Source organism: Methylophaga pinxianii (assembly GCF_020447225.1).
GTDB lineage: Bacteria > Pseudomonadota > Gammaproteobacteria > Nitrosococcales > Methylophagaceae > Methylophaga > Methylophaga pinxianii.
The window spans coordinates 1-57,671 of record NZ_JAJAEO010000179.1; the positions used below are offsets into that span (position 1 = coordinate 1).

A 57,671-nucleotide genomic window follows, 5' to 3' on the forward strand; every position below is an offset into this window, starting at 1 on the left:
TTTTTACGACGATAAGCCATTCTGCGTTATCGAATACGTCTCAGAAGATATTTATCGCAATAGCTTTGTGTATCAACGATCTGACTATCCTGCAGCCGTTGCAACTGATGAAACAGAAACATCAGAAAGATACTAATCAACAAAGCTACCAGCGTCGAATTAAACGCCAGGCCAAGACTGTCGGTCATACCTGAAATATCACCGGCAAGTGCCTGATCAGCTTGAGAAAGTGCCTGACCAATCCCACGTACAGTACCGATAAAACCGATTGAGGGAATCGCCCAAATCAAATAACGAATCATCGTATTGTCGGAATCCTGTTTGACGGCCAAAGCTTCAAGATTGCTCTCGATGGCATCAGACAGGTTTTGCACATTATTGGTCGAACTGTATCGCCACAAGGATGAACGTAGAGTCTGTACCAGGGGCGACGACATACAATCCTGAGGGATCTCGGTATCCAAACGATGAATAATATGATTCACGTCCAGTTCCTTATGCCCGGTTTTATCAACTGACTGTTCAACACTTTGGTTCGGATCTTCAATCAGATCCACACTGTATAAATATTTGGTCTTCAAAATCTCCCGATAGGAACTGGCAATTAAAAAACAGCCCCACATCATTAAAATAAAACAGATTTCCTGTTCATAATCTTTAATGATAACCACAATATTGCGGGGGGAAGATTGTTGCTGTTGCAGGGCAAGCTCAACTAATTGAGCGGCTTCCGGACGAACATAACCAATGTAAATCATGTGCACTACAATGATCGAGATGATCAGGGCAGCAAAGCTTTTCATTAAGTCGCTCATTGTCAGATATCCACTGGAAATGAAACAGGTGAGTTAAGGCTGATAACGGATTTACCGGCCCAGGCATTGTGAATCATCAATGATAAGACCACTAAAAGCAGTATCGAAACGCCAATCAGCAAGATTCTTTTAAATAGCAGCATCACTCATTTCCTCCCATTAAAAAACGCCCTATTCTGAACCCCAGATCATCGCGGGCCTGTTCGGCACCATCGCGATAGGAAGCTCTTAATTCACTGAGTGAACCCGAGCGCCAGTTTGCACCTTTTATCACTCGCATTGCTATCGCCGAGGTATCCAGTACCTGGGGGTAAACAATGTCCAGTTTAGGTGCCGTTAGCGAATAACTATCATGTGTCCATTCACTGACATTCCCCCCCAAATCGTAAAGCCCTGACTTTTCACGATGAAACTGTTTCACTGGAGCGACGTCAGCAAAACCATCATCATATCTTGGTACATAAAGCTGCACTCTGCCTTTTGCAGATTCATCCGCAATATTAACCGCTTTACTGGGGATGGTTTTATCATTGCCCCATACAAATAATGTTTGTTCAGATTTGCCCGCTTTTCTGGCCAGCCATTCCCACTCTGCTTCCATCAGTAATCTGTAGCCATCGGCATTGTTATTAATTTGAGCTAATTGATTGCCTTGCAACTGGTAAACCGGGGACAGGTTTTCCTGCTGGCTCAGCCAGTTGCAATACTTCACCGCCTCTATCCAGCTGATGGAGGTGACGGGTAATTGGCCATCGCCAGATTTACTGTTATCAAACTGCTGGAATTCTGCATAAGTGACTTCATGCGTTGCTGCATAAAAGGCTCGGTCAAGTCGAACCTGTTTTAAAAATTCGTTGGCGCGTTGACCGGGCTCATCTCGGCTCGCGCCCATTTTGATAATGTCGTTGGGGAAAAATAACAGCATCTCACCACCGGCATGGTTTTTATATCGTCTGGGCGCTTCGGCCTGTTTGGCCTGAGCTTCCGGTAGCAGGGTAAAACTCAGTTTCTGTGGCGCGGCGGCAGACGGCGTGACAGATTTCGACACAGTCCGATATCCTTCCAGGCTGAGTTCAATCTGTTGCGGTACGGCGCTTAATGCCAATTCAAGCGGCGTATTTCCAACAGGTTTACCATTTATGGTGACAGCGGCTCTTGGACTGGAAATGATCTCTACCTGACCGATTTCTTCCTGCAAGCTAATTTCTATGTTTTTTTTCTCTTTAGTGGCTAAGGTGAAGGTTTTCGTTTGTGAAAAAAAGCCTGGCTTTGAATATGACAGCCGGTGCTGTTTTCCAGCTTCTACTGATATGCGATCAGTATTCTCCACGCGAAGTCCATTTAACATCAGTTGACCACCCGCAGGACTTAGTTGTAAACGAATGCCCGCAGTTTCAGGAGCTAAACGATATTGTCTTTCAATTGTGGGATTGGCGTTTTTAATTTCGATGGTTTCTTCAGTGATTTCGAAGTTATCCAGGGTCAGTCGCACGTCATGCAAGCCCCCTTCCAATGGCAATGTCACAGGCGTTTTGCCGACATCAACAGCATCAAGCGTTACCATGGCGCCATTAGGGATTGAGCTCACCACAAACTCGCCATGCAAGCGTTGCAATTTTATATCCCTGGTCACTATTTCCCCGCGGCTAAGCGATAAATCAATTATTTGAGGTTGATAGTAAGGATGCTCAACCGTTAATTGATGCTCTCCGGCAGGTAATTCATATTCAAGTGTGTCAGCTATGGCAATAATCTCGTTATCGATATGCCAGCTGGTACGATTATCATCGAGCAAGGTAGACAGCACTATTTTGGCCGGTAAAGGCGTCAATTCAACGTTAACGACTTTGCCTGAATCCGCTCTTTCAATAGTTTTTCTGTAGGGATAAAAGCCTGTTGCGGTGACCTCAATCTCTGTCGATTCTGCGAGTGAATAAACTGAATCCAACAGCACCATGGCCAGCCAGGAGTCGGCATTGATTGAAACATCCGTGGCATCATCTGGCTGAACGTCGATCCGCGTTCCACGTGAGGCAAAGATCACCGCCAATATAATCAAGAAAACCAGTATAAAGGTGCTCAGCAGCCACAGATACATTCTGTGCTGGCGTTGTCGGGCAAGTTCTAGCTGCTGATTAAATTGGCTCATCACAAACCAACGTCAGGCTATAACGACTCACATCATAGGGAATTGTCACTTCAACCAGTTTTGACTTAAATCCCTGGCGCTTTCCTTCAAAGGTATATTGGCCAGGTTTAAGTTGTATGACTTTGGAGTCCGTAGTTCCGACATTGCCCACACCACGCACCAGAATATAGGTTTGATTATCAGACCGTACTTCAACTGGAACTGGATTATTCACAGCCGTTAATATCTGTTCAAGTTGTTGGCTTTGTTGAGCCAGTGATGGGCTTTGTTGACGATACGGTGCAGCTTGATTAATGGCAGATCGTGCCTGTTCCGCCAGTTGTGTATTTGTCAGTCGATACGGTGTTTTCAGATAGTCTTCCAGGGTTTGATTGAGTGAAACAATATCGTTGGCAGCAGCTAACTTATCGGCTGCAGTTTTATTGTTCGGTTGTTCATTGATAACTTTTTCAAGATTCGATTTGACTGTCTTCCAGTCATCTTTCGCTTCAGCTTGAGCAACGTGAGTCAGATAGTCCTGAACACGCTGTTGTTTTTCATATTGCTGTATCGCTGAATTCACATCATTTAATTCTGAACGATTGGGATAAATGTTTTTAGCCTGATTCAGCATCGATTTGGCCACAGCTAAACGCTCCTCTTCCAGAGCAGCATAAGACTGTGAGAGCAGCGACTGAAACTGTTTATTGTTGATCGCCGTTTGCAATTCTGCTGCACGCTGTTTGTATGATTCTCGTTCCGGGGTCAGCGTTAGTAACTTATTTATTAATGTGAGCTCAGTCTGTGGATCGTTTTCCACTTTAGCGACCTTAATCTGTTCCACCAGCGAGGCAATTTCAGGTAGCTGTTCAATTCTCTCAGCCAAAGCCTGCGCCTGCTCAGAGCCTGTATCCAACATCAAGGCTTTTGTTATAGCGAGTTTTGCCGGTTGATAATCATCCTCATCAAAAGCTTGCTGAGCATTCTGCATCGCTGTATCGAATTGAATTTGGCTGTCAGTAATCGTTTTTTCAGCCAATTTGATGAGTTCATCTATGGTGGCATTTGCCTGCGCATATTTTGCTTCGCCAAACTGTTTGATTGCCATCGTTTCACTGCTGGCTAACTGTTCGGCCAGTGCGGCATTCCACTGCTGCAGATCTATCTTATTCAATTCAGGTTTTAGCGTATTTTCAAAGCGGCTGTAGGCTTCAATGTAACGTTGGCGCAATGCTGCATTATCCAAGGTGTTATCAGCCTGACCAGCAGGTTCAACGGTTGGCTGTGATGGTTCTGAGTCTGTTTGGCTGGAATGGTTTTTGAATGTTGACGCCCACAACATTAAGCCGATACTCAGCAGACTCAGTAGCACAATAATCAGTAGTGTTTTGAAAAAGAGTTTGCGTTTAGCGAGCTTAGCTTCAGCAATTTTTTGTGTGATCATTGTTAACTTTTATAATTGAACATCAGGTGTTGCTTCTAATTCATACATACGTTTCAGGAAAGCTCGCCATTGCTTGAACTGTTCATTAATATCACCGGTTAATTCAACCGACTCTTCTTCGTAGGTCATCACTTGAGGTGCCATTTCCAGATTCACTGACTCACCGAGCTCGTTCAATGCATCCTGATGAAACTTGGCTTCTTCACGCGATTTAAAACCACTTGTAATCAATACCGCACCACCGATACCGCCCGCAACGGTGGCAAGATCACGGCCAAAACTTGGATTATTTGAATTGCCAGATGTCGCTGCCGCTACCGCAGCACCAATGAGCACGGCACCACCAATCATCTTCCAGATACTTTTGGTTTTCGCTTCTTTACGCAGTTGCATTTCCGTGGCGCTGGCTTCCTGCCAGGCAAGATAGCTGGAATCCATTTGCTGAGAAAAAGCACTGTAATTCTGTTGCAGGTTATCAATAAATAATTGCTCGCGAACTTGAATGGATTTGACCCTTTCAAACATAGGGTCCGAATCACTTGGCATACTCAGCAGCTTGATTTGTTTGCCGCTGGTATCGAGATGTTCCATAAAGGCTTGCTCATTGAAACTCGCAGCAAAACGAAGATCGTTAATATCTTGTAATTGAGCCAAATCGGTTTGCTTTTGTTTCAGCAAAGCATCAACAATCGTTTGAGCGGCTTTATCAAAGGCCGGATTATAAGGATCTTTACCCTCGTTTCGAGGATTTTTATAAAAGCCTTCTCCCACCTCATAATCTATGGTGTCGTTTAACCACTGCTTGCCACTGGCATCCACTACATTAAGGCGAAATTCAACCTCCTGACCATTCGATTCAATGATCTCACCCACCGCAAATAAATCGCCTGAAGCCGTGCTGTTTGGGGCTACCCGAACGGCCCCAAACTTGCCCGTTTTATCCATAGCGGTTTTTAATTTGTAGGCGAAACGATTTGCTTCGGCACGTCTTAATTCGGGCCAGATACCCTCTTTTTCATATTCGGCTGCAGAGGCTGAAAGACCCGGTGAAAATATTGGAATGATGACGTCTAATTTAACACCCTGATATGGCACTTCTTTCGTTTGTTCCTGGGCAGAAGCCAGCTGTGGTCCGGTTTTTACGGTGCCGGAGGTGCCGGAGGTTGTTGCACAGCCTGTCAACACATGCGTCAGCACTATCAAATAAATAAGAAACTTAGAGGGGGCCCTAAATGATTCAATCTTCAACAATGTCCATCCCCTTATATTTACGATATTCATTCCAGAGTTTCTGTTTAATCTCTGGATCTTGTTCAGCTTCTGCAGCCACTCTGATTTGTGCAGCAATAGCATCATCATTATTCGCGGCCGGAATATCTTCAGGTGTCGCGCCGTTATTTACGCCACCCGATGTCGCCGTATTGCCGATGCCATCATTGTTAAATTCAGTCGAATTCGCACTGTCCGCCTGTGACGACGAAGGGTTGTCTCTTTCGGGTTCAGTACCCTGCATTTCCTCACTAGCTACAGAATCATTACCCATATTGCCCTGCTGATTTTGTTCACCGCCTTGATCACCCGAAGCAGTACCACCGCCACTACTACTGCTATCAGCAGAGGAAGAGTCAGACGGATCGGTTAATTCACATAGCTCAAAACGGTTGAGGGAATCAAAGAACGCTTTCTCCATTAAGGCGATACGTTCTGCTCTGGTAAGCTCAGGACTGTCAATGTAACGGATTTCAGCCTCACCACAATCTACTGCTCCATTAGACGCCTGTTCTGCATACACGTTGATACTTGCAGTTAAAAAAATAAGCGTCGCTATCCAAAAATTGTTATTCAATAACAATAATCTCAATAAATTCAGATCATGCAGTTTGATTTTTTTCATAAGAATCGACACGAATCCATTACTATTTTTTAGAAAACCAGAACAATTTTGTTAATCATCTTCTGATAGAACTTTTGTCAGCAAACGGTAGTAAGAAGTTTTCTCAGCGTTCGTTACCGCTCAAATTTAAAACGGCAAACCGGGTTGTTTCCCTGCTGTCCATAGCATTAGTCATCATATCAGCAATACAAGTTTAACGATGCTCACTGATCAGACTATTTTGCTTATACGTTTCAATAACAGACTAATGCAACATCAGGAATTGCTCCCAAAGCCAACGCCAAACATCTTTGTTACATTAGCCACATTTTAGCGATGGGATAATGTAATGAAATGGTTGGCAATAACAGTGACCTGGCTTTTGAGTACTCAGGTATTGGCTCAACCTGTTGAGTATCAAATAAATGGCGAGCAATTCGAGGGTTATTTTGTCAGTCCTGAGGATGCTGCCCCGCTGGTCATTTTAATTCATGACTGGGATGGTGTGACTGATTATGAAATAAAACGTGCTGATATGTTAGTAGATGAAGGCTATGCCGTGTTTGCCGTCGATATCTATGGAGCTGGCATAAGACCTGTCGCCATTGCCGATAGGAAACATCACACCGGCGAGTTATATCGTGATCGGCAACGTATGCGTGATCTGATAAATGGTGGGGTTGACCAGGCCAAACAACTCGGGGCAAACACCGATAATGCCGTCATGATGGGATATTGTCTTGGCGGCACAGCTGTACTCGAAATGGCCAGATCAGGTTCACCGATGAAAGGCTTTGTTGCTATTCACGGCGGCTTGGGTACGCCGGCTGATCAGAATTATAAAGCAGTAAAATCAGAAATATTGGTGCAGCACGGAGCAGCAGATGCCAATATTTCCATGCAAGAATTTGTTGCTTTAATTAAAGCGATGGATAAGGACAATGCTCCCAATGAAATGATTGTTTATGGTGGTGCCCAGCATTCATTTACCAAAGCAGGTAATCCACATTATTCAGCTGAAGCTGATCGCAAGTCGTGGCATCGCTTGCTAATGTTTCTTGAGCAAAAGTTGCAATAGGTTTGTGGTGTTTATATGCGATAGCATGTGATTGAAATTCACAACAACCTCAAACAAATAAGTATTGCATACAGAAAATTCACAGCCACTAGCGGATGCTTACCGTATGAAATCATCCGTATTAGTGATTGGTGGCAGTGGACAGATTGCTCAGGCCATCATAGCAAAACTATTAAGCGACTTAACTGCAGATAGCATTGTGGTGGTGAGCCGCAGCCCGCGACCCGATAGCTTCAGCGATGTGGTCTGGTATCAATCAGAATATGACGAGGCTAGCATCGGTAAATTATCGATGCAGTTTTATGACCAGCAAAGAAGTTTTGAAAAAGTATTTATCTGCATCGGTATATTGCACGATGATGAAGTGAAACCTGAAAAACGTCTGGAACAGCTTACGGCTGCTGCCATTAGTCACGTGATAAATATCAATACCATCACGCCTGTGCTCTGGCTTAAACATTTGTTGCCTGTACTCAAACGTTCGGACCTTTGTCAGGTGACTATTTTCAGTGCTCGAGTTGGCAGTATTCAGGACAATCAAATGGGTGGATGGTACAGTTATCGGGCCAGTAAGGCGGCGTTAAATACGCTATTAAAATCGACGGCTATAGAATATGGCCGACGCGCTCAACATGTGAAGTTGCTGGCATTTCATCCTGGTACAACAGATTCCCCACTCTCCCGACCCTATAGTGCAAATGTACCCAACGATAAATTATTCAGCCCGGACTTTGTGGTGGACAGATTATTCGCTATTCTGAAAACCCTGCCAAATGACGGCGAATTATCTTTTCTGGATTGGCAAGGGCAACCCATTCAATGGTGAAAACAGTTTCCTAGATATCCAGTTTTTGTTCACGCGCTTCCAGTCTGGCGTAGGCTTCTTTCTCATGATGGATATCATTAATCAGCCCGCGATGCATCGCTACTGAGATTGCTTCCTGATTATGAAACCGTTCTCCCGCCTTAAACAATAAATCAAGTAATTCGCGAGCAGGCATATCCAGATAGGTGGATAATTTTTGCGATTCATTGGAAAACTTTTCCAATACCTCTGGATGACGTTGCTGAACATTTAAAATCGCCAGATTATCAATGATGGCCAGTTCTCTTGCCGTTGCCGGGCTGAGATCGTTATCCTGCACAAACCTCAGGCTGGTTAAGCCGGTTAATTGATGAAACGTGTTTTGTACCAGATTCAGATCAGCATCCCGGCCAGCCAACGCCACTGTTAACCATTTCAAACGATGTCTGGCAAGAATGATCATGCTTTGTTCTGTCGTTTTGCTCATAGACCTCGACTCCTTTCCGGTTTCTGATCTTCTTGTTAGCATACTCGGGGCTTTTTATACAAATCCTTGGTTTGTTTGATAGAGCGACATGTGGTTCCAACACAACCACATAATTGTTAATCTATTGATTAAAATAAAAAGATAGGTCCCTTACTACCTTGTTACATCATTATATTCTCACTTGTACTTGCAGCTATAGTCTGGTTTACAAAAACTCAAACCCGACTTGAAACAGTTTTTCAACATCATCCACATCTTCTTGCTGAGTCAGAAAGATGACAAGGTGATCGCCGCTTTCAATCACAATATTTTTTTCAGCAAATAATATCTGCTCACGACGTAATATCGCCCCAACAGTAGCACTTTTCGGCAATTTCAATTCGGACAGCGTTCGACCAACTACCTTCGATGTCTGTTTATCTCCGTGCGCCACAATCTCAATCGCTTCGGCCGCTCCCTGCCTTAAGGAATGCACTGTAATCACATCACCACGACGAATATGCGTCAACAAGGTGCCAATCGTAATTTGTGCCGGTGAAACAGCAATATCGATACTGGTACCTTCCACTAACTCAACATGACTGGCTTTACTGATAATAGAAAATGTCTTACGTGCGCCTAACCTTTTTGCCAGCATCGCTGACAAGATATTGGCTTCATCATCATTGGTGACGGCACAGAACACATCGGTTTTATGGATATTTTCTTCTTTTAATAAATTGGCATCACCGGCATCACCATGTAAAACCAGACTGTGATGCAGTTCTTCAGCAATGACCCGGGCACGATTTTGATTATGTTCAATAATTTTGAGGTTATGCGTTTTTTCCAGCCTTTGTGCCAGTTGTTTACCGATCTGCCCTCCACCGGCGATAAAAATACGTTGATAGGGCTGGTAATTTTTTTTAAATACTTTGACCAACTCACTGATTTGATGTTTTTCTGCCAGAAAAAACACTTCATCATTCGCTTGTAAGGTAGTTTTTCCACCTGGCGGAATCGCACTCTCATTACGAAACAAGGCCGCGATACGCATCTGGACCTTGGGTAAAATCTCCAATAAATCATGGATTGCTTTACCATCCATTATGCTTCCGGCATCAACTTTTACTGCCACCAGTCGGGCACGGTCGCCAAAAAAAGTCAAAACCTGCAGGACTTCTGGTTGTTCAATCAGATGGGTAATGTAATTCGTCACTAATTGTTCTGGACTGATAATGACATCAATGGGAATGGCATCCAAAGCAAATAATGCCGGGTAATCCAGGTAATCTGCTGCACGTATCCGCGCCAGCTTTTTAGGTGTGTTAAATAATGAGCTGGCAATCTGACAGGCGATCATGTTGATCTCATCATTATGGGTGACCGCAATCAGCATATCCGTATCTTCAATACCTGCTTTTAATAAAGTGCTGGGATGGGCTGCGTAACCCACTACGGTACGAATATCCAAATGCTCCTGCAGTCGCTCCAGTAACACCGCGTTTTGATCAATCACAGTGACATCATTGCCTTCATTAACCAGGCTTTCAGCTGTGGAGCCTCCTACTTGTCCTGCCCCCAGAATAATAATTTTCATCTGCTAAACCTCTCTGTTAATTACGCCAATAGGCGGGCAGAAATAAGATCAACAAGGTAAACACTTCCAGCCGGCCGACCAGCATGGCAAAGACTGCCAGCCACTTAACCGTGGCATCCACTGTGGCAAAATTAGAGGCTACTTCACCCAAGCCCGGGCCCAGTAAATTGATTGTGGCAACCACTGCTCCAAACGCAGAAACCAAGTCCAGTCCGGCTCCCATCATGGCCACGGTAAGCATTAATGCGGTCACAATATAAAGTACATAAAAACCCCATATCGCAAACAGCACCGTTTCGGAAACAGGACGTTTGCCTAATTTAACTACTGACACGGAACGAGGATGTACCAATAGCTCAAGTTGACGCAGTCCCAGTTTTGCCAGCAACATGATCCGCATGACTTTAATGCCACCAGCCGTTGAACCTGCACAGCCACCGATAAAAGCTAATATCACCAAAATTAGTGGAATGTGTAAGGGCCATTCAGCAAAAACAGCCGTACCAAAACCCGTGCTGGTCATGATGGAGGCCACTTGAAAAGCCGCATAGCGAAGCGCTTCCCAACCACCGCTATAGGCACCGGAAAAATAAAGACTCAATGCAATGAACACACTGGCAATAATGAACATTAAAATATAGGTTCTTGCTTCAGGATCTTCAGCATAAGGTGACAGTAATTTTCGTCTCAGTACGAGAAAATGCACCGCAAAGTTGATCCCACCGGCTAACATAAACACGATAGCAATCGCTTCAATAACGGGGCTGTCAAAAAAACCAATACTATCGTCATGGGTAGAGAACCCACCGGTAGCGACGGTGGCAAATGCATGTCCTACGGCATCAAACAGACTCATACCCGCCAACCAATAAGCCAGGGCACAACACAGGGTGAGTAATAAATAAATGAGCCAGAGGGATCGTGCTGTTTCAGCAATTCTAGGGGTCATTTTTTCATTTTTAGCGACCCCGGAGGTTTCTGCCCGATAAAGTTGCATGCCCCCCACACCTAACAATGGCAAGATTGCAACCGCTAAGACGATAATACCCATCCCCCCCAACCATTGAATTTGTTGCCGGTGATAAAGAATCGACTGGGGCAATTGATCCAGCCCGACAATAACGGTTGCACCGGTGGTGGTAAAACCTGATATCGACTCAAACACAGCGTCGGTAAAATTAAGATGCAAACTCAGGTAAAACGGTAAAGCGCCAACCAGTCCAAGCAAGAACCAGAATAACGTCACCACCAGAAACCCATCACGAACCGATAACTCCTGACGTTGCTTGAAGTTAATTCCCCAAAGTAGCGTGCCAAGCAAAAAGACAATGACTGCTGAACCGATAAAGGTGAGCCACTGTTTATCACTGTAAAGTAGCGAAACCATTAATGACGGCAGAAAACTCAAGCTATAAAACATCAGCAATAGCCCGAACAAGCGAACAATAGCGCGCCAATGCATTATTTGCCGACCTTAATCAGTTTCAACGGTTGATAAATTGCCGATGTACTATGCGTTTTAGATTGCTGCACAAACCACGTCATAACTCGATCCCCACTCATGGCGTTATCGTAGAGAGATTATTAGCAACAGATACAGTAAAGTCAGCTAAAAAAAAGATAAAATTTTTATACAAATTTTACTTTTTTTATGACCCGATATTGTTAAAACTTACGCTGAAATGAATAACTAAAAAGAAGTGGCTATGCGTTTTTTACAAACTCACAAAAAAACCAAACATTACCTCCTGGCGATAGGTTTGGTTTTTGTGATCGTGTTGTTTGCCCAGGTACTCAATTACTACTTGCCCCATACCAGCTTATTGCTGGTGTTTTTGGCTGGAGTGTTGCTGATCTCTGCTAAAACCAGCCTGGGTCCGGCTTTGATGAGCAGCTTGTTAAGCTTTCTGAGTTTCAATTACTTTTTTACCGAACCTTATTACACCTTTAACATGCTGCATAAAGCTGATATCGCCACATTAATCATCTTCTTGATGGTGGCGTTGATGACAGCACATCTCGCGACACAAATGCGTGAAGCTCTGGCTAAACAAGAAGTTGCGATGAATCGCTTGTTCCACTTTTATGAATTCAGCCAGACCTTATCCTCCGCAGCGAATACCGAATCAACTATTCAGATTTTAGAACAGGCTCTGCATCGTGTTTTAAACAACGACGGACGAGTGATTATTGCGACGCAACAAGATTCCAGGTTAGTTCTACATACACATGAAGTCGCCAGTGGTCATCCCGGAGAAGAGATGTTTAAACACATCTTTGCCAAAGCGCTGGAGACAGAATTCTGGCATAAAGGCTGGTTATTTTTTCCATTGAGCTGGAACGGTAAACAGCTTGGTCTGGTGGCGATTAATGAACGTCTTAATGATAAACAAATCGCTGCCATCACAACTTTCTGTCAGTTAACGGCGGTGGTGTTACATCGCACCCTACTAGTTGCGGAACTGGCACAAACAAAATTAATCGCTGAAACGGAAAAGTTAAGAGCGACCTTACTGTCATCCGTCTCACATGATTTACGTACGCCACTTTCATCGATTATGGGAGCCAGCTCATCCTTACGGGAATATGCCCGGCAATTATCAGCGACAGATCAGCAATTACTGTTACAGACCATTGAGGATGAAGCCCATCGACTCGATCGCCACATTCAAAACCTGTTAGACATGACCCGTTTAAGCCAGGGGAAGCTGAATCTGAATAAAGAATGGATTGATATTGAAGATTTAATCCATGGAGCACTTCATCGATTGGGAAATCAACTGGATCGCATCGAGTTCACACTACAATTCCCCGACGATATGCCGTTACTCTATGTGCAGGGAATGCTCATCGAACAAGCCATTTTCAATGTACTCGATAATGCGATACAACACCACTCTGCCAAGCCTGTGATACATATCAGCGTGCAGCATAACCCCGAATGGGTAACCATCAACATAGTAGATAATGGCCCCGGTATCGCCCCAGCGGAAAAAGAGAAAATATTTGATATGTTTTACAGTCTTACTCAAGGCGATCGTCATAGACATAACACCACGGGAACCGGTATGGGACTAGCCATTTGCCGAGGTATGATAGAAGCGCATGGCGGCAAGGTTAGAGCATTGGATAATCCAGATGGGCAAGGCACGATGATACAGATCACCTTACCCAACACACCATTAGCAACAACAAACAAAGATTGATATGCCCAGCATTTTACTCATAGAAGATGAAGCGCAGATAAAGAAGTTCTTGAGAATCAGTCTTGAAGCACATCAATATCATGTACTTGAAGCCAGGCTGGGGGAACAGGGTTTGGCAATTTTGCTTGACCAGCAGGTTGATTTGGTCATTCTGGATCTGGGTTTACCCGATATGGATGGGCAAGAAGTGATCAAAACTATACGTAAATGGTCTCAGATCCCGATTATTGTTCTCTCGGTACGTTCCAATGAAGCAGAAAAAGTGCAGGCATTAGATGCCGGCGCCAATGATTATATGACCAAGCCTTTTGGCATCAGTGAGCTGATGGCACGGGTAAGAGCCCTGTTGAGGATAAGCGATCCCCCCACCACTGCCGGCAGTAAACGTGAGTTGGGCGGATTAGAAATAGATTTGGCAGAATATCAGGTCAGACTGGATGGGCAATTAATTCACTTATCACGTAAAGAATTTGAATTGCTTCGGTTACTGACAAATCAGCCCGGCCATATATTGACACACCGATATCTAACCCAGGCCATCTGGGGAGAAAACTTTGCTGACGAAACCCATTATTTACGTGTTTTGGTGCGTCAACTCCGGCATAAGCTGGGCGAAGAACCTGCTCAGCCAAGATTTATTGAAACCTTACAAGGTGTAGGTTATCGCTTTAAAGTGTCACTATAGAAAAAAGAATCTTCATTAAAATTAGCCCCCGTGACAAGACAATAGGCCTTGTCACGGGGGTAAAGTAAATCCTAGACAGCATAATGACTGGCTGAAACATCGCCACCACGTCCAGTCCAGTTGGTATGGAAAAACTTTCCTCTTGGTTTATCCAGACGCTCATAAGTGTGAGCACCAAAATAATCACGTTGAGCCTGTAGAAGGTTTGCTGGCAGACGTTTGCTACGATAACCATCATAGAACGAAAGCGCGCTGCTGAATGTCGGCACTGGCACGCCTATTTCAATCGCTTTACCGACGGCCTTTCTCCAACCGGGTAAAGCCTCAGTGATAGCATCGATAAAAAAGCTGTCGAGTAACAGATTCTGTAAATTGGGATTACGCTCAAACGCATCATGAATGTTGGATAAGAACTGGCTGCGAATAATACAACCACCACGCCACATCATGGCAATTCCACCATAGTTCAGCTCCCAACCATAGGTGGTCGCCGCTTCACGCATCAACATGTAGCCCTGAGCATATGAGATGATTTTGGAAGCATAGAGGGCATCTCGAATTGCATCGATCATTTCACGTTTATCGCCTGTAAATGTAGCTGCTTCAGCCGGTAATACTTGTGACGCTGTCACCCTTTCATCTTTTAGAGCTGACAAACACCGTGCAAAAACGGCCTCACCGATTAAGGTCAAGGGTGTCCCCAAATCCAACGCATTCATCCCCGTCCATTTACCAGTTCCTTTTTGGCCGGCTGTATCCAGGATATGGTCGATCAACAGAGTTCCATCGGCCTCTTTCACGCTAAGGATATCGCGCGTTATTTCAATCAGGTAGGAGTCTAATACTCCCTCATTCCATTCAGCAAACACCTGCTGAATTTCATTGCCGGATAAACCCATTCCCTCTCGCATCATTTGATAGGCTTCGCAAATCAGCTGCATATCGCCATATTCAATACCGTTATGCACCATTTTTACATAATGGCCTGCCCCACCATTTCCAACCCAATCACAGCAAGGCTCACCATCTACATGTGCTGAGATGGATTGGAAGATATCCTGTATAGCCGGCCAGGCAGCTTTATTGCCTCCGGGCATAAGAGAAGGCCCATGACGCGCCCCCTCTTCACCACCTGATACACCACTGCCGACAAATAAAATGCCTTGTTTTGCCAGTTGCTGAGTGCGTCGATCACTATCATTAAAGAGCGAATTTCCGCCATCGATAATGATGTCACCTTGCTCAAGGTAGGGAGCAAGTTGTTGAATAAAATTATCAACAACCTCTCCGGCCTTGACCATCAGCATCACTCTGCGAGGCTTTTGTAATGTTTCAATAAAGTTTTTTAACTCGTAACAGGCAATGATTTCAGAATTTTGTGCAGGACCTCGCATAAATTCATCTACTTTGCTGGCCGTACGATTGTAAACTGCCACCTTATAGCCTTTATCATTCATATTTAGTGCGAGATTCTGGCCCATTACGGCAAGTCCGACGACACCAATATCTGCCAATTGGTCTGCTTTTTTCATATGATTAAATCCTAATGTATGTTGCTGTACTGGCTTATCCGTACATGCTGATTACATTACGTTTAAACAAATAACCTGTAAAACTGATAAATCAGATAAAATTAATCGCTAAATTCGATTTGAATGCGCAAAAAATGTGACGTAGTTAACATTTCTGTGCTAATTTTGAGTTATTGTTCAGTTTTACCAGCGTTATGAACTGAATTTTCGAATCGCTAGATAATTGTAAATAAAAGTAATTTCCATTTTCCTTAGTAATCGGCGGGTGAATGTTCCTGCCATAAAAGGAAAAATTCATTTATTGTCACTTTCAGGGTTGGAGTAATAATAGGTCGTAAATAAACCGTTAGCTGATAGTGGCTCTACGGATATTTAATATGTTGTTAAGATGAGGGAGATATCGATATGGCAAGTTACTATTTAGATTCAAATCCTGATTTACCCAATAATGGATGTGATATCCATCATGTTTGTCCAGAAACCTGTCCCAATCTGCCACCCATGGTTGAGCGCGTTCAGTTGGGCGATTTACCTGACTGTAAAACGGCGATTCATGTGGCTCGCAGAAAATTTTATAATCATGCTCATCTGATTAGCGAGTGTTCCCATTGCTCGGATTCCACCCCTCACTAGTCCATTCTCTCAGCCCAAAAGGCTGACGGCATCAATTTCCAATTCCCCACTTTTTGAGTTAAATTTTGGTATCTGCCCGTAAACGATTTATTCTTTACGGGCAGTATTACCAAAGGATCCAAATATGTCTGAACCGCACATCATTCCCAGCGAATCACCGCGGACTCCTCGGCAGTCCGATCAAGCAAAAACACTCACTATCATTATTTACGCTCTGCAAGCTGCCTCATTTATCGTAGGATTAACCTTTCTGGTGGCTGTCATAATTAATTACATCAAACGTGATGATGTTCGAGGCACCTGGCTGGAATCCCATTTCCGCTGGCAAATTCGTACATTCTGGTTTTGTTTATTATGGGGTTTGCTTGGCGCATTTCTAAGTGCAGTGGTTGTTGGCATATTTATTCTATTGGCCAATGCGGTTTGGGTCATTTATAGAATTGCCAAGGGCTGGATAAATGTGGCTGACAATAAACCGATGTATGCTCAATAGCCTTATCATCTTTTGTAGTCTTTAGGGCTGCTCGCTAAAATGCCATTTGTTATAAATCAAAGATTAATTTCATGTTAGGCTTTGCAGTCTTTCTTTACCCTAACCTCTCGTATTACTGGATTGTATGACCAAATATCTCACGCTCGCACTGCTCCTTTTAACCGGTGTTCCCACGTACGCCACACAAGTTTTTACCAACTCCAGCCTCAATGGCAACCCCACGCCTGAAGGTGCCGATATCGCCTTATATGTGCTGGATGCCGGCAGTGGTAAAGAACTATACGCCGAACGCGCTGAACAATTTCAACAACCTGCCAGTCTGCAAAAAATTATTACCGGCTTGGCTGCGCGTTTGGTACTTGATACTGACTTCCGTTTTGAAACCACAGTAGAAACAACGGATCGCGATGTCATCATCAACTTTAGTGGTGATCCTACCTTTACCCGCACCCATTTACGCGCGCTGATTGAAAAACTCAAACTCAAGCAAACCAGTATTCAAGGAAACCTTTATCTGAATGGGGGCGCTTTCGATACTTCTGAACGTGCAGTCGGAGTGACATGGGACGTGATGGGCGTTTGTTACAGTGCCCCTTCAAGCAGTATTACCATGAATGGAAACTGCGTCTATGGAAAAATTGAGGGTACGACCCCACCCCCTGTCAAATCACTAAAAGCCAGCGGTTCTCCCTATATTGATATCACTGCCGGTGACATTATTATTCGTGAAGGTCTGGAAAATCAGAATATTGATTGTGATTTGAAACTGATGACGGATAACAGCAATCATTACTCATTGGATGGCTGTGTTGGATCACATCGTTTACCCGTTAACTTTCATCTCGCGGTACAAAACACCACCTTGTATTTGAGTAAAGTTCTGCAAGAAGAATTAGATCGTGCCGGGATTCGTTTGAATGGCAAAATTATCCGCAATGACAAGATCAGCGGTACAGTAATTGCGCTGCATCAGTCAGAACCGGTCATGAAGCTGATCGATATTATGATGAAACGATCCGATAACCTGATTGCAGATAACCTGTTAAAAACAGTGGGACGAGTCTATTACAAACAACCAGGCAGTTATGAAAACGGTGCCGCTGCAGTGAAAGCTGTATTAAAGGAAAAGGCCAATATTGATTTATCGCGTGCTGTGATTATGGATGGTTCAGGCTTATCACGAAATAACCGTATTACAGCTAAAGATTTAATGCAGGTTGTGCAGTATATTTTCAGTCATAAAGAGTTGGGATTAATTGAAACACTGCCTGTTTCTGGTCAATCCGGAACCCTGCAATACCGTAGCAGTTTGGTCAATGCGCCTCTAACAGGACAAGTCACCGCCAAAACCGGTTCAATTTATGGTGTGTATAACCTGGCAGGGAAAATCAAAACAAAATCAGGTAAATCATTATATTTTGTGCAGCTGCTTTCAAATTATCATCCCGAAAGTGACAACCGTAATATTGCACGCAAACCGTTAAGGGATTTTGAGCGCGGCTTCTATGAAAAACTGTATAACGAGAATTAATTAATGATTTGCTGAACCTAACGATAAATTCAGATCATAAAAAAACCCTCTTGGTAAAAAAACAAGAGGGTTTTTTATTAAAAAGGCTTTACCTTACCAGGCAGATTCACCTGTTTCAGGGTCATACATTTCATGATGAATCTTATTGCGGTTGGCAATCAGCTCATCAATAGTCGGTGCCCCGGACATAGCACGTTTGATCGCCAGTTTCATCGCTTCATAATTGGTACGATATAAATCTTTCCGGTCAACATCCGGATTAGCCGCAGCGTCGGGTGAAATCCAAATCATCGCCACAATACATAAATCATCGGCATGTTCTTTAGGAATAACGCCTTCAATCACACTATCTAATACCGCATCAGCCACTGCGGACTGAACAGGACCACCAAATAATGCTACATAACTTCCGGATTTGATGGTCACCTTCGGCACAATCATGGTAGCGGGTTTGACTTGTTGATTCGTCGCACGAATGGCAAACATACGCGTATGCCCTTCAGTTTGCCCCATCAAGTTGGCAAATGCCTGACCAGCAGGACCTTTAGTGCTGCCGATTAAAATTTCTGGCATTGCATCTGTGCCTTGATCTTCACTGGCAAAGACAGTGGCTTCAGCCGTTCTAAACCATACTGGTTCTGACATATCGTTAAACTCCAAATAATTATAAGAAAAAAACGCGCCATTTTATGTTGATGGTCTAATGGCTAGCAACAAATAATCCAACAACGTGTTCGCGTGTATGGGCTAGTCAATTAGTTAAGCCTTTTTAGCCGGCTTCAAAGGTATTACAACGCGCAATATCCCCTGTTTCAAAGCCGGTGGTAAACCAGCGCATTCGCTGTTGTGAACTCCCATGAGTAAAGGAGTCAGGGCTGACATAGCCTTGTGATTGCTTTTGCAGGGCATCATCCCCGATGGCACTGGCCGCACGTAAACCTTCTTCAATATCGCCTGTTTCCAATAATTGCCTTTTATCATTGGCATGATTGGCCCAGATACCTGCAAAGCAATCTGCCTGAAGTTCTTGTTTTACTGAAAGCTTATTGGCTTCAACTTCAGGTAATTTACTTCGAGCAGCATGAACTCTACCGGAAATACCCATCAAGGTTTGAATATGGTGCCCCACTTCATGCGCAATCACATATGCCTGAGCAAAATCACCTGGGGCATTAAAACGTTTGTTGAGTTGATCAAAAAAGTCGAGGTCCAGATAAATTTGTTGATCACCCGGGCAATAGAAAGGGCCAATAGCAGATTGAGCCGTACCACAGGCAGAACGCACGACCCCACGGAATAAAACTAAACGTGGTTCTTGATAGGATTCACCCTGCTCTTTGAAGATATTCGACCAGGTCTGCTCCGTATCTGCCAGTACTACGGAAACAAACTCGACTAATTCTTTTTCTTCTGGCGATTCATTCAACGCTGAAGTTGAAACACTGGTCTCAGGGCTGCCACCCAGCCCGAGCATATAAAGCATGTTTCCAAGGCTACCGGTAAAAAGACCATATGCCAGAACCCCCACAATTAAGACTAATGTGCCTTTAACGCCAAGGAAACGAAACACCAGTGGCAATAATCTTAAGCCGCCACCGGCGAGACCTCCGACGCCTGAAGTGCGCATGGACCTTCTATCTTCGATATTGCTGCTTTTGGGGCGCCCTTTCCAACGCATAGGGATTCCTTGACTTAGTGGTGGATAAAGACGCTGTTTTAACAATCTACGAATTATTGAGCATCGTCTTATTTTAGGCTGATCGGCTAAAAGAAATACACTCCATTCGAATCAGCTAATGCAGAAGGATGTAATATTTTCGACAATATTCACATGACATTCACTTAACGATGGGTATTTTTACCATGTGTAATTGATGAGTCAGTATGATGAACAATAATAAACCTGAACAGCCCATAAATACGTCGATCCAGCAGCGTTTGCCCTGCAGGGGCTGCACCGCCGACTGTAAAAACTACGCTTTTTGTGATGGTAAGCCATGGAGACAGAATCCATCTGGCGTTCGCATTGGCAGCAAAACTCACTAAATCAACAAAAAAGCCCAATAAATAGTTAAATTTATTGGGCTTTTAGATATTTATTAGTTCAATGTAAGCCAATGGTGGTGGATAATCAACTTTAGTACTGCTGCCCCACACCTTGTTCAGTTGCCTCATCCAGACCGTTTTCTTCGTCTGGAGTGGACTCCATCAAATCATCATCATCTTTTTGGCGATTGATTTCTTCGGTAGGTTCTGGATTTTCCGCCTCATCTGCATTTTCATCATAAGGATTTTTACTCCATTCCGCATCAGCATCCAGTTCGTTATCCTGTCCCATTTGCTCATTCTGTTCATCTGAACATCCTGAGAGCATCACTGAGGTAAAAGCCAACGTTAAAGTCAATATAAGTGCTTTCCACATATTTTCAATTCCTTATAGTTTATTTAAATTAAGACGAGATTTGCTCAATCGTGGCATCAAGCCAAGCGCGATGTCTGCGTTCATCGGCCAGACCGTTTTGTAAAATAAGTTTAATCGTTCCCGGAAACGGTTCATCGACCATCGCCTCATAGCTTTTATTGGTGACTTCTTCGTTCATTTTCATTGCTTTTAAAATCGCATCATCTCCACCCAGTTCAGCGATAACAACCTTGCCTTTGGTCAGTATTTTTTTCATATCACCACTATCTGCCGGGTTTCCCCCACTCAATCTTACGGATTCCGTTAATGCGGTAACGTGGTTTTTATGGTCCTCCATAAATGTCACTAATTGTTGTTTCAACTGCTTATCCTCCAATCGCTCAATAGCGGCTTTATATGCGGCGATAGCGTCGTAATCGATTTCAATAAGATTGTTAAGTTTTTTGATGATATCTTCCGATTGCATGTCAGTCATATTGAATTGCCCTCTAGCATTACATTAATAACATTTCGATTGATGTTGAGTAACCAAGGCAATAGCCAATATCTCTGTCCATCCCGACAGAGGCTTATCAGACAGAATCTCAACTTGTTGCCACAATCACCCTGCAAAAATACAGCTTTGATATTCCAGTATTGCCTCTCTACTTGATTACAAGGAGCAATCCCTATGCCATTGCCTAATCGTTGTGGTTTATGCCAGACATGGATCTTTGAAGGGTTAAATTAGAGCCAATACCTATAATTTTTTCTTTCATCACTAGTAATTTTTACCCATATTTAATTTTCTTTTATATATAAAAACCATTTAAAAGCTTGTCGGATATTGAGGTTAATTAAGCATTTGCACTGATTTACAGATGACAGGTACACAACTTGCAGGATGCGGACTACTTCTAGTAGCAAATTAAAGGGTTAAACAATGACTGACATCGAAAAGAATGCAAATGCCATCACGCTGTTGAAAAAAGATCATCAAAAAGTCAAACAGGCCTTTGCTAAATACGAAGATTTAGGCCCGCATGCTTATGTAGGTAAAAAGAAGTTGGCGAATGAAATTTGTGCCGAACTAACCCTGCATACCCAGTTAGAAGAAGAAATTCTCTATCCGGCGTTTCGAGAAAACCTCTCAGACGAGAAAGCGCTGGTAAATGAAGCAAAGGTTGAACATGACAGTGCCAAGGTATTGATTAAAGAAATTCAGCAAATGGAGGCAGATGAAGAATTATTCGATGCCAAAGTCAAAGTGTTATCTGAATACATTGATCATCATGTCAAAGAAGAAGAAAACGAAATGTTTCCCCTAATGCAAAAAAGTGATGTCGATTTGGTTTTACTAGGAGAAAAGCTGACCCAACGCAAACAGCAACTTAATAAAACTTGATCAAAAGTTATCCCACCTATTTGAGAGTAACGATTATGGACAGCAATCAAGTCAATAAGGCACAACAGGAATGGGGCTCTTTGAAAAAGGAAGCTACCGTTTTTCCTATTTATTCCATGCGCAAAGCATGGGATGTTTTGGAAAAGGAAATCAATAGCTTATCCAGCAACACTAACAAACCCAATAATGACTCCATCCGCTGGGGAAAAATCGATATTGGCGATATTACAGTGTTGGATCCACGACTCGGTAATCTTATTTTAAGCCTGCAATACACCAAGTTAAGTATCGAGGGGATCCAGTCTCCCCCTACATCCATGATTGTCGAATATATTCAAGCATGCGAGCGAGTCCACTGGATATTGGATAACTATCGAAAACTTGCCAGTTGACTTGCGGTTCATCCAACCATAAAGGGAATTTACCATGGCTAAACTGGTTAAGTGTAAAACCTGTGAATATCAAGTGGCTCGTACAGCTAAAAGTTGCGTTCACTGCTATACAAAAAATCCCGGTCTAACTTCCACGGATCATCTTATTAATATCATATGTATTTCTACCCTTCTGATTGCCATCATGCTGCTTTATAAAATTTCATTTAACGAGCAATTAATTCAGATTGCCGATGTGGAAGCAGCCGGCTTCGAAAAACAATATCAACGACATAATCTATTACAAAATGCCGAAAACGGGTGGGTAGGACAATGGAAAAATGAACGAATAGAACTCTATCAGTTTGCAGATACGACGGCTGTCGATTTGGAGTTTTTTTCCAAACGCGCAGCACCAGATAATCTGTTTGGTTGGAATGACGCCTGTATCCACAAAAACATTATTTTGCTGAGCGAGGGGCATCATGCTTGTGAAAAACTTAAACAGTTATAAGCCTTTCTTCTCTTCTTACGATGGGATTATTTTGTTTCAGATGATGGCCTTTCAAGGTCGTCAGTGATGTTATCTTCTAAACGAATATTTGGATCAGTGGTCTGATCCGTTTCACCAAGTGAAGAGTCGGGAATAATTTTCTTATTTTCATCCGCTTCAGCCCCGATTACTCCCTGTGTCACGCTACCTCGGCTGGATTCTGTGCTGTTAATATTATCACTTTCGGTTCGCCCGTCACTATTTGCCTCTTCGGCATTTGCAGCAGCACTAATAAACGTGCTCACTAACACTGCCAGGATCAATCGTTTGTCAAACATTTGAATCTCCTCAGTTTCCTAAGCTTTCCAGAGGAAACTAATATAGAAAATGAAAACGTAGCGATACTTTCCCTAGTCACCCTCAAGCCGACACTGAGAAATCGACCTGAAGGTCTTCCTTCCATGGAAAACGCTACGTTTCATAAACGGTTAAAGTGGGTGGGGTATACCCGCTTTATTATTGACCTTGCTCTCTTACAGGATCGCCATCACCCATTTCATGAGCTGGATGTTTGGCATTGCCTTCGTCTTTGTCATAAGCTTTTTTGTCAGGTGTAATGGACTTATCGTCTCTATCAGCGTTGTCGTAGGTTTTTGTTTCGCCTTCGCTTTTATCTTTATGCTGAGTATTATTGTCTGCGTGATTTTCAGTTTTATTAACTTTTTGATCCCATTCTGGATCATCTTTATTCATTTTTTCATGATCATCTGCCAGTACAGGAGTAGCAGCAAATGCTGTTGCTAATGCGGTTGAAAGAAATAGTTGCTTTAACATCTCATTCTCCTTTTATTTATCGGCATATTTTGTAATCCATTTCATCAGCAAAGAAAGAGCCGAATGCTTTCTTTGTATGGGCCTTGTCGCAAGGGTTATGCCAGAATAAAATTCATTTAGAATGAAAATATAAAATTCACAGAATTATTATAAGATATTCATAGGGTTATACGATCATTAAGCATATTCAGATGAGAAGTCAAAACAACATTATTATGAATTACTCATCGGGACCAAATGACTTAATCATGTAATTTTTACAAGATCAGCCATTTTTTTCAGTCGTAGCTATAGATAAATCTGTAAAAGTAGAATTTAAGGATATTAAGCCAGTCTTTTATTGCTGAAGGTCAGACTTTCTCATCCAGCACACTGACAAAAAATGATCTGATGAGAGGCTTTTTAAAATGACTTTGAAAAATACTACAAATGGTCAAAGCTATTTTTATCAGCATCAGGCTAGGAGGATGACCAATTCAGGATGCTCAGCAAAAGCCTATTGCAGCTGTTATCGCCTATTCCCTCATAGCAGCGATTTTATTTGAAAAATAATAGGTTACAGAAGGGATATGTAATTTTTACAAGTTTCCCTGACAGTCTGTCTTGAAAAAAATAATATGCTCGGGTTTATTCAGTGTGCTTTGAAATACTACTAAGTAGAAGGTAATTCATCGATACCATCTAGTGCCATTCTGACTTTACTGGCTAGTTCTTCACGATTGTAAGGCTTGGATAAGAGTAATACTCCCGGGTCGAGACGGCCATGATGGACAATCGAGTTTTCAGTGTAACCAGAAGTATATAAAACCCTTAGTGCGGGTCTCAGTTTGAGAGCATTTTCGGCAATTTTACGGCCATTTAATCCTTCCGGCAAAATCACATCGGTTAACAGTAAATCGATGAGTTGGTCCGATTCTAAGATCTGCATGGCTTGTTTACCATCCTCTGCAGAAATCACCTCATAACCTAAGTCTTTTAACTGGGCGACGACATAGTCTCTTACCAACGCATCATCTTCAACAACCAAAATATGCTCATGGCCTTTTTGAACATCGACCGTTTTCAACATTTTAGGATTCTCATCCAGAGCATTTTCTCCCGCGACTGGCAAATATAATCTGACAGTCGTCCCTTGATCGGGTTCTGAATAGATATTCACATGTCCATTACTTTGCTTAATAAAACCATAGACCATTGCCAATCCCAGGCCCGTGCCTTTATCTTTGGGCTTGGTGGTATAAAAGGGTTCAAACACCTTATCCAGTTTATCGACGGCAATGCCGTACCCCGAATCGGAAATAGCAACAACCACATAATCTCCTGGATCAATCTCATGAGCTTGAGCATATCGGTCAGGGAGATGAGTGTTTTGAGCTTCGATAACCAATTGACCACCTTTGGGCATCGCATCCTTGGCATTTAGAGCAAGATTAAGCAGTGCATTTTCAAACTGCCCCGCATCGACCATTATGCTTTGTAAGTGATCATCGGCGATTAACTGAATTGAAATTTCTGCTCCGACAGCACGCTCCAGTAATGGCCACAGGAGTTTGATTAATTGCTTCACATCCACAGGTTTAGGATCAAGAGGTTGCTTACGGGCAAAAGCTAATAAACTGCGGGTTAATTCGGCCCCACGGTATCCCGCTTGCAATACCATCTTAGCTAAAGGCAGGAGCTTGCTGGAGTCATCCAGGGACTCAGTAAGAATTTGAGAATTACCGATGACCACTGTTAATAAATTATTAAAGTCGTGTGCCACCCCTCCGGTAAGTTGCCCTACCGCTTCCAACCGTTGAGATTGACGCAGACGGTTTTCCAATTCCATCCTTTCGGAGATGTCCTGGCATGCTCCATGAACGCCGATGATTTCACCATCGCTATTCCGAACAGCTTCACCTGATGAACGAACCCAGACAGATTCTCCAGCTGAATTAAGGATTTGTAACTCCACGTCATACGGCGTTCCAGATTCAAAACACTTATTGAAGAGTTCGGTAATCTTCGGTTGATGTTCAGGGATGTAAAAAGAGAGCCCTTCTTCAATCGTCGGCGAATAACCATTTGGCTTACCATGAATTTTCGCCACCATATTCGACCACTTAATTTTTTGCGTGGTCATATCAACCGACCATCCACCAAAACGCGTTACGCGCCCGGCTATTTCCAATAAGTTGGCCTGCTTCGTTAATTCCCGTTGCTGCTCTAAAATCTGTTGGCTTGAGCGATCCTTTTGATCTAAAAGCGCATTAAATGCCAGAGATAATTCAGCCATCTCGTCTTGGCCAATCACTTCCGCTCGGGCAGTATCATCATTTTGCGAAATTCGTTTAATTGTATTGATAAGATTACGTGTAGGTCTGGCGATACGATGATAAATCAGACCAAATGCCATCACACATAATGCCCCGAAAATCAGTGCTGAAAACATAAAAACAACGAGAATTCGATTGATATGACTTTCAATGGTTTGCTGATTATCTTGTATCAGTTGATCGATTGCACTCTCTATTGCCACACCATGATCGGCAACTTGATTAATCAGTAATCTTGAGCGTAAGGGTAAGGCCAGCGGGTTGTGTTGGTTATCATTTGTCGTTGAGTCCGCGGTTTCCGGCAACGTCTGATAAGCATCTGCAACCGATTGAATTAATTGATCAATATGTCTGATAACTCTCTGCGCGTTAAATTTTCCATCCTTCAACTCAGACAACTCAATTTGAATCGATTGAGCATCTTTCAGAAATGCTTGCCACAGTTTCTCATCTGGTCGAAAGATCAGTAAATTGTCACTGGCTACAGATAAGGCATCGATCTTGTTATTTATTTTTTCCAGGGAGTAATGTTCATTTCGTTTTAATTCAACCTGATTAAAACTCCATGCACCCAAGACGATTAAAAAAAGTAAACCCAACAAACAACCGCTAATAAAAGCAATTGAGGTTTGCACCAATTTCATGGTTGCCCCTCATCAGCGAGCGTATTAGGTATTTTTACCGAAAAAGGCAGGACAGCCTGTAATGGAGCGGGCTCAAACCAGGAGAAAACATCGGTTTCCTGTTCAGAGCCGGGGAAATGACTGAGTCTGGCCCATTGAATACCCTGATGAAGTTCGGATATCAAAGACCAGTTTAAATTTACTTGGTGCAATCCAGGTTGATAAGCTTCACCTGTTATGCCCTGTTGATGTATCACATCAGTATACATCTCCATGATATTTTCACTATCCGTATGAATAACGTTGATTGCCTCTGCATACGCTTTGATCAATTGCTGACATTGTGTCGGGTACTGTTGAACAATTTGCCGCCGCGTCACCAATAGCCACTTAGCACTATAGACGTGACTACCTTCAACCTGTTGAATCAGATCGCCGTACTCCGATATAAAATGATTTGTCCATGGTTGCCATGCAACAATTGCATCAACTTTTCCATCAATTAAAGCCTGACCAAGCTCGTCAGGGGGCAGATAAATAATCTCGATATTATCGGCCTCAACCTGATAAAAAATGGAATACAACCACCAGATATATTCAACATTGGCCCCCTTTGTTAAGCCTACTCTTCCATTCTTCAGGTCAGCAACCGTTTGAATATCTTTACCAGTGGTAGTCGATAAAACTTGATACATTAAGGTCGAATGCAACAGATTGGCCAATATGACTAAATCATCTTGCGAACCATCATTCTGCCTATTAGTCATTTGATCCAGAATAAACGTGTTCGGCGCCATTAAGGCAAAATCGACCTCACCCGCCCGTAATGCCTGCAGACTTTGTTTTCCATAATCATGAAAAGTGACATTAATATTTAAATGATGCTTTGGAAAAAGTTGTTTTTTATTGGCAACCAATGTGGGCAGGTCACCCAGATAATTCACACCCGCCAATTGGAGTAGAGGTTGTTCGGCGTTATCTGGATTACAGGCGGATAAAATAAAGACGAGTAATATCACTACAATTTTATGGCTCATCTTATATTCCGTCATTGGTAATATGTTCATATTCTCTAATTGCGTACCAATTAATCCAGACTTTAATTTTTTCTACGCTAGTTTAATCACTATCGTTATCAATTTGACAGTTATACCCTGACATTGTGTTTTTTGGAATTGATTCAGCAGAAATTTATAGACAAATTAAAGGCTCAAAATCAATATAAAATCGTTTATGAAAATAAAAATTATTTCATTTATAAAATAAGAATTAATGACAATAAGAAAACTGAAAATTTTTGCTCAACAAATGAAAACGCAGCTGACAGCGTTATACCTCGCCAGTAAGCACCCGGCTGTGCCAAGCTGGATAAAATGGATGGTAATTGCAGTGGTGGCTTATGCATTGAGCCCAATTGATTTAATTCCGGATTTTATTCCGGTCATCGGCTATCTGGACGAACTCATTTTATTACCGTTTGCGATTTATATCGTAGTGAAATGCCTGCCAGAAAAGGTGTGGCAGGAATGCCTTACCGAGGCAAAAGAGCATCGAATACGCTTACCCCGAAATACTTATGCTGCCAGCGTAATCATTATATGTTGGGTGGCCATAATGTCAGTCGTGGCTTATGGCCTCTGGCAGTGGCTGAAGCGTTAAACTATCCTTCTGCTCTGGGTGATAGCATATTTTCCGGGCGTACCAGTTCATCAAATTTTTTGGCAGAGATATAGCCTGACGCCAGTGCTTCATCACGTAAATTTGTCTGATTGGCATAAGCTCTCTGGGCAATCAGAGCGGCCTTATCGTAGCCGATGACTGGGGATAATGCCGTCACCAGCATCAATGAGTTGGTTAACAATAGAGCAATGCGCTCTTGGTCCGGTTCCAGGTCTCGTAAACAATAATCAGTGAAACTACTCACGCTGTCAGTCAGTAATCTAATTGACTGCAACAGATTATGAATAATGACTGGTTTATAAGTATTTAACTCTAACTGTCCCTGTGCCCCTGAGAGCGTAACGGTGAGATGATTACCCATGAGTTGAGCGCAGACCATCATCAGACTTTCACATTGGGTTGGGTTTATTTTCCCCGGCATAATCGATGAGCCTGGTTCATTGTGCGGCAATTTTAATTCTCCAATGCCACAACGAGGTCCGGAGCCCAAAAAACGTATATCTGCCGCTATTTTATTCAGACTCACGGCCAGAGTGTTCAATACACCTGATACATCCACAATGCCATCATGGGCGGCCTGGAGCAATAGTTTATTGTCTGTCACCGTAAAAGGCAGATCCGTGAATTTCCTTAAATGTTCTACAAAACGCTCAGCAAACCCGGTAGAACAGTTCAATCCGGTACCAACTGCCGTTCCACCTTGCGGAATAGCATAAAGTGCCTCAACAGCAGTTTTCAAACGCATGACATTGGCTTGAATCTGGTCAGCATAAGTTAAAAACTGCTGCCCCAATGTTATCGGCGTCGCATCCTGCAGATGCGTTCTGCCAATTTTTATTATGGATTGCCATTGTTTCGATTGTGTGGCCATTACCTGCTGCATCTGTGTTAAGGCAGGTAACAGCTGAAGTTGAATTTGGTCCACCGTTGCAATATGCATTGCGGTCGAAAAACTGTCATTGGTCGACTGTCCCATATTGCAGTGATCATTCGGGTGCACCTGAATCGTCGAATTCAATCTCTTTGTCGCCAGATTGGCAATCACTTCATTAGCATTCATATGGGTTTGCGTACCCGAGCCGGATTGCCAGATGGTTAATGGAAACTGTTGATCATGCTCGCCGTTGATCACTGAGAGACTTGCCTCAGCTATTGCCAGACCGATATTTTTTTCCAATTGCAGGCAATCAATATTTGCCAGAGCTGCACATCGTTTCACCACTCCCAAGGCGCGGATAAAGTCACGGGGAAATGTTTCACCACCAATGGCAAAATGTTTCATGGCCATCTGTGTTTGCTGGCCCCAAAGTACTTCAGCAGACATATAAACCAATCAGATTGAATGACTTATTAAAAAATCTTATTAATGCTTACTGCCGTAACTGAACGTTAAGCTGATCAACTACCTCAGCCCAGTCAGAATCAGAAGCTAAACATTCTTTAATAAAAGCTGATTGAGATGGTGACCAGAAACTGGCGTTTTCCAGTTTTTCATTTTCCTGCAACGTATGGCTAGCCATAAATTGCTCAATGGCTGCTTCATTGCTCTCTAACCCCAGCTGCATAAAAAGGTTTTCCATCGTGTGTTGCGATGTGTCCATAGCAATGTTCCTCATCATTTCGTTAAAGCAAGAACTTAACACTACGCTTGTTTAGCTGTTTTTCAAAGTTTCATTCAGGGGCTGAAATTATGAGTAAAACCCATCACATTTGGACAAATATCTCAGGATGACTGAATCGTCATACTGATTCATTTTGATGTTAAGACATTGATGCCAGCCAGTCTTGGTAACTTGGTTTAGCCTGGGCATGTAAACCGGCAGAACTAAAAGCACTTTCACTATCGATTATTTCACCGTTATGCTCAAATACATTCTGATCTGCGTAATGTTTTGCCCAGCTTTCAAGGTCATGTGTCATCGAATTCATTTTCATCGTCTCACTCCGTTTTGTTATACAAAAATCTGCTAATTGCGTTTTTGATTAGTCAATTAACTGGAGATGATTCTAAAGACGGTGTGTTTAAATTTTGTGAAGAATCAATGCTCTGACGTCGCTATATGAAATCGCTCACATTTATCTATCAACATTATTCTTGGTTTAACGGAGCCAACCATTGGACTCCTCCAAGCCTGCGTTGTTGCTGCAAATTCCATTGAGCACGTTTATGCAGATGCTGCGCAGGTCGGGCTGGGTTGTAATTCAGTGGACTGGGTAAGGATGATGCCAGTAGTGCTGCCTGCATCGGTGTCAGATTAAATGCTGATCGACCAAAATGATATTGACTGGCTGCTTCCAGACCAAACACCCCAGGCCCCCACTCCGCAATATTCAGATAAATCTCAAGAATACGCTGTTTGCTCCAAGTAAGTTCAATCAGCAAGGTAAACCAGACTTCCAGACCTTTTCTGAGCCAGCTTCTACCTGTCCACAAATACATATTTTTGGCAACTTGCTGGCTGATGGTACTGGCACCTCGTAAACCGCCCCGTCGCTCCCGTTCCTTAAGTGCCTGTTGAATAGCATTCAGGTCAAAGCCACTATGCAATGGAAATTTCTGATCCTCTGAGGCCACTACGGCCAATGCTGCATGTTTGGGAATATCATCCCAACTCAGCCATGTTTTTTGGAGGTGAAAATCTTCCGATGCATGAATCCATCTATCGGCCATAACCATGGTAATAGGCGGATTTAACCAACGAAACGGTAGAACCAGTAGCAGACTGATCAGAATAAATGCCAATATCGTTAGCAATAATACTCGCACAATAAAACGATATAATCGATGCACAGTCATTCCTAAATTAAAAACATCCATCTACGTCGGATGAAAACCTGCACATAATGAGAGGTTTATTTTGACCATGCAACTGATAACCATTAATTGATCGTCGCTTTCCAAACTTTTATGTACCTTACTCCAGCTTTCTGAGCAATAACATTGGCGATACAGTCAACACCGGCGTTAATTGCCAGCGACCTAACAGAGCCAGAATACAAGCGCTTGCAAAAGGCAAGCTGATGACAACCGGCCAATGCCAGTGAAATTCGCCCTCAAACATCCGATATTGCAATGCCCAAACGGCTATTTCCGCGGTCAGTACACCTAATATGCCGGCCAGAAAGCCAATCAGTGCAAATTCAATGATCGTTGCACGAACCAGTAATCGTTGTTGACTGCCCAGAGTTCGTAATAATGCACCTTCCCTTTGGCGTTCTGACATGGTTGCACTGACTACGGCCACCATGACAGCAATTGCCGCCAAAAGTATCATTACTAATATTGCTTCTACGGCTTGCGTAACCTGACGAATGATTTGTTGAATACGCTCAATGATGTGATCAATTTCCAGCACAGAAATAGTGGGAAACTGCCTGACGAAATCATTCAATAATGTTTTATCCTGCTCAGCAAGATAAAAACTGGTGAGCGATGTACTGGGTAATCCATCTATTGCTCCGTTCGGCGGAAAGATAATAAAAAAGTTGGGGCGCATGCTGTCCCACTGCACACTCCGGATACTGGTAATGGCAGCGGTTACTTTTTCTGCGCCGACTGTAAAACCAAGCTCATCCCCGATCTTCACCCCCAGAGATTCGGCCAGTGATTGCTCAATAGAGAGGCCCGATGTATCTCCGGTTGCAAACCATTGGCCATCCACGATTTGATTATCTTCTGGATAACTGTCAGAAATCGTCAGATTGAGCTCACGGCGCAGTTCATCATCGTCTTTATTTAATGCAACTTCCTCAGCTGGCTGGCCATTTATCTCAGTCAGCCGACCTCTGATAATTGGATATAACGGACTTCTGTTGAGCTCATTGTCAGTAAAAAATGCCTCTACCTGATCAACGGATTCCGGAGCGATATTTAATAAAAAGTGATTTGGCGCATCTTCAGGCAGCTGGGCTTGCCAGTCAGCTAATAAAGAAGAGCGCACCAAAACCAATGTCGCGGCCAACATGATTGTCATGGCAAACACCGACATTTGCGATAACGTGGCATTGCGATGCAGGTATAAAGCAATCACAGCTAATCGCCAACTGCCTTTTCCTGCCGGCAATCTGCGTAAACCCCAGATGAGCCCTCCTCCGGCAATGGCTAACGAAATAACTAAAGCCATTACGGCTCCAAGCAATGCCATCACCAATACGATGTCGCTGACATAAATCCATAGCAAAGCAAAAATCACCACCGATGCCAGCAGCAAATCTTTAAACAATGCGGCTTTATTGTTGGTTGGCAGGCTGCGAAACACGCGCATAGCTGGTGTATTACGTAAACGATCAATAGGCGGATAGGCAAAGGCAAATAAAGCGACCAAGGCCGTTAAAACAGCTGGCCAGAGCTGCCAGAAATCCACTTCAAAATGTAACGGCTGTTCCATCAAGCGAGCTGTCATCGATGCCAAAAACCAGGCTGCAGGTATGGCGAGCATCAGCCCCAGTAATGTCGCTATTGCACCCCACCAAATTAAACGTGACAGATAGAGTCTGCGAATGCGGCTACCGGTTAATCCCATCGTTTTTAGCAATGCCACACGATCTCGTTGACTTAAAGCATATTGCCGGCTGGCAACAGCAATTGCCACAACTGCCAGCAAAACCGCCAAACTGCCGCCTAACAATAAAAACCCTTCGGCTTTATCCAGAGATTCGCCCAAGGTTTCTCCCTGACGAACATCGACCCAGCGATAGTTATCGGCTAACTGCGGTTCCAACCATATTTCAAAATCATGCAGTGTCGCTTCATCTCCAGCAAACAGTCCACGATGCCTGACGCGACTTCCCGGCTGTATCACTTCCGTCGCGGCTACATCATCCACATGCATCATCACTCTGGGAGCAAGGTTTGAAAGTCGAAATCCTCCATCGGGCTCACGCATAATCACACCAGTCACTTCAAGTGACGTTGATCCCACTTCCAGAGCATCACCCGGACGTAAATTCAATAAGCGCATCAGCCTGGGATTCAACCAGACTTCGCCTGGGCCAGGCCCTTTACTACCGATTTGTCGAGTGCTGTCCAGATCCGCTTGCCATTCAATTTCTCCACGTAATGGATAGGCATTATCAACCGCTTTAACAGCAACCAACTGAAATTGGCTTTCGTTGGAAACCATGGTGCCAAACTCCACCATCCGGCCAACTTTTAGACCTCGCTTTTCTGCTTCTGCATACCAGGCTTCTGGAATAGGGGCATTGGTTCGACTGTTTAATTGGCGATCAGCAGCCAAAAAGGCATTTGCAGAGGTCATTAATGTACGCTGCAAATGATCGGCAAATGCATTAATCGTAGCCACAGTCGCCACGGCAATGATCATCGCCATTAACATCACTTTAACGTTTCGCTCGCGTAGGTCCTGAGTAAATGAAACTACTTTAGCCGTCACATTCATGCAGATAACACCTCGGTTGTATTATCTGTTTTTTCGTGAAGTACACCGGCCTCAATCACAAAATGTCGCTGACAACGCTCCGCGAGTTGCTGATCATGCGTCACCATAACCAGCGTGGTTCCCTGCTCACGATTCAGTGTCATTAATAATTCCGTAATTGCTTCACCAGTTCGGGTATCCAGATTCCCAGTGGGTTCATCTGCAAATAACACCTGTGGCTCAACAGCAAAAGCTCTGGCAATAGCGACACGTTGCTGTTCCCCACCCGATAATTGTCGTGGTGTATGTTGCATTCGATCTCCAAGGCCTACCCGTTGCAACAACGCTTCAGCTTTAGATTTGGCATCAGATAACCCTGCTAACTCTATGGGAAGCATGACATTTTCAATTGCCGTCAATGCTGGTAACAACTGAAAAGACTGAAAGACAAATCCCACGCGCTGGGATCGTAAACTCGCACGTTCATCTTCTGATAAAGCACTGATGAGATGACCATTCATGCTGACTGTTCCACTGCTCGGGATATCCAATCCAGCCAACAACCCCAGTAAGGTGGTTTTACCGGAACCTGAACGACCAACGATGGCAGCAGACTCTCCTTTACGGATATCAAGGTTTACCTGCTGCAAAATCGAAAGTTTATCAGTACCCAAATCAACTGAGTGCGACAGATTTTCTACTTTAATCATGAAGTCGTTTAGTGGATTCCGTTGTCTATCAGTGGACATGCTTTCCTCACATAATTAATTGGCGGTTATGAAAACCTTATTACCTACGAATACATTGTTTCTCTGGTTGTTATTAATACTCTTCAGCTTCCACTCTCAAGCTGCTGAAACTGAAAGAAAAAACCTGTTAATCGTTGGTGACAGCCTCAGTGCTGCCTATGGCATCGACAGTGATGCCGCATGGGTTGAGTTACTCAAAGATCGGCTTGAACAAGAAACACCCGGCACCTGGAGTGTAGCTAATGCAAGTATTAGTGGTGAAACAACCGACGGTGGTTTACGTAGATTACCGGACTTGTTGGAAAAACATAATCCGGCGATTGTGGTTATCGAGTTAGGTGGCAACGATGGTTTACGAGGTTTCCCTCCCGATGTTATCCGCAATAATTTAGCCAGAATGATTGAGTTATCCCAACAGGAAGGTGCCGAAGTATTATTGGTTGGCATCGAGATTCCACCAAATTATGGTCAACGTTATACAGCCGCATTTGCGGATGTTTATTCAAGCCTGGCAAAAGAATATAACCTCGCCTTTCTGCCGTTTTTTCTGGCCGACGTTTATGATGGCGAGGCGATGATGCAAGCAGATGGAATTCATCCAACCGCTAAGGCACAACCTCAATTACTTGATAACATCTGGTCAGAGTTACTGGCTTTGCTGGATTTGGATTAATTCTGTCATCGCGTTTAATGACAATATTTGAGTAATAGTTACTGCATAACCTGTAAATTATCTCTAGGCTGAGTATAGAATCCTTGTTGATTGGGCATCTGAATCTGATGAATATTCTGCTGAGATAAGTGCCCATCTTCGGGCACCAAGCCATCTTGTGCGAGGATAAATGCGGATAATGCATAAGCTTCATCCGCAGTAAGTGAAAAAGGTGCTTGAGGCGGCATTGTTCTGCGTAAGTAATCAAACAATGTGGTTGCGTAAGGCCAAAAACTGTTGACTGTTTTCTCAGGATATTCTGAGGTGAGACTGCCTACATCCCCGGTTAATGCCATGGCTGAACCACCTCTCCCATTCTGTCCATGACAGGCAGCACATTGGCTGGCAAATAACTCCGCCCCCTGTCTGACCGATCCAGATCCCTCAGGAAGATTTTTTCCTGTTGGAAATATCGTTAAATTCCATTTAGCCGCGTTGTTTAATTCGTGATCGATCTTGCCCATTGGTTGGTACAGTTCATCGGCTAACACTGAATTCACTACAACCGCTGCTAAAACGGCGGCCTTAAGCATAAACATGAAATATCTCCCCTGAAGGATCCACTTCCCAACTAATAATCGCATTGTAGTGAAAGAAGTTATGTTTGCCTTTTTCCGTTACCAACATTTCCCGTGATGGTTGAATGTTGCCAGCTTCATCGGTCACTCGACTCTGTAAAATTGCAGTCTCGCCATTCCATTGCCAACCAATTGTAAAACGCGTGAAAGCTTTATCTAACACCGGCGTTTGCAAGGACGCCTCTTGCCAGCTTTCTCCGCCATCACAACTGACTTCAACCTTAGCCACCTTGCCAAAACCTGACCAGGCCAATCCACTAATTTGGTAGATACCGGGGTTATCAGGTAATACCATGCCGACAGAGGGAGAAGTGATAATCGACTTGGGCTGCATAATAAAACTGAATTGCTGCGCTTTACCGTCAGGCATTAACTCCGTGTATTGCGCAGTTTCATCCCGTGATTGAGCGGGCGTCTCCACCAAGAGAAGTTGGCGTAACCACTTTACTTGAGTTATCCCCTCCCAACCGGGCAAAATCAACCGCATCGGGTAACCATTTTCCGGACGTAGCCGTTCTCCATTCTGATAGAGGGCAATAAAGGCATCGTCCAACAGTTTTTCAAGGGGAATGGAAAGATTTAACGAAGCACCATCTGCTCCTTCTGCAACCACCCATTTTGCCTCAGATTTTACGCCCGCTTCTTTCAGTAGCAGTTTGACAGGAACCCCTGTCCACTCTGCATTTGAGACTAGTCCATGGGTATACCCCGCGGCAGACTGTACGGGCTCAGTTCGCCAACTGGTGTTGCTATTACCGCCGCATTCTATAAAACAAATACGTGAGTGCATCGGATAGCGAAGTAAATCCATCACTGAAAACTGCAAGGGTCGCTCCACCAGACCACTAATAACAAATTCATGCTGTTTAGGATCGATTTCAGGCACGCCATTATGATGGCGTTCGAAGTGCAGCCCATTTGGCGTAATGGTGCCAGCCAGTTCATGTAAAGGTGACCAGGAAACACCGTTTCCGGGCACCTCGGCATTGGCACTTATCCATCGAATAACTGTTTTTTCATATTCTGATGGTTGACCGTAATTACTGAAGGGTTTTCCGGGTTGTTGCATTGAAGCAGGTAATCCGGGTACTGCTTGACTATCTGCTCGGAAGGGTAGGCTGAAGATCATGGCTCCACCGGAAGGCAATAAGCTGTTTTTTAAAAAATTTCGTCGGCGCAGAGTCATGTCATATTCCTCAACCATATCGCATAGCTTGTAGCCTGAATGTGACGCTAAATTTAAGCCAAAATTGCACGTAAAAAATATTTGTTTTGGCTGTAATTTTTCATCTGCTTTTTAGTCTATACCTGTGCATGACCTTCTGGAGAGAATAAAAATGAAAAACAACAACTTTGCACTGTTCGGTTTGATTTTTACGACTTTGTTATTGAGCATGAGTCCGCTTAAAGCGGACACTCCCACTGATCCGTTGTGGCCACAATTAAAAACCGCTTATTTTGGGGATAAACAAATTCGGGAAAATGCCAATGGTTTATTGATTATTGAAGCACCAAAACGTGCTGAGGATGCCGCGATTGTGCCCATCTCAATTAAGTCCCTGGTGCCCCAATCTGCAGAAAATTACATCAAACATATCCACATTGTGATCGATAATAATCCTGATCCCTACTCGGCCAAATTTACCCTGAGCGATGCTCTCGACGAAGTCGCTATTTCAACCCGAATGCGGGTCGATCAATACACTGATATTCGGGCGATTGCGGAGATGAATGATGGTTCACTGCATATGGTATCAACGTTTGTAAAAGCATCAGGCGGTTGCAGTGCACCGGCCGGGAAAGATGCCGAGGCAGCCTTGGCTCGTCTTGGTAAAACCCAAATTCGTATGCGAACTCCAATCATCGGCAGTCCGGTAGATGCGCAAATAATTGTCAGCCATCCGAACTATAATGGACTTCAGTTTGATCAAAAATCCCGTCAATATATTCCACCGCATTATGTGAATAAAATTGACATCAGTTACCAGGGTCAGATGCTGATAGCTTTGGAAGCCGGTATTTCGGTCAGTGAAGATCCCAGTATTCGCTTTACTTTTACACCGAAAGAAAAAGGCACATTAAAAGCGTTAATCACCGATACTAAAGAAATGCAGTTCATAGCGGAAAAAACGCTTTAGTTTATTTCTTTTCATCGTCAACCAGCGCAACTGGAAGAAATATTTCTGTTGCGCTGGTTGTTATTAAATTGAATGAAAAACATGATAAAAGCCATTATTTTTGATATGGATGGAGTGATTGTCGATTCAGAACAGATCTGGGATGACTCGGAAAAGCTGGTTTTTTCCCGTTACGGAATTGAAGTGACTGAACACGATCAACGCACTACCCGCAATATGAATATGCGGCAAGTATCGGAATACTGGTCTCAAAAAGCCACAATGCCTTTTTCACTTGAGGATGCAGAACAAAAGGTTATTGAACAAGTATGTCAGCAGATCCGGTTTCGCCCGCAAGCGATGCTGGGGGCGTTAAATCTACTGCAACAAATTGATACATTAAATATTCCGATTGGCTTAGCTACCAATGCACCCAAACCCGTTTGTAATACTGTGTTGCAGTGTCTGGAAATTGAATCCTATTTTAAGTCGATTCAGACCGCTGATGATGTCACTCATACCAAACCTCATCCGGAAATTTATCTGAAAAGTGCTGATAATCTACAAGTTCAACCACAACATTGCCTGGTTTTTGAGGATTCTCCAACCGGTGTCAAAGCCGCGCATGACGCAGGAATGCAGGTTATCTATGTCAATCCAAAACACACTGCTGATGCAACCCTTCTTAAGATTATTCGCTCAGCACTGGTATCGCTCGAACATTTTTCCTGGTCTGATTTAGGGTCTGTTTATCTTTGATCTGCGAAGCTGTTGTGACAAAGAAAAGCCTTAACACTAATCAGCAAGGAAATCCGCTGGTAGAGCTGAGGACTGTTGCAACAAACCAGTTCTCTGCTGTCTGAGTCTGAAAATTACGCCATGGAAGCGATGGTTTTTCGAAAACGACTTAACGACACACCAAACAAAACGCCTCCCAGCAAAAGCAGAATCAGAAACTGTGGCCAGACTTCGCTGAACCCTGCTCCTCGATACAAAATCGATTGTGCCAATATAACAAAATGGGTATCAGGTGCCAGTAACATAATGGATTGAATAATATCCGGCATGCTTTCTCTGGGTGTGCTGGCCCCTGACAGGACTTGTAACGGTAATAAAATCATTACCAGCAATATGCCGAATTGAGGCATTGATCTGGCCACCGTACCCAGAAAGATGCCCAGTGATGTGGTCGCAAACAAGTGAAACAAGGTGCCCAGTAAAAACAACCAGACCGATCCCTGGATGGGAACGGCTAACCATGTCTGGACCACCAGCCATAAAGATAACGCTGTTGCTGTGATAACTACTAAAGCCATGGCCCAGACTTTACTGGCCATGATTTCAAAAGGTGTAACAGGCATGACCAGTAAATGCTCAAGCGTGCCATGCTCACGCTCTCGGATAAGTGCTGCTCCGGTTAAAATTATCGATAACATGGTGATGTTATTGATAACCTCCATTACCGCGCCAAACCACTGACTATTCAATTCGGGATTAAACTTTGCGCGTAGCACCAAATCAACCGGTGTCACGCTCTCCTGCCGATGCCGTTGCACAAAGGCGTCAATCTCACCGCTGACAATAGACTGTACATAGTTATTGCCGGTAAACGCCTGTCCCATGCGGGTTGCATCAATATTTAGCTGAATAACCGGTTGATGGCCCGCCAGTAAATCACGTTGAAAATTTGAGGGAATATGCAAGGCAAATGTATCAATTCCCATATCCATCCGGCCATCAATTTCATGCTGGTCTATCAGCACAGGTGGCAAAAAATAAGGCGGATAAAAGGCATCCACAATTCGCATGGATAAAGGGGATCGATCATCATCGACAATCGCTATCGGCGCATTATTCAAAGAATCAATCATCGCAGTTGCCGCCGCATAAATCGACAAACTGAACGCGTAAACGATAAAGATCATCAATACCGGATCGCGTAATAAACTACGTAATTCTTTGACGCCCAGATGCAGAATATTACTGATGGCCATTTATCGTTCCTGCTTTTTCAACAGCATAACGCCGATCAGCATCAATACCGGAACAGCAATAAATAACGCAGTAAATGCGGAGTGTAAATCCGAATATGACAGTCCCTTGGAAAACACACCACGGGAGATAGTCAGAAAATGCGTGGCAGGATAAACCTCCCCAATCCATCGGCCCAGGCCCTGCATTGACGACACTGGATCAATCATGCCCGAGAATTGCACTGCCGGAATCAAGGTTAACAACGCCGTGCCAAATAACGCTGCAATCTGACTGCGGGTGAAGGCTGAAATCAGCAAGCCCAGCGAGGTAGCACAAAACACATAGAGCAATGCCGCAAATGTCAGGGTGAGAAAACTTCCGCTTAGCGGCACTTGAAATATAAATACCGCAAACAATACCAGTAGCACAAAATTTAACATTCCCAACGCGATATAAGGCAATTGCTTACCGAGTAAAAATTCCAAACGACTTACCGGCGTGACATACAGATTCACGATCGAACCGAGCTCTTTTTCACGTACGACCGATAATGCCGTCAACATCGATAGGATCAGCATCAACAGCAATGGAATCATCGCGGGTACCATGGCAACCAGGCTTTTTACATCGGGGTTATAACGAAAGCGTGCTTCAATGCTGGCAGGCTGTGCCGTGACAGATGACCCAAGTATTTCTCTTGATTTCATAGTCAGCCAATGACTATGCATTCCCTGCACATAACCGCGAATGTTTTCACCTCGAGTTGGCATTGATCCATCAATCCAGGCGCCAATTTCCACCGGTCTGCCTCGAGCCAGATCCCGGCCAAATCCATACGGGATCTCAATTGCCAGACTGAGTTCACCGGACTGCATTCGCTGCTCTAGTTCAGCATGGCTATATAACGCAGGTTGTTCAATAAAATAACGTGATCCTGATAAATTAAGCGTGTAATCTCGGCTGGTCGCTGATTGATCGGCATCAAGCACCGCAAATTTAAGATCTTCTACATCCAGACTGATGCCGTAGCCCACCACAAACATCAGCAATAATGTGCCGAGCATTGCCATGGTTAATCTGATGGGGTCTCTAACTAATTCAAGTGTCTCACGTCGAGTGTAACTGTATAAGCGGCGCAGACTAAAGTCAGTGAGCGGAACTCGGGATGAGGAATCACTTTTATGATTGGTTTTTATCGAGTTTTTGGCGCCCTCATCAGTCATCGGCAGATTTTCCGTGCGCCGTACTTCCTCCTGTAAATAATCGACAAAAGCATCTTCTAATGAGGCCGTATTTCTGGCCTTTTTTAAATTCTCCGGCGTATCAGTCACCAGCACCCGTCCCGCATGCATCAATGAAATCCGGTCGCAACGCTCCGCTTCGTTCATAAAATGCGTTGAAATAAAAATGGTTACCCCATCCTGCCGCGCCAAATCCACCATGATTTGCCAGAACACATCACGTGCAATCGGATCAACTCCCGAAGTCGGTTCATCCAGAATCAACATTTCAGGTCCATGAATCATCGCTACTGCAAGTGACAACCGCTGTCTTTGTCCAAGAGGCAAAGCATCAGGCAAACTATCCAGTACCGCTTCAAGTTCAAAGCGTTTTGCCATCTCGTCTATTCTGGCAGCGATACTATGCGAAGGCAGTTTGAATAATCGTGCATGCAGATCCAGATTCTGCTTTACCGTCAGTTCACCGTATAACGAGAATGACTGGGTCATATAACCCACCCGTTGGCGGGTACTCAGATCGTGCGGGTCAATGATTTTGCCAAATAATCTGGCTTTTCCTTCAGATGCCGCTAACAGCCCCGTTAACATTTTCATCGTAGTAGTTTTGCCACAGCCATTGGAGCCGAGAAAACCAAAAATCTCGCCACGTGGAATACGGAAACTCACCTGATCTACGGCAGTAAAATGACCAAACCGCCTGGTGAGCTTATCCGCCTCAATGGCAAATTCATCTTGAGCAGATTCATCGCGCGAGGAGATAACAACAGGTTGATGTCGCTGACGTTGTTCTTCTGGTAACAACGCTATAAAAGCAGACTCCAGCGAGCTGGTAGATGTGTGCTCAAGTATCTGTTGTGGTGTGCCGGTGGTAAGCACCTTCCCCTGATTCATTGCCACTAACCAGTCAAAGTCTGCGGCCTCCTCCATATACGCAGTTGCCACCAGAACACTCATTCCCGGATTATCACTTCGAATCCGGTTAATCAGTGACCAGAACTGGCGTCGTGATAACGGATCCACGCCGGTGGTAGGTTCATCCAGAATAAGTAAATCCGGGTCATGAATCAGTGCACAACATAAGCCCAGTTTTTGTTTCATACCCCCAGATAATTTACCTGCTGGCCGATCTGCGAATGCTGTCAGACCAGTAGCTTCCAGCAGTTCACTGATACGTTGTTCACGCTCATGACGATCATGACCGAATAAACGGCCAAAAAAATCAACATTTTCAAATACGGATAGGGTGTGATAAAGGTTTTTGCCAAGCCCTTGAGGCATATAGGCAATACGGGGACAAACTGATTGCCGATGCTGTTGTTTTCGCATGTCGCCACCCAGCACTTCAATTGTGCCATGCTGAATTGCGTGTGCACCGGAAATCAATGAAAACAAGCTGGATTTGCCGACCCCATCTGGCCCGATAATGCCCGCCATGATTCCTGCCGGAATATCGAGACTCAGATCATCTAACGCTTGTGTTTTCCCATAGCTAAGACTGACATTTTTCAGCACAGCCACCAGGCGTTTGTCATTCAACTCAGACAAAGCCGATGCTGTCATCAAGGGATCCTCACTGCCAGATGTTCTGGCCATTCTCCCTGGGTATCTTCAAGAACATACGCGACACCGGGCAGTCCGGTTTTTACACGCAATATATAGGTATCCAACAGATCCTGTGGGATCTGGGCACGCACTCTAAACATCAGTTTTTCCCGTTCAGTAGCGGTTTCGACGGTTTTGGGTGTGAACTGTGCGACATCGGCAACAAAAGATACTTTGGCCGGAAAGACATAATCAGGTGCGGCATCCAGAATAATTCTGACATCAGTTCCTAAGGCTAAACGTCCTGCACTGAGTGTAGGTAAAAAGAAGGTCATGTACACATCTCTCAGGTCGACCAGATTCAACACGCGTCCACCAGCGGCAATGACTTCTCCAGGTTGGGCAATACGATACTGAACTCGACCATCACGGACAGCTTTAAGCTCGCTATCAGAAATATCCGCTTGAATACGATCAATACTGGCCTGAGCACCTAATAAAGCAGATTCCGCCCCAGCCATTTGAGCTCGAGCCGTGGCAATGGCTGCATCTGCAGCGGCTACCTGAGCCTTTGAGGCACTGACCGCAGCTACCGCGCTTTGTTGACGGGCAAAATCATCATCGGCTTCCTGTTGAGAAGTTGCTCCACGTCCTGCCAGAGCCGAAGATCGCTCATAACGCTTACGAGCTACATTTAATTCTGCCTCACGTTGGGCAACCAGGGCCAATGCCGCTTGTTTTTCTGCTTCGCGCTGTACCAATTGACTTTTAGCGATAGCAACGGAGCTCTCGGCCTGATGAAATAATGCCTGGGCCTCACGTAATTGGGCCATCAGGTTTTCAGTATCCATAAGGGCCACTACCTGTCCCGTGGTGACAAAATCACCTTCGCGGACCAAAATATCCTGAATACGCCCGGCGGTTTTGGCAGCCACATCGATTTCAGTCGCTTCAATTCTGCCGTTGCCATAAACCACGCCAGCGTTTGGATCCGGGGCAAGATAAAAACGCCAAAGAAAAAAAACCAACAAGACAATAAAGGCTCCGAAGATTACGGCGCGAAAAAAATAATTGATTCGGTTAATTGGCATTCGTTTTCCCTTATACAAAGAAATTTGCCAAATCGGCGCAGTAAGCACACAGGAATATTAAAGCAGCATTGCCAGTTCGGATTAACAGAGAAAAGTGTGGAAGATTATTGCATTGCAACCTGCTTCAACAAATTTTTTAGAACCTTTTACAGTTGAATATAAGTGTACAACAGCCAGAGTTTATTACATCACAGAATGTGAGTTAATTTAGCAGCTTTTGATGCAGATCAATTGAATTTAAAAAACGAAAAAAATAATGCTCAAGGTTGATGCTGCTCGCAACCTTGAAAAACTTTTTGCTCGACAGCTTCTTCGGACAACTCGTCTGGAAAGGTATAAGCAAGATTGATGGCCAGGTCCACTACCCGTAAAAACTCTTCATTTGCAAACTCCGGTCGCAAAGTCTGTTGCACTTCCTCTTTGGATTTACCCGATTGCTTATGATGGTGATAATCACCTGTCAGGTTGGCAATCAGTTGACACTCTTTATTATCGTCCATCTCTTCGGCAAAAACCGGGATGCTCAAACAGCTCAACATCGGCAAGACAAGAAAAATCGTTTTTTTCATGAGAAGCTCTTGGTTAAATTGATAAAAATCAGATATAGGACCATCTTGCTAACGTTAAAATCCTTGATAGTTAAGCTAGCTATATAAATTTATTTTTTATAAAAAAAAAGCGATCTTTAAAGACCGCTTTTTAATGATTCCGCATATTCCGTTTTAAGGCTGAGGGGTATTGAATATTTTCACCACCTGACCATTTTTAATGATGACATGTGTTTCCTGATTTTCGACAACACGGTATAACCATTTTTCAAATTGATCATTTTCCTGATCAGAGTCAGCCACTTTTTTAAGTACCGGGCGGGTATGAACACTGATAAATGCCGGTTCCCAGAACTGACCACATATGGCTTTGATATCATCGGTCGTCATGCCAATCGTGATGCTGTTAGCACCACATGCCATACTGCTTTCATGAGAAGACGAATTTCCGGCAAACGCGGTTACTGAAACCAATAGTGTCGCCATTGACACTGAGATAATACGTAATAAAGACATGATTTTCCTCACAAAGCAGCCGCTGGTATTCATAAATTCGTGACAATATGCGACCTTAAGGTGCATTTCGTCAACAGCTAAGTGGGAGATTAATCAAAAAAAACACATTCTTTGCAAACTCATATAGCTATTTGCAGTAGTAAGGGTTGTTTAACCTCAATTAGATTTGAATTTTAGTCGTGACAGATGTTTATACTGACGATCAGACAGAATTGAATCGGGACATGATTAAATGCCGCTCAGACCTATTTATATCAATTATGCAGGCCCCACTCTACTGGCAACCTCCTTATTGAATAAAGGTACTGCATTTAGTGAAGCTGAACGGCAACAATTTAATTTGAAAGGCTTGATACCCCAACGCTTTGAAACCATTGAGCAACAAGCGGAGCGTGCCTATCAACAATATTCCAGTTTTATTGAGCCTATAAACAAACACATCTATCTACGGACCATTCAGGACAATAACGAAACCTTATTTTATTATCTGCTTGAGCATCATTTACAGGAGATGATGCCCATCATTTACACCCCCACCGTTGGCGACGCTTGCGAGCGGTTTTCACAAATTTATCGCCGAGCAAGGGGGTTATTTATCTCCTATCCTGATCGACACCACATTGATGAAATCCTGCTCAATGCGACCAAACGTAATGTCAAAGTGATTGTTGTTACTGATGGCAGCCGGATTCTTGGGCTGGGCGACCAAGGTGTTGGCGGTATGGGTATTCCAATTGGCAAGCTTTCTTTATATACCGTCTGTGGTGGTATCAGCCCGGCCTACACCCTGCCCATCATGCTGGATGTCGGCACTGATAATCCACACTTGCTCGATAATCCTCAATATATTGGTTGGCAACATCCACGTATTGATGCTCAGCAATATGATGAGTTTATGGAACTGTTTATAACTGCCATCAAAAAACGCTGGCCAAATGTGTTGTTACAGTTTGAGGATTTTGAACAACGCAAAGCTTTACCGCTATTAACACGTTATCGAGATGAGCTTTGCTGTTTTAATGATGACATTCAGGGAACCGCTGCTGTGACAGTTGGCTCATTACTGGCGGCCTGCCGTGCTAAACACCAAACACTTTCTCAGCAAACGATTGTATTTGTTGGCGCCGGTTCTGCAGGCTGCGGCATCGCCGAGCAAATCGTGGCTCAGATGATGACGGAAGGTACCAGTGAACTGCATGCCCGACAGCAAATTTTTATGATTGATCGCTCAGGGCTGCTCACCCAATCATTACCTGGTTTGCCGGAGTTTCAACAAAAACTCGCCCAGCAGGATTTGGTGTGCGCCACCTGGTCTATCTCAGGAATTAATGCCAACCTGGCTGAAGTAATTGAACATGTTCATCCGACGGTGTTGATTGGTGTGTCAGGACAAGCGGGCATATTTACAGAAACCATCATCAAATCCATGTGCTCACATTGTCCAAAGCCAATTATTTTTCCGTTAAGTAATCCGTCCAAACAGATTGAAGCCCAGCCCCAACAGCTTATTGAATGGACAGAAGGTAATGCGCTTATTGCCACAGGCAGTCCATTTATGCCCGTAACATATAAAGCCAAGGTCTATCCTATTGCTCAATGCAATAACAGTTATATTTTCCCGGGGCTTGGCCTGGCTGTCGTGGCTGCCAAAATAGAACGCATTACCGATGATATGTTGATGACCGCAAGCGAAGTGCTGGCTGCTGCATCGCCACTCGCTACCAGTGGTCACCAGGAACTTCTCCCATCCTTAGCAGATACAGCAGAGCTGAGTAAAAAGATTGCCTTTGAAGTAGCCAAACTGGCTCAGCATAAACATCTTGCTCCTGAAATGACCGAAAGTGCTTTACTACAGGCGATTGAAGATAATTTCTGGCTGCCGCGCTATCGTGAATACCAACGGGTGAATGTTTAAAAACGAGTAAACATAAAAAAAGCGGCTTGCAGTGGGTTACTGCAAGCCGCTTTTTTGAAATGAAAAGGGTTGGATTAGAAATCCATAGTCGCGCTTACAGTAACAGTGCGAGGTGCGCCTAACACCAGATAACCATTTCCAGGGAATCCTCCCACTGAAGACCAATAATCACGATCAAATATATTATGAACGCGTGCACGCAAGGTTAAATCTTGATTACCTAACTGCATTAGATAACGTGCCCCAATATCCATAGTTGTCCAATCATCCACTTTCAACGTATTAGCGTCATCAGCATAACGCGAGCCAGTATAATTCACCCGACTGTCTACAGCTAAACCGGCAACAGTAGGAATTTCCCACTCAGCTCCGATAGTGGCTTGCCATTCAGCAACACCGATTACCCGATTACCATCAATAGTTTCGTCACCAGTATCTTTCTGTTCAGCATCCAACCAAGTAACACCACCCAATAATTTCACATCATCGGTAGCCATACCGTACATGGTTAATTCAACACCTTGATGCTGATCCTCACCAGCTTCTTTAAAAATTGGCGCCGTTGGGTCACTATCATCTACCACACCACGTGGTTTATCAGTAGTGAAATAGGCCAAACCTAATCCTAGTTTTTCATTTTCATATTTAATTCCAAACTCTGTTTGTTCTGACACATAAGGAGCTAATGACTCGCCGGCATTGACTAAATCTATTTCATCTCCAGCACTTGTATTGGCTGTTTGTGGTGCTTCATCACCACTGGTTAAGCTTTCGATATAATTAGCATAAATTGATGTGTTATCTGTTAATTTAAAAACAGCTCCGAATGCAGGAGTAACTTCATTATCCTCATAATTTCTGGTCCTTTCTCCAGTGGTGAAATAGGCAAAGTCCTCAACTTTCAAAGACTGATATCTAGCACCCAAAGTGAGTAAAAATCGTTCATCATAAAATGCTAAGGTATCTCCAATAGCAAAGCTATTCAGTTTGGTTCTATTAGCAAGTGCAGTATCAGGTATTTCTGAAAGTGCTGGTCGCGAGTAATAAACAGGATTGTATAAATTCCCTGTCAGAGCCGAGCCTATTCCAAAAGCGTTTTTACGCTCTGATTTAAAATACGAATACGCAACTACCCAATCATGTCCAATAGAGCCAGTCTCAAAGTTACCTCTAAGCCCTACCTCTCCAGTATCAACGCGATCTTCGCGATCATTGTCGAAACGACTGAATGAACCAGCACCAGTGTTAGGGTTATTAATATTAAGATTGGCAAGAGAGTTTGACTCATCTCCTCTTCTCATACCATATGCAGCCCAAGCAGTAACATTTTCTTTAAGATCATATTCAGCCCTAAAAGTACCGAAATAATTTTGTTCATTTGAATATGACCAATCTTGCGCCCAATTTTTACTCGCATTAGGTGCATTGGGAATTTTATTAATTTCATCCCCTACCAGACGAACATTAGGTCGTGTTTCATCAAGTTGATGATCTTGAAAACCAAGATCTGCTGATAAACGTAATTTTTCACCTTGCCAGTCCATGCCGACATTAAATAGACTTAACTCTGCTTCTTCATCTTCAACAGCAGTGCCACCATTTCGATGTGCTGCATTTACCCGCACCCCAAATTCATCATTCTCACCAAATCGTCTTGCCATGTCAGCAGAAACGTTAGCCTGGCTTCCACTATCAAAGCCGACGGTGACACGGTTTAAATCATAATTTGGTGCACGTTTAGGTAATAAATTGATAGCACCACCAATACCGCCACCGTTTGGATTAGCTCCAGTCAGGAATGAAGATGCCCCTCGCAATAGCTCTACACGCTCAAATAATTCTGTTGCAATATATTGACGGGGCAATAAGGAATAAAGTCCGTTATAGGCAATATCATCAGAAGTCGTAATAAATCCACGGATAAAATAGGATTCCTGAAAATTGCCAAAACCTCTTGCTACCCGAACAGTAGGATCATTTTGCAAGACTTCTCCAACACTTCGAGCATGGCGATCTTGAATAAATTCATTGGTGTAACTGGTAATACTAAAAGGCGTGTCCAGATTATCTTTTGTGTCCAGAATACCTGCTCGTCCGCCTTCAGCGACTTGGCCACCAGCAAAAGCTGGAGATAAACCTTCTGCTGAAGCATCCGCACTCGCTGTAACGGTAATTGATTCCAATTCTGCGGAATCTGTTTCTTTTTCTGCAGCAGTTGCCGTATGGGAGGCAAGCAAGGCTAAACCTATGGATATCGCAAGTGGCGACAATGTAATACGCATGAACTTTCTCCGGCGCGAAAATGAGAAAAAATCATATATTACGTATCATGTAAAATAATGTAAATACAAATCGTTATCATTTGATAAAGCAGTTTTCAAGTGATAAGTAAAAATGTAAAGACAACTGAATTCAACCTTTACCATTCAGGTTTGTTATTATTTGCCAGTCAAATACTGACATGTCGCTGTGTTATCGCGCATGGCTGACGAAAAAAGCAGTGGTTCTGTCGCATGACGACCATGATTGACCCTTTTTAAATTCAGGATTTTTATGCCAGAGATTATTATTGAAAAAAACCCAAGCGAAACACGTTTACAAGAATTAGGTGTGGCTGGTTGGGAAATTTGGGACTGCCCAGTTACTGAATTCCGTTTGGATTTTGATGAAACTGAAAAAGCTTACATTCTTGAAGGCGAAATTGTGGTGACACCCGATGGTGGTCAACCAGTCACTATTGTCCCAGGTGACTATGTGATTTTTCCAACAGGTTTAAAAAGCATGTGGCAAGTGACCAAACAGCTGAAAAAACATTACAGCTACGATTAGTCAGACATATTTAAAGGCATCTTCGGATGCCTTTTTTACTTTTGCAATATGAACAACTTTTCGACAGGCTATCTGTCATTAACAGACGTCTAAGGATAATGGAGATTTTATGAAAGTCATCGCTTTTGCGGCCAGCAGCAGTAAAGAATCTATCAATAAGCAACTAGTAACTTATGCGGCTAATCTGATTGAAAATGCCGAAGTAGAAGTACTGGATCTTAACGACTACGAATTACCTCTCTTCAGCGTTGATAAAGAAAAAGAATTGGGGCAACCGGCTCTAGCGAAGGCATTTCTGGATAAACTCGGCAGCGCTGATGCATTAGTTATTTCTTTCGCTGAGCATAATGGTAACTATTCAGCAGCCTGGAAAAACCTGTTTGATTGGTGCTCGCGAATTGAACAAAAAATCTTTCAGAAAAAACCGACAGTGTTACTTTCAACTTCGCCAGGAGAACGCGGTGGCGCAACGGTAATGGAAATTGCCATCAACTCCCTTCCCCGCTTTGCTGCAGATATTAAAGGCAGCTTGTCCGTTCCTTCCTTTTATGAAAATTTCGACACTGAAAATGGACGCGTTATAAACACTGAGTTGGACAAAAAGTTACACGAGACAGTCAATCAATTGACTTAAATATCCCTGTCATAATTTAGAAATATTGTTGCAGTATTATTGAAACATTTCGTTACGCTTTCGACTGATTATTCTGAGGATCACATATGAACGACTCGGTAGCATTGTTGGAATTAAAGAAAAAATCTCAAAAACTGCTTCGTAAAATCAGTGAAGAAACATCCATCAATAGTGAACGAGCTAAAGCACTATTACTGCTATCGACTGGAGCCAGTCAGCAAGAAGCCGCCGAACAAACTTCATTAAGTTTAGGTCAGGTTCGTTACTGGCTGGGTCGTTATCGTGCAAATGGCATTTCCTGTTTTCCTGAGACCATTAAGGTCAAAAAGGATAAGGAAAAGCCTGAAAAAAACAAAAAAGTGAAAACCAAAAAAGATAAGTCAAAGAAAGACAAGAAAGCCGGTAAAAAATCTAAATCTGCCAAAAAAACAAAATAACCTTTGGTTTTTGGCAAGAAACGGCGTTCGCCTGGTGGCGAATAATATGCCGCGGAGATCTTATTGCACAAAAAAACCGAATACTTCGAATTCCACCCATATCCCCTATGTACTTATCTGCATATTTTGTCGATAAAGTTTAATTTTTTCTTGCCAAACGGCTAACTCTGTAACTGCTTGTTCCTCGTCTTGCCAAAATTTGTTAAATATCCGGCTTTCTAACAATGCGCTTGGTAAAACGGTTTCTTCATCAAAACTGTCAATGGCACTCAGTTGCCTTGCAACAACAACAATATCGATCAAATCGATTTCATCAGAAATGTGGTGTTGCAGATTTTGATGTCCGCTAGCGACCTCAATAAAATGAGGTTCCATTTGCCAATCGGTAAGCAAAATCCTGCCAGCTAATGGATAGGTACGGGGAATGATAACTTTAGCAACAGCGTCCATGGCTTTCGGGTTGTAATAAAGTTCTGGAAGCTGCGCCAAACGCAGTAATAATGGTAACACCCCGACATTATGAATTATCCCGGCCAACATCGCCTGCTCTGGATCAACTTTGGTTTTTTCATAGGCTAAAACATAACTCAGCGCCGAGACATACAGACTCCTTGTTCGCATATTTTTAAAGTATTTTTCCAACAGCGGAGTTTTATTTTTCTCGAAATAATCCAGCAATATCATCCCTGTCATTATGGTTAAGACTTGTGACATACCTAACCTTAAAATAGCCGGCTTCAATGTCTCGATGGTGACAATGCCACGAAATCTGGGCGAATTGGCTAAAGCGATGATTCGCTGTTCCAAATTAGGATACATTGCCACTATTTCCAGCACGTCATCCATCGAATTATGTGGATTTTGTTGCAGATAGCTTAATCGCCCCAGCACTTGGGGCTTTTGTGGATAATCAACATTTTGAACAGCAAATAAGTGCTGTATGTCTGCAGCTTGTTGCTCAACTGTCATGAAATCTGAATCCTGTCTGGATAAGAGGTGGGTCAAGTAAAAAAATCATTAAGTTAATAGGCAAGAATCAATCAGTTTTCACTATCAATTGAGCGTTCGTGATTATTCAAAAATTTTTTAAAGTTGTAAAAGCTTATGCCGTTAATCAGGCCATCTCTTTAACCTGGGTAAACGTATGAACTTACATAGCATTCGTATTAAAAGCTCACTGCCAGTTCTCATAATGGGACTGACTATCGTTGTGGTGGTATCAATGTTCTGGTGGATGATGTCACTTCAAAGTCGACTCATTGAAACTAAGGCGAATGTTTTTATGCCGGCAAATCAAGTTATATTGAATGCCGATCGAGATCTCTATCAAGCCAAACTCGCACAGTTAAACGTTATCGCTGGCCAAGCGGATAACGAAGCAGACCGCGTAGAAAATATCGAACAAGTTGAAGCTCGGTATGCAGATTACAGAAATTATCTGAAAGATTATCCTGAAGTTGCAGGTGACCCGGCAATTTTCGAGCAAGCATATCAGGAATGGATAGCCGCCTCGGATAATCTTATAAACGGCTACAATAATGGACTTTCTTTAACGGCTTTGGCACAACTGGAAGACCAAGAATTTGCTGAACTAAGAAACATACTGGATAAATCAGGCGAAGCGGTTATTGAAGGCTTTAACAAGATTGAACAAGAACTTGAAGCTGATATCCGCAAAAAAATGATGTTTACTTTTATTGCTGTCACAGTGGTTTTAATCATTGCGCTCATTTTCAGTTATTTGATCCCCAAAAAACTCACCGATGATATTAACTATCTTATTAAACGAATTAATGAAATCGCGTCTGGTGATGGTGACTTAACGGCTCGAATTGATGTTACTTCCAAAGACGAATTTGGCAATCTGGCCAGAGCATTTAATATTTTTGTCTCTAATCTGCAGGATTTGATTAAAAACATCCTCTCTCAAGTAGCGAGTTTGGGGAACTTAACAGCCAGTCTTTCCGAGGCTTCTGAACATACCAAGAGCATTAACCAAAAACTGAATTTATCAACAGAGTCTATTGTTAGTGCTGTTCACGAAATGACGCTGGCAAACAAAGAAATGGCTCAAGTCGCAACAAATTCAGCATCAGAAGCAGATAAAACAGCCGGATTGGCTGACCGTGGTATGGGTGTTGTCAGAAGCTCGAATGAAAAAATAACGGCATTAATCCGTAATATGGATCTGGTACTCGAATCTTCGCAGGAACTGGAGGCTAACTCGAACAATATTGTTACCGTTTTGGACGTGATTCGTGGTGTTGCAGAGCAAACCAATTTACTTGCATTAAATGCAGCGATTGAGGCTGCTCGCGCCGGTGAACATGGTCGTGGTTTTGCTGTAGTGGCCGATGAGGTGCGAACATTAGCAACGCGTACGCAGCAAAGTACCAATGATATTGATAAAATCATTCAGAAATTACAGGCATCGGTTGGCTCTTCATCCAAAGCCATTTCTGAGGGTAAAGTCAATGCAGATGAAACAGCGAAAACGTTTGTTGAAGCAGATACCGTCTTTCATGAAATCCAAGCTTCTTCTAATCGTGTTAACGATATGGCGACTCAAACAGCTCAAGCAACAGAAGAACAAACCTGTGTTGCCGAAGAAATCAGTAAAAATCTACATGGTTTGAATGAACAAACAGAGTCTGCCAGCGAAGTCGCCGAAACGGGTGAAGAATTATCACAAGAAATCAAACGTTTCTCTGACACCATGAAAAACATGATGGCCCGTTTTAAAGTTTAAAACGCATTAAGGTTGAGGTCGAAGACCACACTGTTCCAGCAATTCTTGCCAGGCTTCAGTGTGTTCTTTGACACGTTGCTGATATCGCCCCCAAAGGCTCTTCTCGTTATTCCACTCCAGACTCTGATTAAAATAAGTCTGGAATGTATCCGGCATAACCTGACGTTGTTTCATGGCCAATTCAGCTAATGGCTCAAACAGTTGTTCAGCGCTACGGTCCACATTAGCCATATAGGGTTGAACCTTGGCGATATAGACGCTAAAAAACATGGACTCCAAAACTCTGGCTTGATTCGTTGCTTTCCCCTGAGGGCATAAAGGCTTTTGCTGCGTTCTTTGTTTTAGTATCTGAGTGGCATCCTCTAATCGGCTAATCAGCAATCTTCCACTATTGTGTAATTGCCCAGCATGGCTGCCATACTGCCAGCGTTGCTGTATTTCACCGATATATTGAAGATCCTGTGAAAAATCACCATTGAGCAAATTTGTCACCGCATTATTTAAATAATCAATGTCATGACTATATTGGGTAATGTCATATTTGTTCTGCTCAGGATCATATAACCCATTTGAAAGACTCAGTAATTGAGCTATTTCATCGGTTCCCCAAGTGGCATTCCAGATAGTTTTACCTAAATTTTGTTTTTTATGCTCAATCGTTTGCAGAACAGTTTCTGTTAACTTTTCATCATCAATTTTAGGCAGGCAGGCCTCGGCTGCTTGAATAAAACGGACCTCGTAACGTAATTTGTTTAATGGCTGCATGACACGGCCCATTATCGAATTTTTTTCACCCACCACAAATTGCAGTTCGCAACCATATAATCCAAGAAACTCCAGCATATTCATATCTATTTCCGAAATGGCTAACTTGCGTTCACGTGGTCTGGGGATTCTTTCTATCGATACTAATTCAGAATAACGGGGTTCTACATCCAGTACATGTGCTAATCGCTTCACATACTCATCCATTAAGCTTTCTGGCTTGGCAAAAGGATCACAGGCGGCCATGATTAGTGGCAGCAGTAAAAAAAATGGTATTCGATACACTCTGGGCATTGTTGATGGGTTAATGACAATTACGGGTTAACATAAACTTGAGACACTATAAATAGATTAAGGACTATTTTTTAGATTTATTGTATGCTCCTAATGAAATGTTGCGAGAAGGATCAACCATTTGATAAACAGCGCGAACATGTCACATCCGATTGTTAAGGATGAGTATTTTCAGCAATGGCAGGAATTGCTTGATCTGTTTGCTGAATTTATGGAAGTGCCTGCCGTCTTGCTGACAAATGTTGATGACATGAATCAACTTTTTGTGATGATTAAAAACCGCTCTGCGGCTAATCCATATCAAATTAATAAAAAATTTAAACTTCCAGGTTCAGACCGCTACTGTGAACATGTTATATGTCAGCAACAGACGCTGTTTGTTGCCAATGCTAATGAAACCCCGGAATGGAAAGATAAATACGACGCACAACTGGGGATGATCAATTATTTAGGTGTTCCCGTTACTTGGCCCAATGGTGATGCCTTTGGCACATTATGTGTATTGGATACCAAAACACATTATTACTCCGAATTACAACTCAAAATGATGGTGCAATTACGCAATATCTTTGAAGCACATCTGGATATTCTGGAAAAAAATCTTGAATTAGAAGACGTGGCGAAAACTCTGGAATATCTAGCGAATACAGATGATTTAACCGGGATCTGGAATCGCCGAGCGTTTATTGCACAAGCCGAAACAGAACTGCAACGCACTTCTCGTTACAATCGAACCTTATGTCTACCCATGTTCGATATCGATAATTTTAAACGAATTAACGATCTGCATGGCCATAACACTGGGGATGAGGCCATTAAGCTGTTCACAGAATGCATCATGAGTTCAAAACGTTCGTATGATATTTTTGGACGCATTGGTGGTGAAGAATTCGCCATGATATTACCAGAAACCGATATAGCTTCCGCTTTGACGCTTGCCGAACGCATGCGCGAATGTGTTGAAAACTTAACCTTGCCCCTTGTCAGTGGTCAGCAAGTCACCTTTACCGTCAGCATTGGCCTCACCGAATATCGTGAACAGGATGACGGTATCTTTGCTCTACTCAGCCGTGCAGACCGTAAGCTTTATGAAGCAAAACACAAAGGCAAAAACTGTGTAATTGCCTGAGCATCCAGACACATTCCGTCCACGCTATACTGGGTTGGATTATCCTAGGTTAAGACTTAATTAAGCTTCAAATCGTTATACTGCTTTACATTTTTAACCGCAGGAGCGACGTATGGCCACGGCCAAAAACCGACTGCAAGCATTAGATGCTTTACGAGGTATCGCAGCTTTAGGTGTAGTACTTTTCCATTATTTACCTTATTACAATGAACTTTATGGCCACGCTTTCAACTCTCCCAATGTGCTTGAATTTGGTCGATATGGGGTACATCTTTTTTTTATGCTGAGTGGGTTTGTCATTTTTATGACATTGGAAAGAACTGAAAACGCCGCATGGTTTGGTCTTGCCCGGGCTTTCCGGCTCTTACCAGCCTTATGGGTAAGCATTGTGATAACCTTTCTTTCCGTCCATGCACTTGGCCCGGATGATCGTACTGTCCCATTCACCACCGCCTTAATGAACTTCACTCTGTTACATAGTTACCTTGACCATGCACACGTAGATGGAGCTTATTGGAGTCTGGTGATTGAAATGACGTTTTATGTGTGGATGGCCTTGTTGTTCTATACCTTAAAAAACTGGCAGCAATTACGCATCGTATTATTCAGCTGGATCATGCTGAGTTACTTTGCCGTAATTAATCTGGAAAATTTATCGCCAACTGCGGCTTTTATTGCTAATGAATTATTGTTTACCAGTTATGCTCCGCTGTTTATCAGTGGCATAGTGTTATACCGCTGGTATAAATCCGGTAGCCTGACAACAAGTGAAGTATTTTTTCTGGCCTTATCCATGAGCCATGCCCTTATTGCTTATCCGGCACCTTTTAATGTGTTTGTACTAGGGTGTTATGCTTTATTTGTCATGGCAATAAGCGGTTATCTGAACTTTATTGTTAATCCAGCCACCCTGTGGCTTGGCAGTCTCTCCTACTCACTTTATCTGGTTCATCAAAATATCGGCTACGGTATTATTGATCACAGCTATGCAATTGGACTGTCAGGGCTTAGCGGAGTCATCATCGCACTGTGTGTTTCTTTAATTCTGGCAACCGTTATTCATTACTACATAGAAAAACCGGCATTAAAATGGTTTCGGCAGCGTCGCCAGAAAGTTGCACCGGTACCCGCCATGAATTAATTAATGCCACTTTTCCGTTTAAAGTAGCGATTTGACTTATATGGAGCGTTATTTTCATTAATTCGTAAATATGTTTTGACCTTTGCAAATAATCTCTATATAGTCGATTGTGCTTGCAAGTACGACAGATATTTGTTTTCAAGTTCGATGTTTCCGCTTTAATGTTAGATCCAAAGAGTACTCGTCCTGTTTTCAAAATACCCGCTCCACTTACAGCATACCCGCCCATATTGGGCATTTTAGATTTACAAAAATAGGATGATTTATGTCTTCAACTGGAACAGTTAAATGGTTTAACGAAGCTAAAGGCTTTGGTTTTATCGAACAAGAAAACGGCCCTGACGTTTTCGCACATTTCCGTCAAATCCAAGGTGACGGTTTCAAAACATTGACTGAAGGCCAACGTGTAACATTTGATGTTACTCAAGGTCAAAAAGGTCCACAAGCTGAAAACATCGTTCCTGCATAATTGCTACGATAACAGTTTGTTTTCACCTTCGGGTGAATCGAAAAGCCCCGTTCTTCGGGGCTTTTTTTTGGTCCTGATTACTCCTTTTAAAAAAATATCCATTTAATACTCACATCTCAATTAGAGCGTTTTTCTACTACTCTTAAAAATTTCATTTGCGTTAATGTATCCTTCTTGCTTGCCCATAACCTATATGCTCAGCATATTATCCACCTGTCTGGAGGGTGTGTTGTTTTGGGATCTCTAGCTCGACAATTTATATTGAGAGTGAAGGTCAGACCGATGTCTTCTTATATTCTGAATGAACACAAATTATCAAGCCTGAGTAGAAATAGTTGATAGTGTTGTGATGCTCGCTTACATTGGCACTCTTTAATGAAACCTTCGGTATGAAAATGGATATCCAGCAAATTGAAACCCTCTTCTTTCAATCACTGAACATTGCCATGGAT

General features: G+C 43.2%; 58 protein-coding genes (1 of these 58 running past the window's edge). 24 read left to right on the forward strand and 34 right to left on the reverse strand.

All coding sequences use genetic code 11. From position 1 onward, the window contains the following. Positions 1-26: 26 nt before the first annotated feature. Genes LGT40_RS10965 through LGT40_RS10990 form a run of 6 tightly spaced genes read right to left on the reverse strand, consistent with a single transcriptional unit; the run spans position 27 to position 6,281 of the window. Positions 27-803 (reverse strand): MotA/TolQ/ExbB proton channel family protein, encoded by a 777-nt coding sequence (locus LGT40_RS10965; protein WP_226343202.1) that lies wholly within the window; start codon positions 801-803, stop codon positions 27-29. Between the two features lie 14 nt (positions 804-817). Next, positions 818-958, reverse strand: coding sequence for a hypothetical protein (locus tag LGT40_RS10970; protein ID WP_226071296.1), 141 nt, complete (start codon positions 956-958; stop codon positions 818-820). After that, positions 958-2,964 (reverse strand): PEGA domain-containing protein, encoded by a 2,007-nt coding sequence (locus LGT40_RS10975; protein ID WP_226071298.1) that lies wholly within the window; start codon positions 2,962-2,964, stop codon positions 958-960. The genes LGT40_RS10970 and LGT40_RS10975 overlap by 1 nt, the downstream gene beginning before the upstream one ends. Continuing rightward, on the reverse strand, positions 2,951-4,387 hold the full coding sequence (locus LGT40_RS10980; RefSeq protein ID WP_226071299.1) for a hypothetical protein: 1,437 nt from the start codon (positions 4,385-4,387) through the stop codon (positions 2,951-2,953). The genes LGT40_RS10975 and LGT40_RS10980 overlap by 14 nt, the downstream gene beginning before the upstream one ends. A gap of 9 nt (positions 4,388-4,396) precedes the next feature. Next, the gene (locus tag LGT40_RS10985) at positions 4,397-5,638 is read right to left on the reverse strand and encodes a hypothetical protein (protein WP_226343203.1); all 1,242 of its coding nucleotides are present in this window, start codon (positions 5,636-5,638) and stop codon (positions 4,397-4,399) included. Next, positions 5,625-6,281 carry a hypothetical protein gene (locus LGT40_RS10990; protein WP_226071301.1) on the reverse strand — a complete coding sequence of 219 codons (657 nt, stop codon included), beginning with the start codon at positions 6,279-6,281 and terminating at the stop codon, positions 5,625-5,627. The genes LGT40_RS10985 and LGT40_RS10990 overlap by 14 nt, the downstream gene beginning before the upstream one ends. Before the next feature lie 328 nt (positions 6,282-6,609). On the opposite strand from LGT40_RS10990, the gene LGT40_RS10995 reads away from it, so the two are divergent. Continuing rightward, a complete protein-coding gene (locus LGT40_RS10995; protein ID WP_226071302.1) occupies positions 6,610-7,338 on the forward strand; it encodes a dienelactone hydrolase family protein in 729 nt (242 codons plus the stop codon). Positions 7,339-7,444: 106 nt separating this feature from the next. After that, a complete protein-coding gene (locus LGT40_RS11000) occupies positions 7,445-8,164 on the forward strand; it encodes an SDR family NAD(P)-dependent oxidoreductase (protein ID WP_226071303.1) in 720 nt (239 codons plus the stop codon). 10 nt (positions 8,165-8,174) lie between these two features. Here LGT40_RS11000 and LGT40_RS11005 read toward each other — a convergent pair whose 3' ends face one another. The 3 genes from LGT40_RS11005 to LGT40_RS11015 all read right to left on the reverse strand — a co-directional run bounded on the left by LGT40_RS11005 (position 8,175) and on the right by LGT40_RS11015 (position 11,671). Beyond that, entirely contained in the window at positions 8,175-8,630 is a 456-nt protein-coding gene (locus LGT40_RS11005; RefSeq protein ID WP_226071304.1) for a hypothetical protein, read from the reverse strand. Positions 8,631-8,835: 205 nt separating this feature from the next. Beyond that, on the reverse strand, positions 8,836-10,209 hold the full coding sequence (trkA, locus tag LGT40_RS11010; RefSeq protein ID WP_226071305.1) for a Trk system potassium transporter TrkA: 1,374 nt from the start codon (positions 10,207-10,209) through the stop codon (positions 8,836-8,838). Between the two features lie 16 nt (positions 10,210-10,225). Next, positions 10,226-11,671 (reverse strand): TrkH family potassium uptake protein, encoded by a 1,446-nt coding sequence (locus LGT40_RS11015; protein ID WP_226071307.1) that lies wholly within the window; start codon positions 11,669-11,671, stop codon positions 10,226-10,228. Positions 11,672-11,915: 244 nt separating this feature from the next. Here LGT40_RS11015 and LGT40_RS11020 point away from each other — a divergent pair, with 244 nt between their 5' ends. Continuing rightward, entirely contained in the window at positions 11,916-13,415 is a 1,500-nt protein-coding gene (locus LGT40_RS11020; protein ID WP_226071309.1) for an ATP-binding protein, read from the forward strand. Between the two features lies 1 nt (position 13,416). Beyond that, entirely contained in the window at positions 13,417-14,100 is a 684-nt protein-coding gene (locus LGT40_RS11025) for a response regulator (protein ID WP_226071311.1), read from the forward strand. 71 nt (positions 14,101-14,171) lie between these two features. Here the strand turns inward: LGT40_RS11025 and gnd are convergent, their stop codons facing one another. Continuing rightward, positions 14,172-15,632: a decarboxylating NADP(+)-dependent phosphogluconate dehydrogenase gene (gene gnd / locus LGT40_RS11030; RefSeq protein WP_226071313.1), complete on the reverse strand. Its 1,461-nt coding sequence runs from the start codon at positions 15,630-15,632 to the stop codon at positions 14,172-14,174. A gap of 405 nt (positions 15,633-16,037) precedes the next feature. On the opposite strand from gnd, the gene LGT40_RS11035 reads away from it, so the two are divergent. From LGT40_RS11035 to dacB, 3 genes are all read left to right on the forward strand, one after another. Continuing rightward, positions 16,038-16,265 carry a hypothetical protein gene (locus LGT40_RS11035; protein WP_226071315.1) on the forward strand — a complete coding sequence of 76 codons (228 nt, stop codon included), beginning with the start codon at positions 16,038-16,040 and terminating at the stop codon, positions 16,263-16,265. A gap of 124 nt (positions 16,266-16,389) precedes the next feature. After that, positions 16,390-16,758: a DUF4870 family protein gene (locus LGT40_RS11040; RefSeq protein ID WP_226071317.1), complete on the forward strand. Its 369-nt coding sequence runs from the start codon at positions 16,390-16,392 to the stop codon at positions 16,756-16,758. A 124-nt stretch (positions 16,759-16,882) separates the two neighbouring features. Beyond that, entirely contained in the window at positions 16,883-18,289 is a 1,407-nt protein-coding gene (gene dacB / locus LGT40_RS11045) for a D-alanyl-D-alanine carboxypeptidase/D-alanyl-D-alanine endopeptidase (RefSeq protein WP_226071319.1), read from the forward strand. Positions 18,290-18,382: 93 nt separating this feature from the next. Here the strand turns inward: dacB and fae are convergent, their stop codons facing one another. From fae to LGT40_RS11065, 4 genes are all read right to left on the reverse strand, one after another. Further along, positions 18,383-18,934, reverse strand: coding sequence for a formaldehyde-activating enzyme (gene fae, locus LGT40_RS11050; protein WP_226071321.1), 552 nt, complete (start codon positions 18,932-18,934; stop codon positions 18,383-18,385). Positions 18,935-19,058: 124 nt separating this feature from the next. Further along, positions 19,059-19,967, reverse strand: coding sequence for a KPN_02809 family neutral zinc metallopeptidase (ypfJ, locus tag LGT40_RS11055; RefSeq protein WP_226071323.1), 909 nt, complete (start codon positions 19,965-19,967; stop codon positions 19,059-19,061). Positions 19,968-20,426: 459 nt separating this feature from the next. Then, positions 20,427-20,711: a hypothetical protein gene (locus LGT40_RS11060; protein WP_226071325.1), complete on the reverse strand. Its 285-nt coding sequence runs from the start codon at positions 20,709-20,711 to the stop codon at positions 20,427-20,429. A gap of 28 nt (positions 20,712-20,739) precedes the next feature. Further along, a complete protein-coding gene (locus LGT40_RS11065; protein WP_226071327.1) occupies positions 20,740-21,186 on the reverse strand; it encodes a PA2169 family four-helix-bundle protein in 447 nt (148 codons plus the stop codon). A gap of 447 nt (positions 21,187-21,633) precedes the next feature. On the opposite strand from LGT40_RS11065, the gene LGT40_RS11070 reads away from it, so the two are divergent. Genes LGT40_RS11070 through LGT40_RS11080 form a run of 3 tightly spaced genes read left to right on the forward strand, consistent with a single transcriptional unit; the run spans position 21,634 to position 22,980 of the window. Beyond that, positions 21,634-22,095 carry a hemerythrin domain-containing protein gene (locus LGT40_RS11070; protein WP_226071329.1) on the forward strand — a complete coding sequence of 154 codons (462 nt, stop codon included), beginning with the start codon at positions 21,634-21,636 and terminating at the stop codon, positions 22,093-22,095. A gap of 35 nt (positions 22,096-22,130) precedes the next feature. After that, a complete protein-coding gene (locus tag LGT40_RS11075) occupies positions 22,131-22,487 on the forward strand; it encodes a hypothetical protein (RefSeq protein WP_226071331.1) in 357 nt (118 codons plus the stop codon). A 34-nt stretch (positions 22,488-22,521) separates the two neighbouring features. Then, positions 22,522-22,980 carry a hypothetical protein gene (locus LGT40_RS11080; protein WP_226071333.1) on the forward strand — a complete coding sequence of 153 codons (459 nt, stop codon included), beginning with the start codon at positions 22,522-22,524 and terminating at the stop codon, positions 22,978-22,980. Between the two features lie 26 nt (positions 22,981-23,006). Here LGT40_RS11080 and LGT40_RS11085 read toward each other — a convergent pair whose 3' ends face one another. The 4 genes from LGT40_RS11085 to LGT40_RS11100 all read right to left on the reverse strand — a co-directional run bounded on the left by LGT40_RS11085 (position 23,007) and on the right by LGT40_RS11100 (position 27,768). Then, positions 23,007-23,297, reverse strand: a complete 291-nt coding sequence (locus LGT40_RS11085) for a hypothetical protein (RefSeq protein WP_226071335.1) — start codon at positions 23,295-23,297, stop codon at positions 23,007-23,009. 178 nt (positions 23,298-23,475) lie between these two features. Beyond that, positions 23,476-23,793: a hypothetical protein gene (locus LGT40_RS11090; RefSeq protein WP_226071337.1), complete on the reverse strand. Its 318-nt coding sequence runs from the start codon at positions 23,791-23,793 to the stop codon at positions 23,476-23,478. Positions 23,794-24,445: 652 nt separating this feature from the next. Then, the gene (locus LGT40_RS11095; RefSeq protein WP_226071339.1) at positions 24,446-26,752 is read right to left on the reverse strand and encodes an ATP-binding protein; all 2,307 of its coding nucleotides are present in this window, start codon (positions 26,750-26,752) and stop codon (positions 24,446-24,448) included. Continuing rightward, entirely contained in the window at positions 26,749-27,768 is a 1,020-nt protein-coding gene (locus tag LGT40_RS11100) for an ABC transporter substrate-binding protein (RefSeq protein ID WP_226071341.1), read from the reverse strand. The genes LGT40_RS11095 and LGT40_RS11100 overlap by 4 nt, the downstream gene beginning before the upstream one ends. 235 nt (positions 27,769-28,003) lie before the next feature. Between LGT40_RS11100 and LGT40_RS11105 the strand changes: the two genes are divergently transcribed. Further along, positions 28,004-28,390 (forward strand): YkvA family protein, encoded by a 387-nt coding sequence (locus LGT40_RS11105; RefSeq protein ID WP_226071343.1) that lies wholly within the window; start codon positions 28,004-28,006, stop codon positions 28,388-28,390. Between the two features lies 1 nt (position 28,391). Here the strand turns inward: LGT40_RS11105 and LGT40_RS11110 are convergent, their stop codons facing one another. The 6 genes from LGT40_RS11110 to LGT40_RS11135 all read right to left on the reverse strand — a co-directional run bounded on the left by LGT40_RS11110 (position 28,392) and on the right by LGT40_RS11135 (position 34,538). Further along, a complete protein-coding gene (locus LGT40_RS11110; protein WP_226071344.1) occupies positions 28,392-29,735 on the reverse strand; it encodes a class II fumarate hydratase in 1,344 nt (447 codons plus the stop codon). Positions 29,736-29,781: 46 nt separating this feature from the next. Beyond that, the gene (locus LGT40_RS11115; protein WP_226071345.1) at positions 29,782-30,012 is read right to left on the reverse strand and encodes a DUF2789 domain-containing protein; all 231 of its coding nucleotides are present in this window, start codon (positions 30,010-30,012) and stop codon (positions 29,782-29,784) included. A 160-nt stretch (positions 30,013-30,172) separates the two neighbouring features. Then, positions 30,173-30,346: a hypothetical protein gene (locus LGT40_RS11120; protein ID WP_226071346.1), complete on the reverse strand. Its 174-nt coding sequence runs from the start codon at positions 30,344-30,346 to the stop codon at positions 30,173-30,175. Between the two features lie 154 nt (positions 30,347-30,500). Next, positions 30,501-31,202 (reverse strand): monofunctional biosynthetic peptidoglycan transglycosylase, encoded by a 702-nt coding sequence (gene mtgA / locus LGT40_RS11125; protein ID WP_226071347.1) that lies wholly within the window; start codon positions 31,200-31,202, stop codon positions 30,501-30,503. A gap of 124 nt (positions 31,203-31,326) precedes the next feature. Further along, positions 31,327-33,810: an ABC transporter permease gene (locus tag LGT40_RS11130; protein WP_226071348.1), complete on the reverse strand. Its 2,484-nt coding sequence runs from the start codon at positions 33,808-33,810 to the stop codon at positions 31,327-31,329. Next, positions 33,807-34,538 carry an ABC transporter ATP-binding protein gene (locus LGT40_RS11135; protein WP_226071349.1) on the reverse strand — a complete coding sequence of 244 codons (732 nt, stop codon included), beginning with the start codon at positions 34,536-34,538 and terminating at the stop codon, positions 33,807-33,809. The genes LGT40_RS11130 and LGT40_RS11135 overlap by 4 nt, the downstream gene beginning before the upstream one ends. Positions 34,539-34,566: 28 nt before the next feature. On the opposite strand from LGT40_RS11135, the gene LGT40_RS11140 reads away from it, so the two are divergent. After that, positions 34,567-35,211, forward strand: coding sequence for an arylesterase (locus tag LGT40_RS11140; RefSeq protein WP_226071350.1), 645 nt, complete (start codon positions 34,567-34,569; stop codon positions 35,209-35,211). A 38-nt stretch (positions 35,212-35,249) separates the two neighbouring features. Here the strand turns inward: LGT40_RS11140 and LGT40_RS11145 are convergent, their stop codons facing one another. Both LGT40_RS11145 and soxC read right to left on the reverse strand, forming a co-directional pair. Continuing rightward, a complete protein-coding gene (locus LGT40_RS11145) occupies positions 35,250-35,789 on the reverse strand; it encodes a c-type cytochrome (protein WP_226071352.1) in 540 nt (179 codons plus the stop codon). Then, positions 35,776-37,014, reverse strand: a complete 1,239-nt coding sequence (gene soxC, locus LGT40_RS11150) for a sulfite dehydrogenase (RefSeq protein ID WP_226071354.1) — start codon at positions 37,012-37,014, stop codon at positions 35,776-35,778. The genes LGT40_RS11145 and soxC overlap by 14 nt, the downstream gene beginning before the upstream one ends. Positions 37,015-37,165: 151 nt before the next feature. On the opposite strand from soxC, the gene LGT40_RS11155 reads away from it, so the two are divergent. Together LGT40_RS11155 and LGT40_RS11160 are read left to right on the forward strand one after the other, a co-directional pair. Beyond that, a complete protein-coding gene (locus LGT40_RS11155; protein ID WP_226071356.1) occupies positions 37,166-37,966 on the forward strand; it encodes a quinoprotein dehydrogenase-associated SoxYZ-like carrier in 801 nt (266 codons plus the stop codon). Between the two features lie 81 nt (positions 37,967-38,047). Further along, entirely contained in the window at positions 38,048-38,704 is a 657-nt protein-coding gene (locus LGT40_RS11160) for an HAD family hydrolase (protein WP_226071358.1), read from the forward strand. Between the two features lie 113 nt (positions 38,705-38,817). On the opposite strand, the gene LGT40_RS11165 is transcribed toward LGT40_RS11160, so the two are convergent. The 5 genes from LGT40_RS11165 to LGT40_RS11185 all read right to left on the reverse strand — a co-directional run bounded on the left by LGT40_RS11165 (position 38,818) and on the right by LGT40_RS11185 (position 44,857). Next, on the reverse strand, positions 38,818-39,939 hold the full coding sequence (locus LGT40_RS11165; protein ID WP_226071360.1) for an ABC transporter permease: 1,122 nt from the start codon (positions 39,937-39,939) through the stop codon (positions 38,818-38,820). Next, positions 39,940-42,720 carry a ribosome-associated ATPase/putative transporter RbbA gene (rbbA, locus tag LGT40_RS11170; protein WP_226071362.1) on the reverse strand — a complete coding sequence of 927 codons (2,781 nt, stop codon included), beginning with the start codon at positions 42,718-42,720 and terminating at the stop codon, positions 39,940-39,942. Next, entirely contained in the window at positions 42,720-43,793 is a 1,074-nt protein-coding gene (locus LGT40_RS11175; RefSeq protein WP_226071364.1) for an HlyD family secretion protein, read from the reverse strand. The genes rbbA and LGT40_RS11175 overlap by 1 nt, the downstream gene beginning before the upstream one ends. 260 nt (positions 43,794-44,053) lie before the next feature. Beyond that, complete coding sequence (locus LGT40_RS11180; RefSeq protein ID WP_226071366.1) at positions 44,054-44,362, reverse strand: hypothetical protein; 309 nt, start codon at positions 44,360-44,362, stop codon at positions 44,054-44,056. A gap of 153 nt (positions 44,363-44,515) precedes the next feature. Continuing rightward, entirely contained in the window at positions 44,516-44,857 is a 342-nt protein-coding gene (locus tag LGT40_RS11185; protein ID WP_226071368.1) for a DUF2845 domain-containing protein, read from the reverse strand. A gap of 232 nt (positions 44,858-45,089) precedes the next feature. On the opposite strand from LGT40_RS11185, the gene LGT40_RS11190 reads away from it, so the two are divergent. Further along, a complete protein-coding gene (locus LGT40_RS11190; protein WP_226071370.1) occupies positions 45,090-46,772 on the forward strand; it encodes an NAD-dependent malic enzyme in 1,683 nt (560 codons plus the stop codon). A gap of 74 nt (positions 46,773-46,846) precedes the next feature. Here the strand turns inward: LGT40_RS11190 and LGT40_RS11195 are convergent, their stop codons facing one another. After that, positions 46,847-49,054: a TonB-dependent receptor gene (locus tag LGT40_RS11195; protein ID WP_226071371.1), complete on the reverse strand. Its 2,208-nt coding sequence runs from the start codon at positions 49,052-49,054 to the stop codon at positions 46,847-46,849. 271 nt (positions 49,055-49,325) lie between these two features. Here LGT40_RS11195 and LGT40_RS11200 point away from each other — a divergent pair, with 271 nt between their 5' ends. The 3 genes from LGT40_RS11200 (at position 49,326) to LGT40_RS11210 (ending at position 50,672) form a co-directional block, all read left to right on the forward strand. Beyond that, positions 49,326-49,601, forward strand: coding sequence for a cupin domain-containing protein (locus LGT40_RS11200; RefSeq protein WP_226071373.1), 276 nt, complete (start codon positions 49,326-49,328; stop codon positions 49,599-49,601). Between the two features lie 109 nt (positions 49,602-49,710). Next, entirely contained in the window at positions 49,711-50,235 is a 525-nt protein-coding gene (locus tag LGT40_RS11205; RefSeq protein WP_226071375.1) for an NADPH-dependent FMN reductase, read from the forward strand. Between the two features lie 86 nt (positions 50,236-50,321). Next, positions 50,322-50,672, forward strand: a complete 351-nt coding sequence (locus tag LGT40_RS11210; protein ID WP_226343204.1) for a helix-turn-helix domain-containing protein — start codon at positions 50,322-50,324, stop codon at positions 50,670-50,672. Between the two features lie 105 nt (positions 50,673-50,777). Here LGT40_RS11210 and LGT40_RS11215 read toward each other — a convergent pair whose 3' ends face one another. Then, positions 50,778-51,641 (reverse strand): HDOD domain-containing protein, encoded by an 864-nt coding sequence (locus tag LGT40_RS11215; protein WP_226071378.1) that lies wholly within the window; start codon positions 51,639-51,641, stop codon positions 50,778-50,780. Positions 51,642-51,816: 175 nt separating this feature from the next. Between LGT40_RS11215 and LGT40_RS11220 the strand changes: the two genes are divergently transcribed. Next, the gene (locus LGT40_RS11220; RefSeq protein ID WP_226071380.1) at positions 51,817-53,421 is read left to right on the forward strand and encodes a methyl-accepting chemotaxis protein; all 1,605 of its coding nucleotides are present in this window, start codon (positions 51,817-51,819) and stop codon (positions 53,419-53,421) included. A 6-nt stretch (positions 53,422-53,427) separates the two neighbouring features. On the opposite strand, the gene LGT40_RS11225 is transcribed toward LGT40_RS11220, so the two are convergent. Next, complete coding sequence (locus LGT40_RS11225) at positions 53,428-54,381, reverse strand: DUF3080 family protein (protein ID WP_247363563.1); 954 nt, start codon at positions 54,379-54,381, stop codon at positions 53,428-53,430. Positions 54,382-54,437: 56 nt separating this feature from the next. Here LGT40_RS11225 and LGT40_RS16570 point away from each other — a divergent pair, with 56 nt between their 5' ends. From LGT40_RS16570 to LGT40_RS11250, 5 genes are all read left to right on the forward strand, one after another. Beyond that, on the forward strand, positions 54,438-54,494 hold the full coding sequence (locus tag LGT40_RS16570; RefSeq protein WP_369075675.1) for a hypothetical protein: 57 nt from the start codon (positions 54,438-54,440) through the stop codon (positions 54,492-54,494). Between the two features lie 125 nt (positions 54,495-54,619). Beyond that, a complete protein-coding gene (locus tag LGT40_RS11235) occupies positions 54,620-55,609 on the forward strand; it encodes a sensor domain-containing diguanylate cyclase (protein WP_226071382.1) in 990 nt (329 codons plus the stop codon). 112 nt (positions 55,610-55,721) lie between these two features. Then, positions 55,722-56,750: an acyltransferase family protein gene (locus tag LGT40_RS11240; RefSeq protein WP_226071384.1), complete on the forward strand. Its 1,029-nt coding sequence runs from the start codon at positions 55,722-55,724 to the stop codon at positions 56,748-56,750. Between the two features lie 265 nt (positions 56,751-57,015). Then, a complete protein-coding gene (locus LGT40_RS11245; RefSeq protein ID WP_014706925.1) occupies positions 57,016-57,219 on the forward strand; it encodes a cold-shock protein in 204 nt (67 codons plus the stop codon). A gap of 389 nt (positions 57,220-57,608) precedes the next feature. Further along, positions 57,609-57,671, forward strand: partial view of a mechanosensitive ion channel family protein gene (locus LGT40_RS11250; protein ID WP_226071386.1) — the 5' portion only. Its footprint extends 1,260 nt past the window's final position; the window shows 63 of its 1,323 coding nt (coding positions 1-63); its start codon is at positions 57,609-57,611; its stop codon lies off the right edge, out of view.

What these genes read in the sequence shown, in the direction of transcription:
- LGT40_RS10965 (WP_226343202.1), bottom strand. Translation starts at nt 803, where the DNA reads ATGAAAAGCTTTGCTGCCCTGATCATCTCGATCATTGTAGTGCACATG.
- LGT40_RS10970 (WP_226071296.1), bottom strand. Translation starts at nt 958, where the DNA reads ATGCTGCTATTTAAAAGAATCTTGCTGATTGGCGTTTCGATACTGCTT.
- LGT40_RS10975 (WP_226071298.1), bottom strand. Translation starts at nt 2,964, where the DNA reads ATGAGCCAATTTAATCAGCAGCTAGAACTTGCCCGACAACGCCAGCAC.
- LGT40_RS10980 (WP_226071299.1), bottom strand. Translation starts at nt 4,387, where the DNA reads ATGATCACACAAAAAATTGCTGAAGCTAAGCTCGCTAAACGCAAACTC.
- LGT40_RS10990 (WP_226071301.1), bottom strand. Translation starts at nt 6,281, where the DNA reads ATGAAAAAAATCAAACTGCATGATCTGAATTTATTGAGATTATTGTTA.
- LGT40_RS10995 (WP_226071302.1), top strand. Translation starts at nt 6,610, where the DNA reads ATGAAATGGTTGGCAATAACAGTGACCTGGCTTTTGAGTACTCAGGTA.
- LGT40_RS11000 (WP_226071303.1), top strand. Translation starts at nt 7,445, where the DNA reads ATGAAATCATCCGTATTAGTGATTGGTGGCAGTGGACAGATTGCTCAG.
- LGT40_RS11005 (WP_226071304.1), bottom strand. Translation starts at nt 8,630, where the DNA reads ATGAGCAAAACGACAGAACAAAGCATGATCATTCTTGCCAGACATCGT.
- trkA (WP_226071305.1), bottom strand. Translation starts at nt 10,209, where the DNA reads ATGAAAATTATTATTCTGGGGGCAGGACAAGTAGGAGGCTCCACAGCT.
- LGT40_RS11015 (WP_226071307.1), bottom strand. Translation starts at nt 11,671, where the DNA reads ATGCATTGGCGCGCTATTGTTCGCTTGTTCGGGCTATTGCTGATGTTT.
- LGT40_RS11020 (WP_226071309.1), top strand. Translation starts at nt 11,916, where the DNA reads ATGCGTTTTTTACAAACTCACAAAAAAACCAAACATTACCTCCTGGCG.
- LGT40_RS11025 (WP_226071311.1), top strand. Translation starts at nt 13,417, where the DNA reads ATGCCCAGCATTTTACTCATAGAAGATGAAGCGCAGATAAAGAAGTTC.
- gnd (WP_226071313.1), bottom strand. Translation starts at nt 15,632, where the DNA reads ATGAAAAAAGCAGACCAATTGGCAGATATTGGTGTCGTCGGACTTGCC.
- LGT40_RS11035 (WP_226071315.1), top strand. Translation starts at nt 16,038, where the DNA reads ATGGCAAGTTACTATTTAGATTCAAATCCTGATTTACCCAATAATGGA.
- LGT40_RS11040 (WP_226071317.1), top strand. Translation starts at nt 16,390, where the DNA reads ATGTCTGAACCGCACATCATTCCCAGCGAATCACCGCGGACTCCTCGG.
- dacB (WP_226071319.1), top strand. Translation starts at nt 16,883, where the DNA reads ATGACCAAATATCTCACGCTCGCACTGCTCCTTTTAACCGGTGTTCCC.
- fae (WP_226071321.1), bottom strand. Translation starts at nt 18,934, where the DNA reads ATGTCAGAACCAGTATGGTTTAGAACGGCTGAAGCCACTGTCTTTGCC.
- ypfJ (WP_226071323.1), bottom strand. Translation starts at nt 19,967, where the DNA reads ATGCGTTGGAAAGGGCGCCCCAAAAGCAGCAATATCGAAGATAGAAGG.
- LGT40_RS11060 (WP_226071325.1), bottom strand. Translation starts at nt 20,711, where the DNA reads ATGTGGAAAGCACTTATATTGACTTTAACGTTGGCTTTTACCTCAGTG.
- LGT40_RS11065 (WP_226071327.1), bottom strand. Translation starts at nt 21,186, where the DNA reads ATGACTGACATGCAATCGGAAGATATCATCAAAAAACTTAACAATCTT.
- LGT40_RS11070 (WP_226071329.1), top strand. Translation starts at nt 21,634, where the DNA reads ATGACTGACATCGAAAAGAATGCAAATGCCATCACGCTGTTGAAAAAA.
- LGT40_RS11075 (WP_226071331.1), top strand. Translation starts at nt 22,131, where the DNA reads ATGGACAGCAATCAAGTCAATAAGGCACAACAGGAATGGGGCTCTTTG.
- LGT40_RS11080 (WP_226071333.1), top strand. Translation starts at nt 22,522, where the DNA reads ATGGCTAAACTGGTTAAGTGTAAAACCTGTGAATATCAAGTGGCTCGT.
- LGT40_RS11085 (WP_226071335.1), bottom strand. Translation starts at nt 23,297, where the DNA reads ATGTTTGACAAACGATTGATCCTGGCAGTGTTAGTGAGCACGTTTATT.
- LGT40_RS11090 (WP_226071337.1), bottom strand. Translation starts at nt 23,793, where the DNA reads ATGTTAAAGCAACTATTTCTTTCAACCGCATTAGCAACAGCATTTGCT.
- LGT40_RS11095 (WP_226071339.1), bottom strand. Translation starts at nt 26,752, where the DNA reads ATGAAATTGGTGCAAACCTCAATTGCTTTTATTAGCGGTTGTTTGTTG.
- LGT40_RS11100 (WP_226071341.1), bottom strand. Translation starts at nt 27,768, where the DNA reads ATGAGCCATAAAATTGTAGTGATATTACTCGTCTTTATTTTATCCGCC.
- LGT40_RS11105 (WP_226071343.1), top strand. Translation starts at nt 28,004, where the DNA reads ATGACAATAAGAAAACTGAAAATTTTTGCTCAACAAATGAAAACGCAG.
- LGT40_RS11110 (WP_226071344.1), bottom strand. Translation starts at nt 29,735, where the DNA reads ATGTCTGCTGAAGTACTTTGGGGCCAGCAAACACAGATGGCCATGAAA.
- LGT40_RS11115 (WP_226071345.1), bottom strand. Translation starts at nt 30,012, where the DNA reads ATGGACACATCGCAACACACGATGGAAAACCTTTTTATGCAGCTGGGG.
- LGT40_RS11120 (WP_226071346.1), bottom strand. Translation starts at nt 30,346, where the DNA reads ATGAAAATGAATTCGATGACACATGACCTTGAAAGCTGGGCAAAACAT.
- LGT40_RS11130 (WP_226071348.1), bottom strand. Translation starts at nt 33,810, where the DNA reads ATGAATGTGACGGCTAAAGTAGTTTCATTTACTCAGGACCTACGCGAG.
- LGT40_RS11135 (WP_226071349.1), bottom strand. Translation starts at nt 34,538, where the DNA reads ATGTCCACTGATAGACAACGGAATCCACTAAACGACTTCATGATTAAA.
- LGT40_RS11140 (WP_226071350.1), top strand. Translation starts at nt 34,567, where the DNA reads ATGAAAACCTTATTACCTACGAATACATTGTTTCTCTGGTTGTTATTA.
- LGT40_RS11145 (WP_226071352.1), bottom strand. Translation starts at nt 35,789, where the DNA reads ATGTTTATGCTTAAGGCCGCCGTTTTAGCAGCGGTTGTAGTGAATTCA.
- soxC (WP_226071354.1), bottom strand. Translation starts at nt 37,014, where the DNA reads ATGACTCTGCGCCGACGAAATTTTTTAAAAAACAGCTTATTGCCTTCC.
- LGT40_RS11155 (WP_226071356.1), top strand. Translation starts at nt 37,166, where the DNA reads ATGAAAAACAACAACTTTGCACTGTTCGGTTTGATTTTTACGACTTTG.
- LGT40_RS11160 (WP_226071358.1), top strand. Translation starts at nt 38,048, where the DNA reads ATGATAAAAGCCATTATTTTTGATATGGATGGAGTGATTGTCGATTCA.
- LGT40_RS11165 (WP_226071360.1), bottom strand. Translation starts at nt 39,939, where the DNA reads ATGGCCATCAGTAATATTCTGCATCTGGGCGTCAAAGAATTACGTAGT.
- rbbA (WP_226071362.1), bottom strand. Translation starts at nt 42,720, where the DNA reads ATGACAGCATCGGCTTTGTCTGAGTTGAATGACAAACGCCTGGTGGCT.
- LGT40_RS11175 (WP_226071364.1), bottom strand. Translation starts at nt 43,793, where the DNA reads ATGCCAATTAACCGAATCAATTATTTTTTTCGCGCCGTAATCTTCGGA.
- LGT40_RS11180 (WP_226071366.1), bottom strand. Translation starts at nt 44,362, where the DNA reads ATGAAAAAAACGATTTTTCTTGTCTTGCCGATGTTGAGCTGTTTGAGC.
- LGT40_RS11185 (WP_226071368.1), bottom strand. Translation starts at nt 44,857, where the DNA reads ATGTCTTTATTACGTATTATCTCAGTGTCAATGGCGACACTATTGGTT.
- LGT40_RS11190 (WP_226071370.1), top strand. Translation starts at nt 45,090, where the DNA reads ATGCCGCTCAGACCTATTTATATCAATTATGCAGGCCCCACTCTACTG.
- LGT40_RS11195 (WP_226071371.1), bottom strand. Translation starts at nt 49,054, where the DNA reads ATGCGTATTACATTGTCGCCACTTGCGATATCCATAGGTTTAGCCTTG.
- LGT40_RS11200 (WP_226071373.1), top strand. Translation starts at nt 49,326, where the DNA reads ATGCCAGAGATTATTATTGAAAAAAACCCAAGCGAAACACGTTTACAA.
- LGT40_RS11205 (WP_226071375.1), top strand. Translation starts at nt 49,711, where the DNA reads ATGAAAGTCATCGCTTTTGCGGCCAGCAGCAGTAAAGAATCTATCAAT.
- LGT40_RS11210 (WP_226343204.1), top strand. Translation starts at nt 50,322, where the DNA reads ATGAACGACTCGGTAGCATTGTTGGAATTAAAGAAAAAATCTCAAAAA.
- LGT40_RS11215 (WP_226071378.1), bottom strand. Translation starts at nt 51,641, where the DNA reads ATGACAGTTGAGCAACAAGCTGCAGACATACAGCACTTATTTGCTGTT.
- LGT40_RS11220 (WP_226071380.1), top strand. Translation starts at nt 51,817, where the DNA reads ATGAACTTACATAGCATTCGTATTAAAAGCTCACTGCCAGTTCTCATA.
- LGT40_RS11235 (WP_226071382.1), top strand. Translation starts at nt 54,620, where the DNA reads ATGTCACATCCGATTGTTAAGGATGAGTATTTTCAGCAATGGCAGGAA.
- LGT40_RS11240 (WP_226071384.1), top strand. Translation starts at nt 55,722, where the DNA reads ATGGCCACGGCCAAAAACCGACTGCAAGCATTAGATGCTTTACGAGGT.
- LGT40_RS11245 (WP_014706925.1), top strand. Translation starts at nt 57,016, where the DNA reads ATGTCTTCAACTGGAACAGTTAAATGGTTTAACGAAGCTAAAGGCTTT.